The organism is Actinomycetota bacterium (genome assembly GCA_040757835.1).
Lineage (GTDB): Bacteria > Actinomycetota > Geothermincolia > Geothermincolales > RBG-13-55-18 > SURF-21.
This window is the reverse complement of sequence record JBFLWJ010000008.1, coordinates 1-57671: the sequence shown is the minus strand read 5'-3', so window position 1 is coordinate 57671 and position 57671 is coordinate 1. Positions and strand designations below refer to the sequence as shown.

The window sequence follows — 57671 nt, the reverse complement described above, 5'->3', positions numbered from 1 at the left end:
CCATGGCCAGATCGTAGAGGAACCCGACGCCGTCCTTCACGTCCTGCACCGGTATGCGCTCGTCCACGCCGTGGATGCGCGCCAGGTCCATGAGCCCGAGGCGGGCGGGGATGATGCCGTAGCAGGGCACGCCCCGCGCGCGGAAGAACCGGGAATCCGAGAGCCCCGAGAGCATGAAGGGGCTGGATAAGGCGTCCGGGTATCTGGAGAGGACGGTCTTTTCGATGGCCTCCATATAGGGGCCGTCCAGGGGAGAGGCCGGTGCCCTTTCCATGTCCATGAACACGTCGACCTCCATCTCCGGGTCGTCCAGCGCCTCGCGGATAAAGGCCAGGAACTCGTCCCCCTCCGTCTCAGGCAGGAGGCGGCAGTCCAGGAAAGCCTCCGCCTCGTCGGGGATGACGTTTATCTTCACCCCGGAGTTGAGCATGTTCAGGCTCACGGTGTCCCTGATCACGGCGCTGAGGGCGGGTATGGCGGCCAGGTTGTTCTCCTCGATCAGCCGCTCCAGGGTCCGGAGGTCGCCGTCCTCCCGGTAGGGCGCCAGTATCTCCCAATGCCCGGCCAGGCGCGAGAAGAAGGCCTGCATGGTGGGGTTGATGCTCATGGGGCGCTTGCCGTCGAGGAGCCTGGCCAGGGCGGGGACCATGCGGTCCAGGGCCCCCTGGCCGGTGGGCATGGAGCCGTGGCCACCGATCCCCTGCCGTTTCAGTCGCAGCCAGTAACCGTACTTCTCGGCGTTGGCGATCATGAAGAAGGGCCTGCCCGCGACCAGGTCGGTGGTGGCGTAGCCGCCCTCATTAATGACCAGGTCCGCCTCCAGGTCCTGCGGGTACTTCTCCAGCAGCATCTTCACGCCGGAGTAGCCGCCCGCCTCCTCGTCGGCGGCCGCCAGGAAGACCAGGTCGCGCTGGAGCTCCACCCCCTGCCGCGCGACGGCCACCAGCGCCATGAGCTCCATCACGCCCATGCCCTTCATGTCCAAGGCCCCCCGTCCCCAGACGAATCCGTCGGCGATCTCGCCCGAGAAGGGATGGACCTGCCAAGCCTCGGGATTGGCGGGCACCACGTCTATGTGGCTGAGGAAGATGAGGGGTTTCCCCTCCCCGCTTCCCGTGATCCTCGCCAGGACGGAAGAACGCCCGCTGGCGCTCTCGTAGAGCTTGAAGTCAATGCCCTCCCGCTTGAGGATGCCCGCGAGGAACTCCGCCCCTGGCCCCTCGTTTCCCGGCGGGTTGGTGGTGTCGATGCGCAGGTACTCGCTGAGGATATCTACGGCCTCGTCTCCCAGTCTGTCCCAGTCCATCTCTCATCCTCCATAGTCTAGGGTGTCAGTCTTGGATTTTGGATACTCCGGCATCTATCCGCAAAACGCTTGAAATCACCCTACTTGACCTGGCAATTCAGAAGGGTACCAGTAATTGGCATACAAAATCCAAGACCTGACCCCCTACTCCCTGAGCCGGAAGATCAGGGTGCAGGACTCCGCGCCCTCGGTGAGGTTGCGCTCGCAGACCGTCTCGTAACGCTCGGGGTTGTATCCCCGCATGATGGCCGCGTCTATCTCCTGGCAGAAGTACTTGCCGTACTCCGAGAGGCCCCATTCCTTGAGCGCTGCCGCCAGGGGACAATAGGTGACCTCCACGCGCATCTGCCCTTCCTCCAGGCTGGGGGCCATCTGGTGGAAGCCGGTGTCTAGGTCGGAGCAGACGGTGAAGGAAGCGAAGTCCAGCTCGCGTCCCTCGGACCTGACTCTCTCCGCCAGCCTCCGCCCACGCTCCTCTCCGTAATTCCTCACCGCCGCGACGATCGCCTCCCGCCCCTCATCGCCGAAACGCTCTATCACCTCCCGGGCGATACTGCCAAGGAGTTTTCCCTGCATCTCCAGGGGCTTGTCGATGTATTGCTCTTTCTTCTCGGCCCGCTCGGCCAGGGCGGGCCCCAGCACCTCCAGGTCGAAGTCCTTCCTCTCGTCCGGCACCGTTACCACCTCGCTTCGTTAATGGGGCCAGGTCTTGGATTATGGATACCATATTATGGAAGACAATCCAAAGCACCATTATATCATGGTCATATTTATCCATTTTATATAGATACCGGAGTATCCAAGATCCAAGACCTGACCCCTATGTACCCTCGCACCAGAGGTCGCGGATGCTTGGCGGCGTATTCCACGTAGGCTTCGATGATGCGCTGATCGCCCAGGCAGAAGCCCTCCCGTACCAGGTCGGAGAAGAACCGCCCGGGAGAGTCGCGGCCGTCCCCCGGGAGGCTCATCGCGATGGCGCTCCTGCCGTCCAGGTTGTAGTCCGCTCCCGCCATCTGCGAGGCGCCGCAGCGGCCCATCCTTCCCTTGCTCGCGGTGAGCACGTCCAGCCCGGCCCGAGCGGCATTGATTGCTGCTGGCCCTCCCACGCCCTCGCTCCCCACCACCAGCACGTCGCAGGTGATATCCATGTCATGGAGTTCCGCAGACATGACCCCCCGTATATCCTCGCTCTGCTCACTGTCCCATGGTATTTAGGTTATCCACAAACCGCCCAGCGCAAACCCCGTGCCGCAGGTCCTGGCCAGGCCAGCCATCAGGCCGCAACCAGTTGGTATAATGTATGTATGCGGGGGCTTCCGGGCCGGGGAAAGTGAACCGGGAGGTGCATGCCAGTTGATCTCCAAGAAGGAAAGGCTCGAGGGATTCGATGCCGATCTCCTGCGGCGGGAAAAGGTCGATCACAAGAAGAACCTCGCGATAATGGACGCCATGTGGAAGGAAGCGGTTACACTCAAGGCATTTCCTCCTGCGGATCCCCTGGAAGGGATCGATATCGATATCAGGATCGCGAAGGTAATCAACAGTGTTTGAAGAGCTTCTCGAGAAGACCGCTCTGGAACTCGATTCCAAGGGAATCCCCTATATGGTCATCGGAGGTCAGGCGGTGCTGCTGTACGGTGAGCCGAGGTTGACGAGGGATATCGATATCACCCTGGGAGTCGGGGTCGAGCAGGCCGAGGAGATCATAGCGATGGCTCGAGACATTGGATTGGAGCCCCTTCCATCGGACGTGATCGGACTGATAATGGAGGCGATGGTCCTGCCGACCATCGATGAGCCTTCCGGCATCAGGGTGGACTTCATCTTCTCGCAATCATCCTACGAACGGGCGGCGATAGGACGCGTCAGGCGGGTCAGGATAGGAAAGACAGAGGTCTGTTTCACGTCACTCGAGGATCTGATCATCCATAAGGTCGTGGCCGGAAGGCCCCGCGACATCGAGGACCTGAAGGCGGTCATAGCCAAGAACCCCGAATACGACAGGGATTACATCTCGAAGTGGCTGGAGGAATTCGACTCGGCTCTGGATACGGAATTCCGCAAAGCCTTCGACGCGTTGGACGGCTGAGAGCTTGTTGGGCAGCGCAAGTAGGGGGTTAGACCGAACGGGTCCAAACACTTAGTGAAATCCCGCGCGGCATGTGTAAAATAGAGATGCTTTGTGCTGTTAACCACGAGTGGATTCCGCGAGGGAAAGGAGCAACTCATCATGGCAGAGGTAAGGTTCGACGACAGGGTGGCGGTGGTCACCGGAGCGGGCGGAGGACTGGGGAAGGCCTATGCCCTGCTGCTCGCCAGCCGGGGCGCCAAGGTCGTCGTCAACGACCTGGGCGGCTCGTTCGACGGCGTGGGCGCCGATACCCGCGCGGCCCAGCTGGTGGTGGATGAGATCAAGGCCGCGGGCGGGGAGGCGACCCCCAACTACAACAGCGTATCCGACTGGGACAGCGCCCAGGCCATCATCCAGACGGCCATCGACACCTACGGCAAGATCGATATCCTCATCAACAACGCCGGTATCCTCAGGGACAAGAGCCTGCTCAAGATGTCCATCGAGGACTACGAGCTGGTGATGGCGGTGCATATGGACGGCACGTTCTTCTGCACCAAGGCGGCTTTCCCTTACATGCGCGAGGCTGCCTACGGCCGCATCATCTCCACCGCCTCCGGCACCGGGGTCTACGGCAACTTCGGCCAGGCCAACTACGGGGCCGCCAAGCTGGGTATCGTCGGGTTCACCAACTGCATCAAGCAGGAGGGCGCCAAGTACAACATCCTGGCCAACGTCATCGTCCCCCAGGCGGGCACCCGCATGACGGCGACGGTACTGCCCCCGAACATCATCGAGAAACTGAAGCCGGAGTACGTGGCCCCCATCGTGTGCTGGTGCGCCTCGGACCACTGCAACGTCAGCGGCATGTACTTCATGGCCGGGGCGGGTTACTTCAGCCGCTCGGCCATCATCGAGGGGCCCGGCGTCTTCCTCAACCCGGACGCGGAGATCACCATCGAGGACGTCGAGGCGAACATCGACAAGATCATGAGCCTCGAGGGCGGGAGGGGATACGGATCGGTGACCGAGCAGACCGGTTACGTGCTCTCCAACCTCAAGTTCGACTGACCCGCAACAGCAGTAATACTTGCAGATACGGGGCTTGCGCGGGTTGATACCGGCCCCGCCGGCCCCGAGCGGTTTCATGCCCGGATGGCGGCAGAGGCTTATCCGGCTGCTCCACATCGCCGCAACGCGATGAAGACGATACGGACTCCAGCCCTTATGCGTCCGTGATTATTTACGCTTCTTCGCGGCGGCGAGGGCTTCGATCTCCTTGATGCGGTACCTCACGATCTTCTTCACCAGTGCGGCGGGGAGGGGTTTTCCCGGCTGGAAGTGGATGGTCCCTTTGGTGGTGGTGAACGGGGCGAGTTCGTCCTCGAAAGCCTCGGTCACGGTGCCGCTCATGGGGAAGAGGCTGTAATGCTCCCTGAAGGCGGCGAATCCCACCAGGTTCTTCCCGTTGAGCTTGAACGCGGGCATGTCCCAGGCGATGGCCTCCTCCGCCTGCGGCGCGGCCTTCGCGATCACCGCGCGTAGCTCTTCCAGGGCGTCCCGCATCTCCGGCGTCACCCCCTTGAGGTATGCGTCGATGCTCGCCGGCTTCCTGTTCGCCATATCAACCTCCTCCCACCCTGATGCCTCACCTTCGTCCCTTACACCCAAAACAAGAGAGGCGGTTGGCCGCCTCTTCCCGGTCGCTCGTCACACCCTCGGTTCAACCCAGCTGATGAAGGTATTCGGCGATGCCGTAGCCGACCCGGTCGCCCCAGCGGTACTCTGTCAGCGCCTCGTTGACCAGGGTGGTGTGCTCCCCTGACGGCAGGAGTATGGGGATGACGCAGAGGACGTCCCCGGTGACCTCGATAACCTGTCCTCCCGTGTCCTCGAGGTGGATGGCGAGGCCGTGCTGGGTCACGCCGTCCTCCTCGAAACGCGTCTCCAGGGCGGCCCTGCGCACGGGGTAGTTGGCGCCACCCCTGGCCACGAAACCGTTGAAGATGTCCACGCTGGCGATGGCCACGCGGCTGAGGTTGAAGGCCAGTTCCTCGCCGAACTGGCAGGTGAGCCAGGTCCACAGGCGCGGCGCGGCCCAGTCCCGCACTCCCCAGGAGTGGTCGCGGTGGCCGCTGCCCTGGAGCTGTATCTCGCGGTTGCCGATGCGGATGGACCCCCTGGCGCGCATCACCTGCTCGTAGTGCTCGCTGGAGACCTTCGACACCTTGCGCAGGTCGGAGAGGCGCGTGCGCGCCTTCACCAGCATCTCCGCAAGGGCCCGCGGGTCGGAGTCCTTGAAGTCGAAGCAGGGGGAAGCGCCCTCGACCTCGAGGTCGACCTCCACCTTCTGGGTCAGGAGTGACTCCGGCTTCAGCTCGGGGAGTTTGCGGGCGTTGTCGATGTCCATCATCTCTCCCTGGAATGCGAGGCGCCACTTCCGCAGAGGTTCGAGGCGCCGGTAAGAGAGGCCGCCAAAGCGCAACTCGTCCCCCTCGCATACGGCCCTTCCGGTCTGGAGCGCGGCCAGGATACGGCTGCCTCCGGCATAGAGCATGATGGCGCCCACGTCGCTGTCCTGGTTGGGAAGGATGCCGATCCTGGTCCAGCCGCCCAGCTGCCGCTTGGGATCGGTGAAGTTGAAGTAGAAGCTCTCGTTCCAGTCGTGGTCCGCGGTGGGATCGTGCAGGTATTCCACTCCGGGTTGCAGTGGGACGCCGATGCCCTTCGACCGCTTGAGCAGAGCGTAGGATGCGCTCAAAGCATGGACCTTCAGCTTGCTGCCGAATCCCCCCTCCCGCGCCGCGGAAGCTTCCATGAGAATCCCCTTTGAGGAGTCGTTTCCCGGCAGGTTCTCCGGGAAGGATCTTTCGTGATTATTTCTCTGCGGGGTGCAGATATACCTTGCCCTGGCCGCCGTCCACGGTTATGGTCTGCCCCGTTGCGATGAGCTGGGTGGCGCCGCCGGCGTTGACCACGCAGGGCATCCCGAACTCGCGCGCCACGATGGAGCCGTGGGAGAGCGGCCCCCCCACCTCCACCACCGTGGCCGCGGCGGTGACGAAGAGAGGGGTCCAAGCGGCGTCGGTCACCGGTGCCACCAGTATCTCTCCCGGCTTCAGCGCGGCGTCGCGGCGTGGGTCGGTTATCACCCTGGCCTTCGCGGTGACCACCCCCGGGCTTACCCCGATGCCCTCGAGGACCTCGACGTTCCTCTCCCGCGCCAGCTCCTCGGGGGTGAGGGGCCGGGGGCGGCCGTGGCTGTATTGCGGGAGGGTGACCGTGAGGTTGCGCTCGTATTCGGCGCGGCGCCTGGCGATCATCTCTCCCCAAGACGCCTTACCGCCCCCGCCACCTGCCAGGGCGGCGATCTCCTGGCGCGTCAGGAAATATATGTCTTCCGACGCGCTCAGGACGCCGTCCTCGCTGAGCCTTGCGCCCAGGGCGCGGTAGGTCTTCTTGGCCTGATGGATGCCCTTGATGAGGTAGGATTTCATGTACTCGCGCAGGGAGATGTAGCGCTGCGCCTGCCCGAGGATGTAACGGAAGACCACGTGCCGCAAGCCCTTGAGCTTCCTCTCGACCTCGCGCATGGCCTCCTCCCTCTCGCGGTCCTGCCTGGCCGCCAGTTCGCGCGGTCCGCTCGACGCATCCGCCTCCAGGTAGTTGGCGATCATCGAGAATACGCAGGAGGGGTCCTCCTCCCAGCTCGGGAGCATGGTCTCCGCCTCGAAGACGCCGCGGTAGCCGAACTCCGCCAGGAAGGAACGCAGCGAAGCCAGGAACGCCGCCGCCTCGGGCGAGGCGCTGCCCTCGAGGCGCGAGAGTATCTCGCCGGGCGCGCTCTCCGCGAAGATGCGCCCTAGCTCGCCGCTGGCGAGGACCATGCGGGAGAGGTCCCAGATGAGGGCGCTGGGCCTCGCGCTCTCCAGTCCCCGCAGCCCGGTCATGAGGCGGGAGGCCAGCATGCCGTCATTGTCTCCCAGCCATGCCGCCGTCAGGCGGCACAGGAGAAGGTGATGGATAAGGGCGAACTGAGACACGGTTATATGCATGGCCATGGCCCGGAAGAGGTGCTCGCGCCCTACTTCCATCCCCTCAAGGATGTCGCGGCAGGGCAGGTGCTCCAGGTCGCGCCGCCCCGCCTCCTCCAGCCGGGCGTCCATCTCGCGCGCCAGCGCCTCCGCCTCCCGGGGGGTGGTGATGCCCCTGACCAACTCGCGCCAGAGCAGGCGCGGCAGCGCGGCGAGGTTGGCAGGGGTCGGGCGCCAGGTCCTTTCCGCCTTCCCGCCGACGCCGGCGTCCCTGCGCTCGAACTCGCTCGCCGAACCTCCGGGCACCCTGGCGGCGATGGCCTTGATCACCGAGAGGTTGAGGTGACAGCGGCCGTAGAAGAGGCCGAGGAAGGTCATCTCGCTCGCGGGCTCGATCCCTTTCATCAGCCCGAAATCGCGGTTGGTCTTCACGAAGCCGTAATCGAGGGCATCGAGGTCGGACATGGTCAGGGGAGTGAGCACGCCGGGCAGCACTTCGCTGATGTTGGAGAGGGTGTAGTCCGGGTAGGCCGGGTCGACGGTGGTGTCGAACTCGCTCGTCCACTCCCCCTCTCCCGGCTCCCGTGAGGGCGCCCCCGCCTGCCCGGCGCCCCCCTCCGGGGTATGGATATATACCATTCCACGGTCGCCGTCCACGGTGATGGTCTGGCCGGTGCGGATGACGCGGGTGCCCTGGCCCACGTTCAGCACCCCGGGGATGCCGTACTCGCGCGCCACGATGGAGCCGTGGGAGAGCGGCCCGCCCACGTCCACTACGATGGCCGCGGCGGTGACGAAGAGGGGGGTCCAGGCGGCATCGGTCACCGGGGCCACGAGTATCTCCCCCGGCTCGAACCGCGGGTTGCGCCGCGGATCGGTGATCACCCGCGCTCTGCCCGTGACACGGCCCGGACTCACGGGGATGCCGCTCAGCACGTGGACCTCCCCCCGCGCCTCGAGCTCGGCGGGGGAGAGAGGGCGGGGACGGCCCTTGCTGTGCTCGGGCAGCACCACGGAGAGGTTCCTCTCGTACTCGCGCCTGCGCCTGGCCACCACTTCCCCCACGGCGATATCCCGTCCGCGGCCGAGGGCCAGCTCGCGGATCTCCGTGCTGGTGAGGAAGAAGATGTCGTCCGCCGCCGTGGTGATCCCCTCCGCGGCGAACCTGGGGCCCAGGGCGTGGTAGATCGCCTTGCCCTGGGCCAGCAACCGCACCAGCACCGCCTTCATGAACTCGCGCAGGCGGATGAACTCCTGCGCCTGCCGGATGGCGTAGCGGAGCAGGGGGCGCCGCGCCGCGCTGAGGCGGGCGAGGGCGGCGGCGGTCGCTCCCTCCCTCTCCCGTTCCTGCCTGCGGGCATGCTCGCGCGGGTCGTATTCCGGGCCAGTGTCCAGGTAGTTCCTTATCATGCTGAAGACGTACCCGGGGTCTTCCTCCCAGTTGAGGGTCATGGCCTCCCCCTCGAACACGCCGCGGTATCCGAAGTCGTCCAGGAACGAGCGCAGGGAGGCCAGCAAGGCGGCGGCCTGCGGGGAGGGGTCGGACTCCAGGCGCGTGAGGACCTCCTCCGGCGGGGTGCTCTCGACGACCTCCCGCAACTCCGGAGAGGCGCAGACCTGGCGCGAGAGGTCCCAGATGCCGATGTTGGGCCGGGCGCTCTCAAGCGTCTGCAGGCCGGTCACCAGGCGGGAGGCCAGCATGCCGTCCGTGTCCTCCAGCCATGCCGCGGTGAGCTTGGTCAAAAGGCCGTAGTAGTTGGTGGCCAGCTCGGATACGACGATGTGCCCGGCCATGACCTCGTTGACGAAGGCGCGGCTCTCTCCCAGCCACTCCATTATGGACGGGTAAGGGGCGTTCGCCACGTTCAGGCGCCGCGCTTCGGCCAGCAGGCGCTCGTTCTCGTGTGCCAGCTCCACCGCCCTGGCGGGCGCTTCCCGCGCCCCGCGCAGCAGGCCCAGGATGATGCCGGGCAGGGCGAAAAGGTTCTCCCTGGTAGGGCGCCACTTCACCTCCTCAAGGCCGCTCTCCTCGGGAGGTCTGCGGTCGAACTCGCGGGTGCTGCCGCCGGGGGCCCTGGCGATCATGGCCCTGACCACCGAGAGGTTGAGGTGGACGCGCCCGTAGAAGAGGCCTAGGAAGTTCATCTCGCTCGCCGGCTCGATGCCCTTCATCAGTCCGAAGTCGCTGTTCGCCTTGGTGAAGCCGTAGTCCAGCGAGGGGATGTCCGACATGCTCAAGGGGGTGAGCACGCCAGGCAGGACCTCGCTGATATTGGAGAGGGTATAGAGGTCGAAACGCGGGTCGACGGTGGTGTCGAACTCGCTCACCCATTCCCGGGCCCCGTCCGGGGACGGCGCCGGCGGGGTAGCTGCGCTGTCGTCGTGTGGCTCCGTGGCGCCGCCCGCGGGTGATGGGGCCCCGCCGCTCACGGCAGCCGTGGCGGGGGGCGCTTCTTCCGCTTGCGGGGCGGTCTCCAGGCCGGTTATCTTCCTCGCCTGCAGTATATACAGTTCACCCGCCGCGAAGGCCCACTCGATATCCTGGGGAGAGCCGTAGTATGCTTCGATGGCCCGCGCCGCTTCCGCCAGCTGCCTCACCTGCGACGGCGAGATGGCGGGCAGGTCTCCTTCCTCGGGAGGGAGGGGAACCTTCAGATTGCCCTGTCCCCTCTCCGTGTCCAGCACGATCTTGAAATCCTTGTGGCCGAGGGCTTCCTCGACCACCTCGCCGCTGTCGTGCTCCAGCACCAGGTGGTCGCACTGCAGCTCTCCCGCCACGACCCCTTCCCCCAGGCCTGGGCAGGCGTTGATCACCATCTGGTCTCTCCGCCCGCTCAGGGGGTTGGCGGTGAAGATGACGCCCGCGCTGTCCGCCGCCACCATCGCCTGTACCAGGGGGGCGACGAAGACGTCGCGGTGGTCGATGCCGCGGGAGAGGCGGTTGACCAGGGCGCGGTAGCTGTAGGCCGAGGCCCAGCACTCCACCACTTTTCTCAGAACCTCGTCCTCTCCGCGCAGGTTGTGGTAGGTGTCCATCTGCCCGGGAAAGGAGGTCACGGAGAGGTCTTTAGTCCCCACCGAGGAGCGTACCGCCACCAGCGTGTCCGCGCCCACATCCTCCAGCAATGCGCGGTATGCGGCGGCAATGGCCCATTCGGTGGGGGCGGGGAGGGGCACGGAGAGGAAGAGCCCGCGGATGCGTGCCGCTGCCTCCTCCACCGCGGTGAGATCGGAGAGTTCGAGGGGTCCCAGGATATCGCTTATGCGGCGCGCGAGGTCGGGTTGGGCGAGAAAGCTCTCGTAAGCGCCGGCCAGTACGCAGAAGCCCGGGGGGACGGGAAAACCGCCCCGCAGCAGGTGGCCCAGGTTGGCGCCCTTGCCCCCGACTCGCGCGAGATCACCGAGACCGATCTCTGATAGAGCAGCGGTGACAACCTCCAACGCCATCACCTCCCCTTTCTGCCCAAATATTATACAGACTTGTATGGCTCTCTTTAAGGGCGACCTCGCTGTATAGAGGAGATATGGCGACAGCCGGGTAATATATCAATGCAGCGGTCCCATACAGGAAAGCCGGCGGGAGGGGTTTTCCATATGGCCAGCCAGTGGTTCAGCGAGGCAGAGAAAGAGGAGATGGCCGTCCCGGTCATCCGCCGCATCAGGGCGGCCGTCAAGGCGGGAAACGTGCCCGCGGCCATCGCCCTGTGCGATGACCTGAGGCAGGAACGCGTCCTGCTGCACGACTTCTTCACCGACTGCCTCGCGGCAATCTTCACCTGGACGGGCGAAAACCTGGGCGAGGAAAAGCTGCCCGACATGTTCACCTACTGCTTCGATAACAGCGCCAAACGGCCCGTCTTCGACCTCATGGGCATAGAGATAGAGCGGGGGCTCATGGCGGAATTGCTGGTGCGTGGCTGGGTGGCCCACTCCTGCGGCGGCGCGGGGGAACACCCCGGAGCTTTCAGGGTGGAGGAGGACGACGAGAAGTTCACCTTCCTCATGGACCCCTGCGGGAGCGGGGGGAGGCTGCTGCGCAAGGGCAGCTACGGACCGCCCCTCGATTTCGCCCGCACCTCCAGGGCCTACTCCTGGTCCTTCGGGCGCGAGGGGTTCCCTTATTACTGCACCCATTGCTCCTTCATAAACGAGTCCATGCCCATCCGCTACAACGGCATCCCAGCCTGGCCCCTTGACCCCCCTGAGCGGGCTGAGGACCCCTGCCGCTGGTACATATACAAGGACGCGAGGGCCATCCCCGCGAGGTTCTACGAGCGCTACGGGGTCGAGAAGCCGGAGGAAGCGGCACCCCGGGCCGAGCCCGGGAAGCGCTGGTTCGCCCCGCGGCAGCTGGAGGACACGGTGCGGCCCACCTATGCGCGCATCCGGGAGAGGCTGGAGGGCGGCGATACCCGGGGTGCCCTGCGCATCATCCGGGAGATGGCCGGGGACTTCGTCTTCCTGCATAGCCAGATCGTGAACATGCTCGTCTCCATCCTCGATTTCATCTCCAGGCAGGCTGGGGAGGAGATGGTAGGTGAGGCCCTCGCCTTCCTCTACGAGAAGAGCGCCCGCCGGCAGATAGCGAGCCAGCTCGAGAACATGGACCGGCGCGAGGCCGTGGGCTTCATCGTCCGCGACTTCTTCCTCGCCGACCTCTGCGGCGGCGGGAGCTATCCCCGGGGGAAGCTCAACGTCAGCGAGGACCCGGGCGGGGTGACCGTCATCCTGGATCCCTGCGGCAGCGGGGGAAAACTCGTCCGCCACCGGGCTTACCGGCCCCTCAACCCGGCGAAGAAACTCCGGGAGGATATGGAGGTCATGTCCATGCGCCTGGCGACGAAGTTGCCCCTCCCCCGGGGACTGCAGAGGTCCTCCATCCCCTTCACCCTCGACTACTTCTGCGAGACGCGCCGGCCCGCGGGCATGGGGACCACCGCGCGCGCCTACGAATGGTCGGGAGGGCGCGCGGGGATGCCATACTACTGCTGCATCTGCACCGCTTTCCTCGCCGAGGCCGGAGCCGGCTGGCTGCGGGTGCACCCGCCAGAGGGGCGCCGCCAGCCCTGCGTGTGGCGCTTCCTCAAATAGGACCCGCGAAGCCGGGAAGAGAAAATGGCGGCGCTGGGAGCAGCGCTCGTGCCCTGGTGTCGATCGCCGATGTTACCCTCAAGTCAAGCGCCCTTAATGGCGAAAAGATATCTAGGTTGAAGGTGCGTGCTGCGAATCGAGAGGTGGGGTATGAACGATGACCTGTGCTGCCATATCTGCGGCATCCCCCTGATGCTGAGCAAGGAATTCAGCTGGGACGCCAACGGTGCTATAACCCTTAAGAGGTCCTCCCGGACGCGCATGGTCCTGTTCGAGTCGGACAGCATCGACCACCTGTTCCGAGGCATCGAGGAGCTGATCGGGCTCCCCGTGGCCAACATCGTCATCGAGAGCAAGTCCCGCGATACCAAGAGATATATAGAGAGGCTGCTCACCCCGGAGATGAGCGGTTTCCTGCCCGAGCAGTGGAGGGGCGGGACCGGCGAGATGAACGGCATGAACCGGCAGGAGCGGGAAGCCAGCCTCGCCGTGGTCAAAGCGGTCACCCAGAGCATTGTCGACCTCAGCCGGGTGTACGGCTACGGGGACCAGCGGCTCGGCGACGCCTGGGAGAGCGGCGGGGACTACCCCTGGCGCACGCAGGTATACCGCAACCCCTATTCCCTCCTCTTCGTTGCGGCCGACAACCTGGGGGCGGGGGAGGTCTTCGAGAAGACGGAGATGTGGGTGAGGTGGGAGAGCATAGGTGAGAACACCTACAACATCGAGGTCTATCCGGAGCAGCACCCCATCGACCTCGGGGAGAGGCTGAAAAAGCGGCATTACTGGCTCAAGCCCGGCGGGATCGACTACGAGCGTTGTCCCGGCTGCGGCCTGCCGCAGGAGGTGGCTACACTCGATTACGACCTCGCCAAAGGGGTTTATACGGACCCGGACACGGGCTGGAGGATGGCCATCTTCGGGCCCTCCGCCATCGACGCCATCTTCGACGACCTGGAGGCCGAGCTGGGAGAGGCCATACCAGAAACGGTCATCGAGGCCCAGAGGAGATATATAAGGGGCGCATGGAGCGAGGAGAGGTGGAACCGCTCAGGCGCGACCTTTCAGAAGATGATCGGCCTGCGCGGCCTGGGCTCCCAGGTCGAGTTCGCCGGACACCGCGACCATCTCTTCATGAAGATCGAGAACTGCTGTCTGCACCTGCCGCTCATCGGGACCATCCAGGCCCTGGTGGAGATGGCCTATAAGGTCGACCGCTCCATCATCGAGTGGGAGATGGCCGAGGACGGCGACCTCAGCCTGAACGTCACCATCAACTGACCCACCCGGCACACAGGGCACTCTTGGGGCAAACCCTGCCTCGTGCCACATTGCCGCCGCTTGTCCTCGCCCCCCCATGAAGGATATAACCTCCTCGATTTGGAAATATAGGTAAGGGGAAAACCCGGGCGACAGCTACGGCGACCAGCTCGCCTCCATGGAGGCCATCGAAGTCAGCGAGGAAAGCGGGCGAAGAGTCATCAGGCATCTCCGCCGTGCCGATATAGATAATGCCGGGAGGAGCATCTGATCAGGGGGCATCGAGATGATAGAGAGATGTGAGGAATGTGGCGTTCCGACCATGGTCAGCGCCGGCCTGAGGTGGGAGGACAACGGGGTGATATCGCTGGCAGCCTCCCCCCGCAACCGCATGGTCTTCTTCGAATCCGAGACCATCGACCGCATATTCGGGGGCATAGAGGAGCTCATTGGCGTGCCCATCGAGCACATCGTCATAGAGAGCAGGTGCCGTGAGACCAGGAGATACATCGAGAGGGCCTTTCCGCCGGAGGTGCGCAAGATAGTCGACAGCACGGAGTCGAGCCTGCAGGATCGCATGGTGAGGATGGCCCCGGAGGAGAAGGAGACGCTGTACGCCACCATGAGGGTCATCACCCAGAGCATCATCGATATCGCCAGGAACTACGGCTACGGAGGCCAGGTGCTCAGCGAGTTGTGGGAGAGCGGCGCCGATTTTCCCTGGCGGGTCCAGCGTATACACGACCCCTATTCCATCCTCTTCATCGCCGCCGACAACCTGGGCTCGGTGGAGGCTTTCGAGGGCGTCGAGATGCAGGTCTCGTATCAGGCCATCGGCGATGGTTCGTACCGGACCGAGGTGTATCCCGGCGCGCACTCCCTGGAGCTGAAGGAACGGCTCAAGCGCAGGCGCTACGACTTCAAGCCCGGCGACATCGCCTACGAGCGCTGCCCCGAATGCGGCATACCGCAAGCCGTGGCCAGCCGCGAATGGGACCTGGAAAAGGGCATCATCACCGATCCCGAAACGGGGTGGAGGATGGCCATCTTCGGGCCCTTCTCCGTAGACGCCATCTGCGACGACCTGGAGATGGAGCTGGGGGATGAAGTGCCCGCGGCGGTTATCGAGGCCACGCGGCGGTACATCAAGGAAGCCTGGAACCTCGAGAACTGGAACCGGGACGGCCTGACTTTCCAGCAGATGATAGCCGTGCGCGGGCTGGGGAACCTGGTGCGCTTCGAGGGGGACCGTGGCAACCTGCACATGACCATCGAGAACTCCTGCCTCCACCTGCCCATGCTGGGCACGGTGCAGGCCCTGGTCGAGATGGTTTACCACGCGGAGAGCTCCTCGATAGTGTGGGAGCTGGCGGACGACGGAGACCTCGACCTGACCATCACCGTAGAGCGCTGACCCCATCTCCTCCCCGTACGGAGCGATAAAGCTCCCTCATGAACGGTTAGCGGAATTATACTTACAAGTATTCATATGTGTTAGAATAAATGGGATCCTAAGAGGGGAGCCGGTAACAAAGGGGGACCCGCCATGAAGAGGCATTTCCTCAACCTCGCCTCTATTCCCGTCATCGCCACTCTCGTCCTGCTCGCGGGCTGCTATATGCCCGGCGGGCCGGTCCCGGAGGAGCCATATCCCAACGTTGAACGCGCGTGGACCCGGGAGGAAGTAGACGCCGCCGTCGCGGTGGAGGAGGTCTCCATCCATTCTCCGGCGCCCACCGCCAACGGCGCGGCTCCAGCGGTTGCGGATCAGCTGACCTTTCTGCGCTTCCGTTCGCGCTCCGCCGGGGACGACCCCGCCGCGGCAGACGCAGTCCTGGTGGTCACGCCCGGCTTCTACTGCGGCGCCAACGCCTTCTGGTACCTGGGGCGGCAGCTGGTCTACATGGCCGCGCAACGGGGTTCGGACATAGAGGTATGGGCGGTGGAGCGCCGCCCCAACCGCCTGGAGGACCTGGCCGGGCTCAACGCCGCGGAAGCGGCCGGCGACGCGAGCGTAGCCGTCGACTACTACAACCACGGCGCCGCGGTTGGAGGCGCCACCTTCGGCGGTTTCCTCACCGACGCCACCGCGCCCTACCTGTCGGAGTTCGGTATGGAGCTGGTCATGGAGGATATCTACACGGTCATTACCACCATGGTCCCGGACCCCGAGGTACGCCGCGGCAAGGTCTTCGTGGGCGGACACTCCCTGGGTGGGCCCCTCTCCCACATCTTCGCCGCGTGGGACTTCGACGGCGACCCGACCACCACGGACGACGCCGGCTACCGCAACTGCGCCGGTCTTATCGGGCTGGACGGGGCCCTCTCGCTTACCATGGGCATGATGGAGCCGGCAACCGGCGCCCTGGCCGCGGAACCCCCGCCGGCGGACGATATCGACGGCATGGAGGCCTACTACGCGGAGCTGGTGCAGGGGCTGCGCAGCGGCACCATCCCGCGCATCTTCCCCCTCCTCACCCCCGACGCGCCCATCGTCATGGAGCTGGCGGCCATGGAGGCCGACCAGGAGCCGCAGCGGGAGTCCACCCTGCTGGAGGAGGTGCCGGAGACGGAGCTGGTGGACCTCATGCTCAAACTGCTGCATTCCCGCTCCCTGGACCATTTCCTGGTACACGTGCCGGACATCACCGACTTCCGTTACACCAGCGAGGCCCTCTTCGGCGCCATCCTCGACGATAACTTCATGCCGGTGAAGATAGTCCAGGCCAGCATGGGTTTTCTGTCCGGGGGCGCCGTGGTCCAGAAAGACTTCCCCCTGCCCGCGGACCTGGCGCAGATACCTCTGCTGGGCGATATGCTGGGCTCGTTCGTCAGCCTCGACACCCTCTTCATCGCCAACGATGCCGGGCCCTCCGTCTACGCGCTGGGCAAGGGACCGCTCTATGAGTGGGTGGATTTTGACCAGGTGGGCAGGGTGGCCGATCCCGAGTACGAGGACACGCAGGGCACCGTCACCTACACCACCATGGCCGAGGAGGTATCGGATATCCGGGACGTCGCGCAGGTGGTCTACAAGGGTTCCTCCAACCTCCTGGAGTGGTACTTCACCACCCGCCTCATGGTGGACATGGTCGCCCTGCTCTTCCCGTTCGCGCCCGAGTACGGCCTCAACTACCTCCATGCCTCCGAGCTCAGCGGGTTGCCATGTCTCGAGATCATGGCCGGGAGCAACCTCAACCCTTTCTCGCAGGGTGAGCCCCCGGGCGAGCGCCTGGTCCTGGAAGGCTACAACCATATCGATGTGCTCACCGCAGCCGCCGACCGCCCGGCCCTGCGCGAGAACGAGGCCTTCGGCCCCATCATCGACTTCATGCTGGGCAGCGGCTCCGCGCCCTGAGGGGCGCCCGCCGGCGGGCCGACCGGGGCGTTCCGCGCCGGGAGCGTTCCCCGCACGGTGCCCCCTGCCGTCCGTCTCCCGGGGGCCGGGCATGATGCGCGCCATATATAAACCAAACATCGGTCGAGTCCATGTCTTAAGTATGGCCAGGGTGGAGGCGAAAGTAATAAGTAAGAGCAAGTCGTGCTGGAAGGAGAGATGGTGCCGCGGATGGAGGTATGTCCGGAGTGCGGGGTGCCGCTCATGATCAGCGCCGGCCAGCGCTGGGAGGAGAACGGCGTCATCTCACTCACCATGTCTCCCACCAACCGCGTGGTCTTCTACGAGTCGGCCATCATCGACAACCTCTTCCGGGGGATCGAGGAACTCATCGGATCGGGTGTCTGGCACATCGTAACCGAGAGCAGGCGGCGGGACGTGAGGAAGTATATAGAGCGCAGCTTCCCGGAGGAGATAGAGGCGATGCAGACCTTCGACCCCGTCTCGGGCATGAAGGAGCTGGTGGAGATGCGCCGCAGCTACAACCAGCAGGTTAACGAGATGGGCCTGGTCTACGGGTACGGCGAGATCAAGTTCAGCACGCTTTGGGAGAGCGGAGTCGATTACCCATGGCGCACCCAGGTGATCGTCAACCCCTGGTCCATGTACCTCTACCCCGCGGAGATGATGGGGTCGGTGGAGGCTTTCGAGCAGACCGACATGCGGGTAGAGTACCGGGAGATCGCCGAGGGCATCTTCGAGGTTACCGCCTCGCCCGGCGGACATCCCCTCGAGCTTAAGGAGAGGCTGAGGAAGAAGCGCTATCCGTTCAAGCCCGGGGAGATCCTCTACGAGCGCTGCCAGCACTGCGGCGTTCCCGCCGAGATCTGCGAGTGTCTCTGGGACCTGGAGCACGGGACCATCTACGACCCCGCGACCCGCAGGAGGATGGCCATCTTCGGGCCCTGGGCGGTGGACTCCGTCCTCGATGACCTGCAGGAGGAGCTTGGGGAGAAGATACAGGACGCGGTCGTCGAGGCGCTGCGGCGACACCTGCGCTCCAGCCTGAGCGAGGAATCGTGGAGGAAGGACATGGTCATCTTCAACCGCATGAGCGCCCTGCGCGGCCTGGGCAACCTGGTGCAGTTCGAGGGGGACCGCGACTACCTCACCGTGACCTTCGAGAACTCATGCATGCCCCTGCTCATGGTGGGCACGGTGCAGGGCCTCTTCGAGATGGCCATGGGCAAGGAATCCTCCACGCGTGAGTGGGAGCTCTCCGATGATGGGGACCTGACCGTGACCGTCAGGGGCAAGAAAGCCATGGTCGCGGTGGAATCCCCGGCGCTGGAGGATATTTCCTGAGAACGGGGCTATTGGTCCCGGCGACGACCGGCCGAGCAATGCAGGCGAAGCCGTGGAACAGCCGCGATAATGCCGCTTGCGTGGCTCCCGCGACAGGGCAGGAGCGGCCACTTCCACATGCTCAAGGAATCGGTTGTTTAGGGCGAAGAATCATAGAGCATCTTGTCCGGCCTGGAGGTCATGAACATGAAGCGAAGGGAACGTTGCGGGGAATGTGGAGCCCCGCTCCTGGTGAGCAGCGAGTTCGAGTGGCGGGACAACGGCGTCATCTCGCTCAAGAAGTCACCCCATAACCGCGTGGCGCTCTTCGAGTCCAGGATCATCGATAACCTCTTCAAGGGGATAGAGGAGCTCATCGGCATGAGCGTGGAGCACATCGTCATCGAGAGCAGGCGGCGAGAGGTTAAGAGATACATAGAGAAGCATTTCCCCGCCTGGATGATCAAACCCCTGGTGGCGGTGAACGAGAACTTGGGAGAGGTGCCCGTCGTCGAACATGTCGTCAGGATGATCCGTAACCCCATCGGAAGGTCCATCACCAGGAAGGTCCTGGATGTGGGCCGGGTCTATGGATATGGCGACGTAATCATGGGCCCTCTCTGGAGGAACGGCGACATACACCCCTGGCGCGTGAACATCATCCGCAATCCCCACTCCGTGCTCTTCTTCGCGGCGGAGGCCCTGGCCTCGGTCGAGGCGTTCGAGGGACGCGATCGCTGGATAAGCTACGAGAACAGGGGTGAGGACACCTATGAATACACCGCTTACCCGGCGGAACATCCGGTGGAGCTGAAGGACTGGCTCAAGCGCCGGCGCTACGATTTCAAGCCGGGCGAGGTCATCTTCGAGCGCTGTCAGCAATGCGGCATACCGCTGGAGGTGGCCCGCCTCGATTGGGACCTGGAAGAGGGGACCATACACGACCCGGAGTCCGGCAGGCGCATGGCCATCATCGGCCCCTTCTCCATGGACTCTGTCCTCTACGACCTGGAGGCTGAACTGGGGCCCTCCATCCCCGAGGTGGTGGTGGAGGCGCAAAGAAGATACGTTAAGTCCCGCATAGAGGGCGGCTACTGGAGGCATGGCCGCACCACCTTCAGCCGACTGGCCGCGATCCGTGGGGTGGGGAACATCACCGTGTTCGAGGTGGACGAGAAGCAGTTGCACGTGCACATCGAGAACTCCTGTATGCCCCTGTTGGTATTGGGCATGGCCCAGGCCATCTACGAGACCGCCCTGGGCGCGGACGGCTCCACCTTCGAGTGGAGGCTCGACGATGACGGCGATTTCGAGTTCACCATCACCCTGCGGGGGTAACCACGGAAAAGAGCTATGAGCACTATTGAGCTGTGCGGCACCTGCGGCCTCCCCGCCATGATCGGCAGGGAGCTGCACTGGGAAGACAACGGCGTGATCAGCCTGGCCAACTCCCCCCGCGACCGCATGGTCTTCTTCGAGTCCAACACCATCGACAGCATGTTCAAGGGTATGGAGGAGATAGTGGGGGAGCCCATCGGGCCCATGGTCATCGAGAGCCGTCGGCGCGAGACAAGGAAGTTCATGGAGAGGAGCTTCCCCTTCGAGGTCAGGAACGTCAACTTGCTCGGGGAGACGGATATGAAGGTGGGGAGCACGGTATACGGCCGCGTGATCATGGAGACGGTGACCAGGATGCGCAGGGAGATGACCGAGCGGGTCCTCGCCGTGGGGACCGTCTTCGGTTACGGCAAACAGTCCCTGAGCGAGAAATGGGATACGGGAGAGGAGTATCCCTGGCGTACCCAGATCATCCGCAATCCCTACTCCGTTCCCCTCTGGGTGGCGGACAGCCTGGGTACGGTGGAGGCCTTCGAGGGCATCGATATGCGGGTCGTCTACGAGGAGGCGGGGGAGGACCGCCTGCGCGTGACCGCGGTTCCCGGGGAACACCCGCTTGGGCTGGCGCAGAGGCTGCAGAGGAAGCATTACCGCTACAAGCCCGGGAACATCACGTATGAGCGCTGCCGCGAATGTGAAGTGCCGCTGGCGATATCGCGCTACCGCTGGGACCTGGAGGAGGGCACGATCACCGCGGAGGACACGGGACGCAGGGTGGCCATCCTGGGACCCCTCGCCCTGGAAGCGGTCCTGGACGACCTGGAGGCGGCGCATGGCCGTGCCATCGTGGAAGCGGCCATCGAGGCCGAGAGGCGCTACGTGCATGAGAGGGTGGACGCGGAGGAGCTGCGCAGCCTCGTGTTCTCGCTGCCGGCCTTGACGTCGTTGCGCGGGCTGGGCAACGTCACCCGTTTCGACGCGGGAGAGGGGCGCGTGAGCATCACCATAGAGAATTCGTGCATGCATCTCATCCTGGTGGGAATGGCCCAAGCCCTTTACGAGCTGGCCCTGGGAAAGGAGAGTTCCACCCGGCAATGGGAGCTACGCGAGGACGGCGACCTCGACCTCACCATCTCCCCCTAGGATGGGGTCAGCCCCCGACATGTGACACTCTCAAGTGACGATTCTTGAAGGAGAAACATGAAAATGTCACACGTCAGGGGCTGACCCCGCGCCGTCACCCCGGCGTGCAATCATACTGTTTATCGTTTATTAATAGAGCTTGAGTCGCTTTGGGAAAGCGCGCGCCTGACAGCGCCAGGGAGGCGGGATTGAGCGAGAGCGGCGGCAAAGAATACTTCATGATCGCGGGGGCCGCTGTGCTCTGGGGCACGGTGGGGGTGTTCCTGAGGTGGGTGGACCTGCCGGGCCAGGAGTACTTCGTGGTCTTCATGCGCGCCATGATCAGCATCTGTTTCCTCACCGTGGTCATCTACGCCGGTGGGAAGCAGGACCAGCTGCGCCCCGGCAAGCACCCCTTCCTCCTCTTCCTGAGCGGCGCGGTCCTTACCTTCCACTGGGTCATGTTCATGAAAGCGCTGAACAACCTGTCCATCGGGGACGCGGAGTTCATCACCTACCTCGCGCCGGTGCTGGTGGCCATCCTCGCCCCGCTGGTCCTCAAGGAGAAGCTGGAGGGCATCACGGTGATCGCCCTGCTCCTGGCGCTGGCGGGCATGTACTTCATCTCCCTCACCGGCCAGGCGGGCGAGGGAGGCCTGAAGGGCGCCGGCCTCGTCTACGCGCTCACCGCCGCCGTGACGTACGCCTTCCTGCTCATTATCCTTAAGAAACTGCGCGAGGATACGCCTACCCTGACCGTCACTTTCTACCAGACGGCCATCAATGCCGCCCTGCTCTTCCCCTTCTGCGCTTTCCGTTACTTCCCCGTCTCCACGCAGGGGTGGGCATCGCTGATCATCCTGGGTACCGTGCACACCGCCTTCGCGGGCCTCGTCTACATCTACGCCGTCAAGAAGGTGAAGGCGCAGCACGTGGGGATCATCGCCTACCTCGAGCCCCTGAGCGCCGTCGTCTTCGGGGCGATATTCCTGGGAGAGCACCCCGGCTGGCAGGACCTGGTGGGCGGCATCCTGATCATCGTTGCAGGCGCACTGGTCCTCCGTAAGGGCGTCCGGGAATAACCCCGCCCTTGCTCCGCTTCAGTGGATGCGGCTCCAACGCGATACTACCGAGTAAGCGGCTGATATCCATGGTGGAGACTCTTATGAGGTGAGGTGAATGAGTAAGATAGAAGCATGCGAGGTGTGCGGCGTCCCGAGGATGGTGAGCGAGGGCCACAGGTGGGAGGCCAGCGGGGTCATCTCGCTGGTCATGTCGCCCAGGAGCCGCATGGTCTTCTACGAGTCCGAAAACATCGACGACCTCTTTGAGGGCGTTGAGAGACTGGTCGGTATCCCCATCGAGCACATCATCATCGAGAGCCGCCGTCGCGAGACCAGGCGGTATATGGAGAAGATCTACGAGGACGGTCTGCGGAACGCCTCTGAAGAGACCAGAAAGGGAGTGCGGGAGGGAGAACTCGGGGATTCACCCGAGCAACGCCGCATACTCGAGATGGCAAGAGAGCTCAACCTCAGCATCAATAACATCGGCAGGATATATGGCTACGGGGACATCTCGCTGGGGCAAAGGTGGGATAAGGGAGAGGCATATCCCTGGCGCTCCCAGGCGATCCGTAACCCCTATTCCCTCCCTCTCTACGCTGCCGATATGCTGGGATCGGTGGAAGCGGTGGAGCAGAGGGACCTGTGGGTAGAGTGGCAGGAGATAGGGGAGAAGACGTACCTCATAACCGCCAGCCCGGGCAGTCATCCCATCGAGCTCGAGGAGAGACTACGGAGGCAGAAGTACGATTTCAAGCCCGGCGACATCCAGTATGAGCGTTGCCCGGAGTGCGGCCTGCCGGACGAGGTCAGCCGCTGTAACTGGGACCTGGAGGGAGGGACCATCATCGATCCCGAGAACGGCAGGAGGATGTCACTGTTCGGTCCCGGCTCACTCGACGCCATCCTCGGCGACCTGGAGGCCGAGTTGGGGGAGGACCTCCCCGAGGCGGTCATCGCGGCGCAGCGGAGATACATCACGGAGAGCATGCGGGACTTTGACTGGAAGCTGGACGCCCCATCCTTCAGGCGCATGATAGCCGCGAGGGGGCTGGGAAACCTCGCTTCTTTTAACGGGGACAGGAATACCCTGAGCGTGCGTATCGAGAACGCCTGCCTGCACCTCCTCATGGTGGGCACCACCCAGGCCATGGTGGAGATGGTATACGGGAGCGAAGATTCCACGTATGAGTGGAATCTGGCTCCGGATGGAGACCTAGACATCACCATCAAGGTCCTCAGAGGCTGACTCCATCTCTTACGAAGAAATGTCACATATCAGGGGCTGACCCCGCCCTGCTCCACCCAGCGGGTGTGGTAGTCGCCGGCGATGAAGCCGGGGTTGGAGAGCAGCCGCAGGTGGAAGGGGATGAGCGTGGCAACCCCCTCGATCTCGAACTCCCGCAGGGCCTGCTCCATGATGCGCAGGGCTTCCGCGCGGTCCCGGCCGTGCACGATGAGCTTGGCCAGCAGGGAGTCGTAGTTGGGGGAGACGTGGTAGCCGGGGTAGCAGTGGGTGTCCAGGCGCACGTGGGGTCCACCCGGCGGGCTCCACCTCTCGATAAAGCCCGGCGAGGGGAGGAAATCGCGCTGGTAGTCCTCGGCGTTGATGCGGCACTCCACGGCATGCCCGTTGATGCTCACGTCCTCCTGGGATAGGCGCATAGTTTCGCCCGCGGCGTTCAGCATCTGCTCCGCCACGATGTCGATGCCGGTGACCATCTCGGTGATAGGGTGCTCGACCTGTACCCTGGCGTTGAACTCCATGAAATAGAAGGCGCCACCCTCGTCGAGGAGGAACTCCATGGTGCCAGCGGAATCGTAGCCCATGGCCGCGGAGCCCTTCACCGCCGCCTCGCCCATGCGCGCGCGCAGCTCCGGCGTGACCGCGGGCGACGGCGCCTCCTCCAGCAGCTTCTGGTTGCGGCGCTGTATGGAGCAGTCCCTCTCGCCCAGGTGGATCACTTTGCCGTGCGAGTCGGCCAGCACCTGTATCTCCACATGGCGCGCCTTGCGCAGGAACTTCTCCAGGTAGATCTCCTCGGACCCGAAGGAGTGGCGCGATTCCGCCTTCACCAGGGGCAGGGCGCGTATGAGTTCCTGGCGGTCGCCGACGATGCGCATCCCCTTGCCCCCGCCCCCCAGGGAGGCCTTGATGAGCACGGGATAACCCAGGTCCTCGGCCACCTTCAGGGCGGTCGACTCGTCCAGGTCGCTGGAGGTGACGCCGGGCAGGACAGGGACCCCCGCCTCCGCCATCTTCTCGCGGGCCCTGGCCTTGTTCCCCATCAGCGCCATGGCATTGGGATTGGGACCGATGAAGACGAGGCCGTTGTCCCCGCAGGCGCGCGCGAACTCCTCGTTCTCAGCCAGGAAGCCGTATCCGGGGTGGACGGCGTCGGCCCTGGTGACCTCGGCCGCTCCGATGATGTTCCGGATGCTCAGGTAGGATTCCCCGCTAGCCGAGGGTCCCACGCAGATCTTGCGGTCGACATGGCGCAGGTGCAGGGCGTCCGCGTCGGCCTTGGAATAGACCCCGACCGTCTCCAGTCCCAAGGCGCGGCAGGCCCTCAGGATGCGCAGGGCTATCTCACCCCGGTTCGCGATGAGCACGCGCTTGAACAATTCTCAGACCCCCAGGGGCTCTATTTCCATGAGGACCTCGTCGTACTCGACCCCCGCGCCGTGCTCCGCCAGGATGCGCTTGACGCGGCCGGCGGCGGGGGAGGGGATCTCGTTGAAGAGCTTCATCACCTCGATGAGGCAGAGCGTCTGGCCCTCCTCCACCTCGTCACCCTCCTGGACGTAGGGAGGGGCCCCGGGAGAGGAGGTGATATAGTAGGTCCCCACCATGGGGGCGCGCACATGGATCAGGCCGATCTCCTCCCGTCCGGCCGGCGGGACAGCTCCCTTGCGCGCCGCTCCGGGCAACGCGAACCCCACCGCCTCCCCCTGGGCCGCGCCGCCCAGGCTCACGGTGATGGTCAGGTTCTGCAGCGCCTGCGACACCCCCTCGCTTACCACGCTGGACAGGCTCTCCGCCAGGTCGTCGATGGCTTCGCCGTCGAGGTACCTGCGCTCGCGCCGTTCCATCTGCTTCAGCGGGGGCTCCTCGTCGTCGAATACCGGGTTCTTCCTCCAGCGGAAGAACTTCAGGGCGATGTCCGGAAAGATCGCGTAGGAGAGGTAGTCCTCCTCTTTCTCGACCAGGTCAGGGTCCAGGTCGTGCTTGGCCTTGGGCAGCTCGGGCTCGAGCATGTCCGCGGGGCGGCAGGTGATGGGCTCTCCTCCCTTCAAGGCCTTGCGCTTCAATTCCTCGTCGATCTCGCCCGCCGGACGCCCGTAGTATCCCCTGACGTAGTTCTCGATCTCGCGCGGGATGATCTTGTACCTCTCACCGAGCAGGACGTTGAAGACCGCCTGGGTACCAACTAGCTGGCTGGTGGGGGTGACCAGGGGTGGATAGCCCATGTCCTTGCGCACCATGGGGATCTCCTCCAGAACCTCCTCCATGCGGTCGAGGGCGTTCTGCTGCTCCAGCTGCGCGATAAGGTTGGTGGCCATGCCCCCCGGGATCTGGTGGGAGATGACGGTGACGTCGATGAGGGGCTGCTCCGCTCCCATGAGCTTGCGGTTTCTCGCCACCACCTCGAAATACTCGGAAACGTCTCGGATGGCGTTGAAGTCGAGGTCGAGTTCGTAGGGCGTGCCCTTGAGGGAGGCGATCATGCTCTCTATCGCCGGCTGGCTGGTATAGAGGGCGAGGGGTGCTGCGGCGCAGTCCACGATGTCGGCGCCCGCCTCCACCGCCTTGATGTATGAGGTGGAGGCCATGCCCGTGGAGGCATGGGAATGGAGCTGGACGGGCACCTCGATGGTCTCCTTGAGGCGCTTCACCAGCTCGTAGGCGGTGAACGGGGCCAGTATGCCCGACATATCTTTTATACAGATGGAATCCGAGCCCATTTCCACCAGCACCTTGGCTGTCTCCACGAAGTGCTCCATGTCGTGCACGGGGCTGATGGTGTAGCAGATGGTGCCCTGGGCGTGGGCGCCCTCCCGCCTGGTCACCTCGATGGATTTCTGCATGTTGCGGGTGTCGTTTAGAGCGTCGAAGATGCGGATGATATCGATGCCCCCGGCCACCGCGCGCTTGACGAACTCCTCCAGGAGGTCGTCGGCGAAGTTGCGGTAGGCCACCAGGTTCTGGCCTCGCAGCAGCATCTGGAGCTTGGTGTGCTTGAACTTCTCGCGTATGCGGTAGAGGCGGTCCCAGGGATCCTCGTTGAGGAAACGCATGCACACGTCGAAGGTGGCGCCGCCCCAGACCTCCACGGAATGATAGCCCACCTCGTCGATGCGCTCGGCGATGGGCAGGATGTCCGTGAGGTGCATGCGCGTCGCCCACAGCGACTGTGGCGCGTCTCTCAGGGTGGTGTCGGTGATGCTCAAGCGAGATTTCTTTCTGTCCATTTCCACCTCTTTGATCGTGATGCGAGAGCTTTCCCGGCTCACCGTTCCCACCAGGTCGGGACCGGCAGGCCGGAAGCCTCGCCCGCACGTTCTATCATAGCCGCTGCAGCCGCCCGCGCGGAACCATGCCGGCCAGGGCCGCCGCTGCCGCCGCCTTCGCGAGATCGGGCAGGATGAAAGGACGCACACCCAGGGCGAAAGCGGCGGAAGCTTCCGCACCGTGCAGGGAGAGCCATACCGCGAGCCACGCCGTACCCGTGGTGTAGATGACCGCTACGCCGGCGAGTCCGGCGCAGAGGTGACCCAGGCCGCGCATGCGCCCGCCGCGTCTCGCCACAAAGGCCTCGCTCACCCATCCCGTGGCCCACGCCGCCGCCACGAAACCCCAGAGGTAACCGCCGGTGGGCCCGAAGAGCACCGCGGGCCCCGCGTACGGCGGAGCGGCGAAGAAGGGCGCCCCGCACAGCCCCATACACAGGTAGATGAGTTGGCTGGCCGCTCCCCAGGCCGGGCCCAGGACCATGCCGGAGAGCAGCACGAAGAACACCTGCATGGTCACGGGGACCGGGGAGGTGGGGATGCGCAGGAGCGCGCCGATGCCGGTCAGGGCGGCAAACAGCAGGGCGCGCAGGAGCATCTCCCCCTCTTTGGGGATAGCTCTCTCCGCGACAGGTGCCGTTGTATTAGGGTGCATGGACCGCTCCCCCCTTCGGAGTGTTTTTATATTTCTATAGTAGTATTCCCTTATTGTCAAGGAAAAACATGGTAATTTACTTTAGTGAAAGTGTACGATTTCCGCACTTGGGCGGAAGGACCCGGGACTGATACCATGGCGTTGTGGGCCGGATCCGGCAGGGGAAAGGGATTGACGGCGATGGCAAAGCAGAGGCGGGACGCAGCCGGCGGGCGCCTCCCCATGTGGGACATACGGCTCCTCGAGAGCGTCGACTCCACCAACCTGGAGGCGAAGCGGCAGCTCGACGCCGGGGCCTGTCCCGGGCTGGTGGTGGTGGCGCGCCACCAGACGGGCGGCCGCGGCCGCATGGGACGCGGCTGGCTGGACTTGCCGGGAAAGAGCCTCCTGGTCAGCCTGGTGATGGAGGGCGGGGGCGGACCCGCGCTGTCCATGCTGGCCGCCGTCTCCGCGCGGGCGGCCGTCGTCGCGCTGGGGGGCGTTGGGCCTTGCCTAAAATGGCCGAACGACCTGGTATATGGGGGAAGGAAAGTCGGGGGGATACTCGCGGAGGCTTACACCGCGAAAAGCGGCAGCCCCGGCCGGTACGGTCCCGGGGAGGAAGCCCTCACCGTCATCGGCCTCGGCCTCAACGCCGGCTACCTCCCGGGCGAGCTGGACATCCCAGCCAGGCTCTCCCCCACCTCCCTGCTCATCGAGGAGGGAAAGACCTGGAGCCCCTCCGAGTTGCTGAGCGAACTCCTCCGCCAGCTGGAGGCGTGGTGGGAGCGGGGCCGCGCGGGATGGCTGGATGAATACCGGGCGAACCTCGCCTTCGTGGGGGAGACGGTCAGGGTGAGCGGCCCCTACGTCCTCCTGGAAGAGACGGGCGAACGCAGGGAGTTCGAGGCGGTGCTGCGTGGGGTCGATGACGACGGCAACCTCATCCTCGAGGCCGCGGGAAAGACCCTGCGCCTGGCTTCCGGCGATATACTCGTCACATGAAACCTGTTTCGAACCTGGTTTGGTTAGGGAAGAGCGGCCAAATGATCAGAGGCTGGGGGGTGGGGATATCTTCCAGGTCTGTGCGAGAAATCAGCGGGATACTATGCGGAGCGACTTGATTACGCTGGCGTGACCGGTAACCGCGCTTACTCCCCTTTGAACTCGGGGTCGCGCTTCTCGCGGAAGGCGGTTATACCCTCCAGGGCGTCGCGGCTTGCCAGGGCCCGGGCCATGATGGCGTTTATCTCCTCCCGCTCCGCCGCGGCCAGGGCCGGGAGCGGGGTCAGCATGTGCAGCAGCTTCTTGGTTCCCGCCACGGAGAGCGGCGCCTTGGCCGCGATATCGCGGGCGAGTCCCATGGTGAAGTCCTCCAGCTCATCATCGGGCACCAGGTAGTCCAGCATGCCCATCTCTCTGGCCTCCGCGGCCTCGAACATCCTGGCGGTGAAGAAGACCTTCTTGGTGGCGGGGAGGCCCAGGTTGCGCACGAAGCGGTGCAGCCCCTCCGGCGGGTAGACGATGCCCAGGCGCGCCGGCGGCATCCCCATGCGGCATCCCTCGGCACCCACGCGCAGGTCGCAGGCCATGCTGGTCTCGCAACCTCCCCCCACGCAGTAGCCCCGGATCATGGCGATGACCGCAAACGGCGCTGCCTCGATGGCCTCGAGGCAGAACTGCAGCGGCCCCTTGGCCGCGATCTGCTCCTGGAGGTCCGCGGGCAGGCCCTCGGGGAGGGCGGAGAGGTCCATGCCGGCGGAGAAGGCCTTGTCGCCGGCGCCCCGGAGGACAGCGCAGCGCACTCCGCCCTCGGCCGCGAGGTCGGACATGGCCCGGGCCAGGGAGACCAGCAGGGTCGAGGTGAGGGCGTTACGGCGCTGGGGCCGATTGAGGGTGAGTATGGCTACCCCGCCGTCCCCGGCGATCAGGAGTTCGGCTTCCCGGTTCATGGAGCCTCAGCCCTGTCCCTGCTCCTTCTTCACCTTGTCCAGCTCCTTCTGGAGCATCTTATCCCTGACCGCATCGCTGCGCTTGCCGGTGAGGTACCCGAAGATGTGGAAGGCCAGGCCGATGCCCCATCCGAGCATGACCCACATGGGCCAGAAATTACCGGTGTCCGCCCCGGTGAGGGCCCAGATCAGTATGAGGAAACCGTTGACGATGACGTAAGAGCCGATGTGCGAGTACAGGGCCATTTTCTGGTTGACCCGCTTCTCCGCTTTCTCCCTCAGTTCGTCGCTGAGCTGGGGCTGTGGCGGCTGCTGTCCCTCTACCATGGACACCACTCCTTTTCTTAATGACGGGCGGTTTTCCATCACCTCCATAGTAATCGATTGCGGCGGGCAAGTCCTTGAATCCCTTAGCCACAACCGGGCGGCGGGTCCGCCTTGACACGCCTTCCGCGCCTGTACATAATTCAGCCCGGCGGGATTCACGGCGGCAGGGAGGTCGAGAGAGAATGGCGAACGCGGAGCACCTGAAGATACTGAAGAAGGGCGTCAAGGCCTGGAACGCCTGGAGGCAGGAGAACCGGGACGTGGTCCCGGACCTCTACGGGGCCGACCTCAGCGGCATGGACCTCACTTACATCCATATCATGCGCACGAACCTTGGGGACGCGAAACTCACGGGGACCATCCTGCGCAAGGCCTTCGCCGTCGGCACCTACTTTCATGGGGCTGACATGACCGGGGCCTTTCTCGAGGGCGCCGACATGCGCGGCTGCCACCTCTCCGAGGCGAGACTCGCGGGCGCGAAGATGGCCGGGGCCGTGCTGAATAAAGCCCTAGCGGTGGGGGTGGACTTCACGGGCTGCGATATGACCTCGGCGATGATGCTGGGGACCAACCTGGAGAACTCGGACTTCAGCGGCGCCGACATGACCGACGTGGACCTCACCGACGCGAAACTAGCCGGCATCGTGACCGAAGGGGTCAAAGGCTACCGCTTCCGCAAGTGATGGGCGACGGCCACTCTAGGGTTTACGCAAAGCGGTATCGTGGTAGCCGATATTCCTCAGGATAATAGCGTTATCGCCTTCGTATTGCCACGTGAAGCGGATATCCATGTTCACGGAGGATTCCCAGATGTGCTCGGTGCCCTTGATCCTCTTCGAACGGAGGGAGGGGTGTGATGGATCGTCCCTGAGAAGCCCTATCTTCTTGTCCGCCGCCTTCTGCTCGCTGCCGGAGAGCTTCTTGAACTGAGCCTCGAACCTCGCGGTGAAATATATGTCCCTCAGCTTCCTGTCTCCTTGAGGATACTCTTGGACTTCAACTTCTTTATCTTTCCGGAGGCGATATCCTTATCAGCCTCTCTCTCCGCCTTTTGCCATTGCGGCGTCCAGAACCAAGCCTGGTCCCTGTCCACGGATACCTGGGGATGGATGGTGATCGTTCCCGTCTCCGGCTCGGCCTCGATCCGCACCTGCTCACCCGGATGCAATCCCAGCGCCTTTCTGATCGCCGCCGGGATGGTGACGCTTCCCCTGGAATCTATCCTGGCATAGGCGCCTGTTATCTCGTTCATCTGCGTGCCCTCCTGTCTTTCATCTCCTCTATTGTCAATATAGCTGAATTACCGTAATGCAGCAATACAGACTTACTGTAGAAATCATCAGAGCATTTGCGTGATCTGGAGTGCCAACCTTACCGCCACTCAAATCCAACCTCATTGTCGTATTTTCGATCAGTAGAAGAGAATTTGATGTAGAGTGAATTCGAGTAGCATATTAGTGTCAAGGTTGCGCCTTAGCGGGGGTCACAGGGTATTCAGGTGAATATGATAGCTCTCTTTGTGGGTATAGCGGCACTGCTGACAGGTATTCCCATAATTCTTTCTCACAGGAAGATCGGAAACTATTATTATCTTCTGGGACGAAACAGGGAACAGCAGGTGCCACTGTCAGGGTTGTCCGACCAGTGGAAGTTTGTTTCTGAGGATGATGCAGCCAAATGGTTTCTAGTCGGTGGTATTGGAGACATGATTTTCGGGATAGCGATGATCTTAATCGCTGTCATATTCAGCTGAATCCCACAAAGTCGCCCACTGCCTGTCAATACACGCAGTCGGGGAAGGTACATACGTCGGCTGGCTTCACGCTGCGGTACATCTCGATCCCCCTCCACGGCTCCCCCAGGATGCCGTCGTGGATGGCCCAGGAGCGCCCGCGCACCGTCTTCTCCGCGCCCGGCTGGCGGAAGGGCGTGCTGCCGTCGAGCTTCTCGAAGAATTCCCCGCCCGGCTGGAAGCCCTCCTGGATTTCGTCCATCTTGCGGCGCCCCCGGATGTAGTTGAAGCCGTAGCCCTCGAAGACGATGGCGTTGTTGTAGGCCAGGGGCTCGGCGATGATCATGTCCTGCCCCATGGCATAGACGAAGGAGATGGCGATGGGGATGAAGAACTTCAGCATGCGCAGCCCCTTCCTCACCTGCCCCGGGGCCAGCCCCGCCTCCATGGCCCTGATCTCCTCGGGGATGTTGCGCCGCACCGTGGCGAACTTGGTGCGTTTGCCGATCTCGTCGATGTCGGTGTTGAAGCGGGGGCTGTGGGGGTCGTTGATGATGAGGAAGTTGATGTCGATCTTAAAGAAGGCGGTGTCCTCGATCTCCAGGAAGAAGATGCAGTCCTGGTCCTGTGGGTATTCCCGCACCTCGATGATGGCGAAGGTGCCCCTGGGGGGCGTCTTGAAGGTGACCACCCTGTCCCCGTAGTTGTTGGTGAGGGACTCCCGGTCGATCTCGAAGAGGTCGAAGATGCGGTCGGGTATGAGAAGGGAATAGACGCGCTCCTTGGTGTCCTGGTCCAACTGGTTGAGGTCGTGGATATTGCGATGGGGGGCGTCCCCCACCAGGCGGTTGAAATCGCGGACTATTCTGTCGGGGCTGCTTTCCTCCATATGCCACCCTCCGTCCATAACGAGCAAATATCAAGCAAGAGACTATAGCAACGAAAAAGGCAGCGCAATCACTCCGTTCCCCAGGGGCAGGCTGACGTCTCCGGCATGGATCACGTAGCCCGGAGCAACCCGGTCACCAAAGGAGTCCTTGAACGCCGCGATCCCGGCCGTCATGCCGGGTAAGGGCGTCGAGGTCAGCTTCACCTCAATCGGGACCAACTCGCGCTCGCGTTCCATGACCACGTCCACCTCGGTGCCGGTCGAGGTCCTCCAGAAGTACATCCTGGGTTCCTCCCCACGGTTGAGCATCGATTTATATATTTCCGAGAGCACGACCGTCTCCATTATGCTGCCGCCCATGGGCCCCAAAGCGGCATGCTCGGGATCCTTCAGCCCGGTCAGACTGCACAGGGTCCCTACGTCGGAAAAGAAGACCTTTGGCGTCTTTACCAGCCGCTTCCCGATATTCCTGAAGTAAGGGCGCAGGATGATAACCTGGTAGGTAGCCTCCAGGACCGAGAGCCATGCCTTGACGGTATTGACGGCCACCCCCAGATCCCTCGCGATGTCGGTGAGATTGAGCAGCTGGGCGCTTCTCGCGGCCAGGGTGCGGAGGAAGGCTTGAAAGAGGGCCAGATCCCCGACGTGCCTCAGCGTCCTTACGTCGCGCTCGAGGTACGTCTGCATATAGCTGGAGTGCCAGAGAGAGACGTCCCTGCCGGGCTCCGACACCAGCTCCGGATACCAGCCCCGGATAAAGCTCTGCCATAAGCCCGGTCCCGACAGGCCTTCTCTCGCACCGGTACGGTACCCCGGTTCCCAGGGGAACGGCGAGTCGGGCCTGCCGAACGATTCCCTCTGCGTGAGGGGCATCAACTTCAGGACCGCGGCCCTGCCCGCCAGGGTTTCCATAGTCCGTTCTGCGAGCAGGATGTTCTGTGACCCGGAGAGCAGGAAGGCGCCACGCTTGCCGCGGTTGGAATCCACCATCTCCTTTATATAAGGCAGGAGTTCCGGGGCATAGTGGATCTCGTCGAATATGACCGGCGGCTGATTGAAATCCAGAAACCCCCTCGGGTCAGCAACGGCCGCCGCCCGAACGTCCGGGAGTTCCAGCGAGATATACCGGTATTCTTTCATGAAGAGATGCTTGAGGATGGTCGTCTTGCCCGATTGTCGCGGACCGGTCAACACGACCACGGGGAATTCCCGTGCCGCCCGCTTAAGGGGTACTTCCAGGGACCTCTTGATATAGGTGCTGGAGCCTGGCAAGGCCGCCTCATTTCATCACGACAACACTTCGTGCAATTATGCATTTATAATGCACGATTGCAGACTAATTGGCAAGTGTCAACCCTGAGCTTCCTCCTTGCCGCCCGAGAGGCGGTCGTCGATGAAGCCCGCGCAGCGCATGGCCAGGGCCATGATGGTCAGCTGCGGGTTGACCCCGGGGGAGGAGGGGATGACGCTGCCGTCGCAGATGAAGAGGTCTTCCACGTCCCAGCTCTCACAGGTGTGCCTGACCACCGACCACTCCGGGTCTGAGCCCATGCGGCAGGTGCCCAGGGGGTGGTAGGCGCTCATGCCGAAGATGTCGGTGGCGCGCACGCGGGAGCGCTCCAGGCGCTTGAGGTCGCGCGCCCCCGAGAGTTCGTAGTGGCCCGCGAAGGGGGTAAAGACCTTCTTCGCGCCCGCCGCGAACCAGACCTCCGCCATGAGCACCGTGGCCGCCTTGGCCTTGTCCACGTCCTTGCCCCGCAGCATGTAGAGCATGCCGGGACGGTAACCGGGGCGGCGCAGGTCCACCACGCGGCCCCAGGAATCGCTCTCCGACACCATGCCCCCGAAGACGCCCATATCGGGATAGGAGGCCATGAGGGAGGCGTTGCGCCTGCCCGCGAATGGCAGGGCCAGGGAGTGTATCTCGGGGGGGACGGTACCCCCCTCCAGCATGATGCCCTCGCCCTTGAACTCGTCCACGTAGCAGCACTGGGGGATGCCCCTGGGCGGCCCCAGCGGCTCGCCCATCAGCGCCACCGTCTGGGTGGCGGGGTGTATCTGCAGGTTCTTTCCCACCTGCCCGCTGGAGTTGGCCAGGCCTTGTTTGAGCAGGAAGTAGGGGGAATAGATGGCGCCGGCGGCAAGCACCGTCACCCGGGCCTCCACCTCGATACGCCTGCCGGTGGGCCTGCCGGTGGCGGGGTCCACGAAGAAGCCGGTGACGCCGCTGGCCCGGCCGCCCGCCGTTTTGATGCCGTCGGCGCGGCAGCGGGTGTAGATGTCCGCCCCCGACTTCACCGCGTCGGGGATGAAGGAGACGTCCACGCTCTGCTTGGAACCGGAGGGGCAGCCGAAGACGCAGGAGCCGAAGCCCTCGCACTCCTTTGCGTTGCGCGGCAGCCAGCCGCAGGAGAGCCCCAGCCTCTCCGCCCCCGCCAGGAAGGTGTTCGCCACTTTGCCCGCCACCTCGGGGTCGGCCCGCTTCACGAAGAGGAACTCCTCCAGGTGGCCGTAGATGAGGTTCAGCTCTTCCTCGGTGATGTCGGTTAGGCCGTGCACCAGGTGCCATTTCTTGAGTATGGGGCGCAGCACCCGCAGCGCCGTGCCGGAGTTCACGGTGGTGGTGCCGCCCACCGTCTTGCCCAGGGGCAGCAGGATGAATGGAACCCCCACGGTGATGGTCTGGGCGGCATCGCGGTACATTTTCATGTAGGACTCGGCCGGGTTGAGGTTGAAGTCCTCGCGGGTGAAGTAGCCTCCCTCTTCCAGCACCACCACGGAATAGCCCTCGCCGGCCAGCTCTCTCGCGATGGGGCCGCCGCCCGCGCCGGAGCCGATGATGGCCACGTCGGCGGTGCGCGAAACGTCGCCGTTGACGTCCTGCGGACCCAGGATCATGGCTGCCCCTCCCGCTTCGGGGGGAGTTCCTTGTCGCGGGTGACCACGCGCAGGTCCGACTCCTCCTTGAGCGCCGCGGCGTCGAAGCCCATGGGGACGGCCACCTCGGGGCGGCGGTAGTAGGACATGAGCAGGGGCAGGCCCAGAAGCACCCCGACGCCGCGTATGAGAGGGTTACGTGAGGCGATGAGGCGGTTGAGGAGGTCCTGCTGGTCTTCCACGCCGAGGCGGGAGAACGGCTTGCCCTTGAGGACGAGGGAGAGGGCGCGCAGCGAGAGGTTGCAGAGGAAGAAGACCGCTTTCAATTCGGGTGCCCCGGCCTCGAAATACTCCGCGATGAACGCGATCTGCCCATCGGGATCGACCGGCGGCAGGCCCTCCGCCTCACCGATATAGGCGACGATCAGCTCCTGCATGTGCCGCCGGGAAACGCTAAACATACCTTCCCTCCCCCCGGGATGTCGCCGGTCTCGGGTGCGGCCCCCCATGCTCTTCCCGCCCCATGACCATATGGCTCTCATTACGCTACATTGATATTAGCATAGAGCCGCGGCGGAACCGCCCGCGGCGGCGGAGCTTCTTAGACCGTGATGGCGTGCATGCTTGCGTCCCGGCCTGCCGCCGGTCATGGCGGAGGGAAGGTATGTGGGCATATCATGCGGGAATAAGGAGAAAGGCGGGCTCGTTCAGAAGACAGCAAGAGGAGGCGGCATGAAAAGGACGGCACTCGTTCTGTTCGTGGCCATGATCATCGCGACCGTGGCGCTGCTCGCGGGATGCGGGAGCAGCGGAGGGTCGACATCGGGGGATGATGGTGGCGGCGTCGAGGGAAAGGCCCAGGCCCTGGTATTCACCCAGCCCGGCTGAAGCCCGTGCGGACCGGCCGCAGCTCTCGTGCAGAGCCTGGTGAAGGGGCAGGAGGACGTCATCGCCTTCCGCGAGATCGACGTATATAAGGACTCCGCGGCCGCGGACAAGTACGACATACAGGCTACCCCAACGGTGATCATCCTCGACGCGAACGGCAGGGAGGTCTTCAACGAGGCGGGAATACCCGACGAAGGCGAGCTGCAGAAAGCCATAGACAAGGCCACTGCGTCCTGACCGCTGAGCGCGGCGGCAGGCCGCGCGAGGAGCATGCCGGCAGGGTCGGACACCGTGAGCGGCGGCAGCAGCTACCGGTCGCGCCGTCAAAGACGATGGAGGACAGAGCGGTATCGGCAGGCGCCGGATCGTGAGAGAACGGGCGGCCTTCCCCTCATCCTTCCAGCGCCGCCCGCGCCCTTTTTCCCAGCCTCAGTTCCTCTCCCGGCAGTTTCCACCCGGAGGATATGGCCCCGTAGCGGCATGCCTCCTTGCAGGCCAGGCAGCGGACGCAGTCGGGGGAGTTGGGGTCCTCGGAGATGTCGATGTCCACGGGGCAGACCTCGCGGCACTTCCCGCAGGCGGTGCACCTCTCGTCGTCCACCGCCATGCGGTAGAGGCTGACCCGGTTGCACAGCCCCCACATGGCGCCCAGGGGGCATACGGCCCGGCAGAAAGGGCGCTTGGAGACCATCATCCACAACAGGAACGCGGCGAGGATGGCTATCTTCAGCCAGAAGAACCAGCCGGCTTCCGGCAGGGGAGCATCGGGCGGCACGGCCTTGAGGAGGACGCCGCCCTCCAGCGCGCCCGCCGGGCACAGGCGCGAGAACCAGCTCTGCGCGGTGATGAAGGGGATGAGGGCCGCGACCACGACGAGGAAGAAATACCGGCCATAGTTGATGCGGCGTGGCAGCCGCCATTTGGGTAGGGGGACCTTGTATAGCAGCTCCTGCAGGAAACCGAAGGGGCAGATCCAGCCGCAGGGGAGCCTTCCCGCGATGACCCCCACGATGCCCACGGAGGCCAGGACATAGAGGAGGGCGCCAGCGGCCAGCCTGAACTCCCTCACCTTGAGCGAGAGCAGGCCGAAGCCGTGCTGCAGGCTGCCGACGGGGCAGGAGAAGGCGGCCAGGGGACAGGCGTAGCAGTTGAGGCCCGGGGCGCATACGTATTTGGCCCCGCCCTGGTAGATGGTCCGCGAGCTGAAGTACTGGAAGTAGGGATTGAGGGCGAGGAGCGCGGCGACCTGGGTTATCCTACGGGCGCGCATAGGCTAGACCAGCCCTATACATTCGAGTCATATGATGATGGCATGGGCGTAAACGGTGCGCGGCCCGTCGAAGATGGCGGAGACGGCGATCATCGCCAGCAGCCCGGCGAGGACCAGGAACGCCGGCCTGATCTTCCTCCCCCAGAGCGATATGGGATTCCTCATCTGCAGGCAGCACCTCCCGGCTTATCTTGTCTGCGAATATCGTACGGTCTTCTCCTTTTCAACCAGCGCCCCCCTTACTTTTTCTATGCGCGCGGCCGCAGCCCTTCACGATATGCGTTTGAATGCGGCGGGGGAGGGCCGCGGATATAATGGAGGGGCGGAATCGGTTCGGTCTGCGATGCGAGGGAGGAGCCATGGGGGAGAGAGATGCGGGACGTTCTTTCACCGTAGAGGACCACGTCTTCAAGAGCAGGCGCAAGAGGTGCGCCGCGTGGCTGTACCGCCCGCAGGGGGCCGAGCGGCCCCCCGTGGTGGTCATGGCCCACGGGTTCGGCGCCCAGCGGGACTTCGGCCTGCAGCCCTTCGCCGAGAGGTTCGCGGCGCGGGGCATGGCCGTCTTCCTCTTCGACTACCGCAATTTCGGGGCCAGCGAGGGCAAGCCGCGCAACCTGGTGAACCCGTGGCGGCACCTGCGGGACTGGAAATCGGCCCTGGCCTACGTACGTTCCCTACCGGACGTCGATACAGGAAAGATCGCGCTGTGGGGTTCCTCCTACAGCGGCGGCCACGTCATAGTCACCGCGGCGCGGGACGGCGAGGTGGCGGCTGTTTCGTCACAGGTTCCCTTCGTGGACGGCATCACCACCGCTCTCTATCTGGGTCCGAAGCACGTCATGCGGGCCACCGTGGCCAGCCTCAGGGACGTGGCGCGCATCGTCACGGGAAGGAAGCCCTACTGCTCCCCCATCGTCAGCGACCCGGATACCTTCGGCCTCATGAACACGCCCGAGTGCAGACCGGGTTACATGGCCATCGTCCCCGAGGACACGGACTGGAAGAACGAGTGCCCATCGCGGGCCGTGCTCGAGCTGCTCTTCTACCGCCCCGTAACCTACGCCAGGAAGGTGATTTGCCCCGCCCTGGTGATCATGGGGGAGAGGGACACCCTCATCTATCCCAGGTCGGTGGAGAAGACCGCCTCCCGCATGCGCGAGGTCACCCTTGTCCACCTGCCCACGGGCCACTTCGACATCTACAGGGGCGAGTGGTTCGAGCGAGTGGTGGAGAGGCAGGCCGATTTCCTCTCCCGTTGCCTGGGCCTGTAGCCGGGCGCCCGCGGGCCGCGGCGGTCGGATGCGTGGAGGGCTTGGACCGCTCGCGCCCGGGCGAAGAGCCGCCTGGCCGGTCCCCAGCTCCACTCCGACCCCGGTACCCGCACCGGGTCTCGGGCGTCCCTGGCCGTCACATAAACCGTGCCGACGTTGACAGGGTGCAGGAAAGGGGATAACCTCGTGTTATGTTAGCGGAATGACATGTCATTCTATAAGGGGTAAAGATGGAGTCCTCCCTCGCGACCCGCAGGCGCACCGAGATCATGGAGGCGGCGCTCAAGGTCTTCTCCGAGAAGGGCTTTCACGCCGCCAAGATCGAGGACATCGCCGCGGAGCTGAATATCGGACACGGCACCTTCTACCGTTACTTCGAGAACAAGCTGGATATCTTCAACCACGTGGTCGAGGGTATCGTGAGCATGATCACGGAAGTGGTGACCGACGTAAACCCCCACGATGCGGAGGACCTGGAGGAATACCGGCAGCAGCTGGAGACCATCGGCGACAGGCTCTTCGGGCTCTTCAGGTCCAATCCCTCCATCTCCAGGGTGCTCTTCTACGAGGCCTTCGGCATCGAGGACCCGGGGCTGAGGGCGAGGATCCAGGAGATATTCGACCTCATGGGCAGGTATATCGAGCTCTACCTCGAGAACGGCATGACCAAAGGCTACATTCGGGAAGACATGCACGTAAGGGAGACCGCCCTGGCCATGGGCGCGGCTCTCTTCGAGGCTTGCAGGAGAGTGGTCTCGTCCACGGACCCCGAGGCGGAGCTGCCGGTGTGGAAAGAGACCATCATCAACTTGATCCTGCAAGGGGTGACGAAGCGATAGGGCGCCAGCGAGGGTGTGTGGGCCCTCGTGTGACATACATTGCATGGGAACTGTCGGCTGAAGGGGAACGGGTAAGACGGACAGGAGGTGGGATGGATGGTTCAGGTGGACGTGTTCTGGTCCTACGGTATAGGGTCCAGCTTCGCCCTCGCGGCCTTCCGCCAGCTGCGCAAGATGAGGGTCGAGAACGAGGTGAGAAGGTGGAAGCTGGGATGGGGCAGGCAGGCGTCCCCGCCCGGACTGGCCGAGCTCGAGGGCGGCCAGGAATTGATACCCGCGGGAACGGTCAGCCAGGAGGAACTGGATTTCCAGCGCATAGTAGACCGGCTGCAGGCCAATGGCTTCAAGCCGGGAGAAGTGGACCTCAAGAGCCTCAAGGGGATCCAGCAGACGGTCAAGGCATGGTTCGAGGCCAACGAGGACGCCTTCAACAACAAGTTCTTCCTGAAGAACCTGCTCTTCCTCTCCCTGCTCTTCGTGCCCTCGGGCGCGGTGCTGCTATGGTCCAATCCCAGCTGGGAGACCATGCAGGTGGGGAAGTACGAGACCATACCGCAGTGGCTGGTGGGCATCTTCAGCACCACCAACGTCACCCAGGGGCTGCTGGGGTTCTTCCTCACCTACAAGGCGCTGATGAAAGGCAAGTATTACCAGGCCTCGATGCATACGCTCCTCTCCTACCTGGGGTTCTTCTTTATCCTCGTCAACGGCTGGGACAACAAGGGATACCAGCGCTTCTTCTCTAAGAACCGCCAGTCCTTCGACGAATGGCGCTGGAGGAACGTGGTGCCGTGGGCGTTCTCGGATGTTTCGATGATACTGCTCACCTACGGGGCGGCCTTCCTGCCCCTCATGTACTACTGGATCATCGACTGGTTCCTCAAGGGAGAGGACGCGGAGAAGGGCCGGGAGGAGAAAGAGCTGCCGGACCGCATACCAGAGGTGCTGGGGAAGCTCAATGAGGTCAACCTGGCCATCTTCGGGGGTGCCCTGGGGGGGGCCATCGCGGCCACGGTGATGGTGCGCCGTCTCGGCTGGGGCCCGGGAATGGCTGCATGGGCCGCGCTCATGGGGTTGAGCCTAAGCAAGGTGGGAATCGGCCCTGTTCTCTGCAAGAGGATCTTGGGGGTGGACTCCCTCGATGACGTGCCCGTGGAAGAGCTCGTGGCCAGGGCCATCTCCAGTGAGAAAGAGCTGGTGGCCGCGAACGCATAGCCGATGGAGTCGTGCCCGCTCGTGAAAGCGAGCTTCCCGCGAAGGGCGGCCCCCCGCCCTTCGCCTTTTCATACCCGCGGGCAGGCCACTGGCGATATGTGCCATCCACCATCACTCCTGCAGCCCCCTCCTCCTTAACGCCCGGCATGCCTACGCGTTACTATGGTGAGCATATGAGATGCGGTTGCGAGTGCGGGATAGGGCAAGGAGGTCGTCATGCAGGTGGAAACGGAGAAGAGCGGCAAGGTCTTCACGGTGATCATCAACCGCCCGGAGGTGAAGAACGCTATCGACTACGAGACCTCCCGGCAGCTCGGCGACGCCTTCCGCGCCTTCGAGGCCGACGGGGAAGCCTGTGCGGCGGTGCTGTGGGGGGCTCACGGCACCTTCTGCGCCGGCGCGGACTTAAAAGCCCTGGCGGCTGACCCAATGCAGGAGGCCTTGCGCCTCAACGAGGACATGACGAAGGACGGTCCCCTGGGACCGACGCGCATGCTCCTATCCAAGCCGGTCATCGCCGCCATATCCGGGTACTGCGTGGCGGGCGGGCTGGAGCTGGCGGTCTGGTGCGACCTGCGCGTGGCGGAGGAGGACGCCGTGCTGGGCATCTTCGAGCGCCGCTTCGGGGTGCCGCTCATCGACGGCGGCACGCAGCGCCTGCCCCGGCTCATCGGCATGAGCCGCGCCCTGGACATGATCCTCACCGGGCGGCCGGTGGGGGCGCGGGAGGCGCTGGAGATGGGGCTGGTCAACCGCGTGGTCGGGAAGGGCGAGGCCAGGGAGGCGGCGGAGGAGCTGGCGGCCCAGCTCGCCGAGTTCCCCCAGACCTGCATGCGCAACGACCGCGAGGCGCTCTACCGCGGTATCGGCATGACCTTCGACGCCGGACTCGAGATGGAATACAGGCTGGGCATCAAGACGCTGCAGAGCGGGGAGTCGGTCTCCGGCGCCGGACGCTTCACGGAGGGCGAGGGCAAACACGGCAAGTTCTAGACCGTTACATCCGTCCGTGACCGCAACGGTCTTGGTACCGGCGAGGATCGGTATAAAGGTTGCCCGCGTCTTGGACGCGGCCGATTTCCGGGCGTGACCCCTCGGCTTGCCACATCAGGGGATGGTAGCGGTGTCGCCGTGGACGGTCATGGGGGTGCCCATGGCGGCGGAGAGGCCAGCCACCTGGCGCAGCCACACCACCGCCTCGGTGCCGCCCATGAGGGCCGGCCTGCCGTTGGAGATCAAGGCGGGATAGATGGTGGCGCCCCTAAAGCCCCCGCTGTCCAGGGTGATGCGGGCCAGGATGGTGAAGTTGCACTGCGGGCTGCCCGGGTTGAAGACGAAGTTGCCCAGGGAGTAGGCGATGAGCCTGCCACGGTAGACCTCGAAGCCCTGGATGACGTGGGGATGGTGCCCCAGCACCAGGTCGGCCCCGCGGTCTATGGAGAAGCGGGCCAGCTCACGCTGGCGGCCCCCGGCGGTGTATTCCCGCTCCGTCCCCCAGTGGAAGGATACTACCACCAGGTCGGCGTTCTCCCGGGCGGCGGCGATATCCCTGGCGATCCCCGCACCGTCGGCGGCGTTGGCCACGCCCGGGTAGCCCGGCCCGGCGGTCCAGCCCGGCCAGTCGATATCGTTGTAGGCGAGGAAGGCCACGCGCAGTCCGCTGGCGGTTACGCAGGCGGGGGAGTGCGCGGCGGCGTAGTCCACCCCGGAACCGCAATGGCCGATGGCGCCGTTGTCCAGGAAGAAGAAGGAGTCCAGGATGGCCTCGGTGCCGAAGTCGCGGGCGTGGTTGTTGGCGTGGGAGACCACGTCGATGCCCGCCCCGCGCACAGCGGAGAGAGCGTACGGGCTCCCCCGGAAGGTGAAGGCCTTGCCCGGCACCGGGCTGCCGCGGAAGGAGATGGTGCACTCGAGGTTGGCGAAGGCCAGGTCGGCTGACTGGAGCAGGGCGGCCGTCCCCGTCCAGGGATAGTCGTAGGAGTACCCCTGGCCGAACTGGTTAAGGTCGAGGTTGACGTCTCCCACCGCCGCCAGGGTGACCGGAGCGGCACAGCGGTAGGAGAAGTACATGGGGCGCTCCACCACCAGCCCGAGGTCTGAGACCAGGCGCACCGAGACGTCCTTGTCCGGACCGGCGATCTCCCGCACGCTCAGGGTGAGGCGGCTGCGCCGCTCCAGGGCGCAACTGGTACCGGTCACGCCGCCGCCGGAGTCCATGCAGCTCACCTGGACGCTGGCACGCTCGTCGTTGGGGTTGAGGATGCACAGGAACTCGTCGAAACCCCCGCGGGTGCATCCCTCCGCGACAAGGGCCACGGTCGTGGGCGCCGTGCACCCGGCGCTGATGTGTCCACCGCGCTGTCGTCCCAGGCGGGAGAAGTACAGGGGGCGTTCGGCCACCAGGGGCGCCGGCGAGGATACCTCGCATGACACGTCCATCCCCGGCCCCACCGCCTCGTTCACGAACACCGTCTGGCGGCGCCTGGCCGGCACGTTCACCTCCAGGCGGCGTATCTCTCCGCCCTGGGACATGAAGGCAAGGGTAGCCCTGGTATCGGTTGTCTCCGGGTTGAGGAGGCAGATGTATTCCTCGAACCCGGGCTGGGTCGTGCCCTCCGCGAAATACCATTTCCTGGAAGCTTCGCGTGACCCGAGGGCGTCATGGCCGCCGTCCCACTCCCCGCGGTAGTTGAAATAGACCGGCCGCTCGGCGACCACCGCCCGGTCCGAGGTCACGCGCAGGGAGACGTCGCGTTCGGCGGGGACAACATCGTTCACGCACAGGGTAAACCTGCTGCGCGGCTGCAAACGGTAGCTGCCTTTCAGGCTATCGCCCTGCCCCGTTCCCAGGAGGAAGTCCACCGTGACCATTGCCGCGACGTCCTGGGGATTCGAAAGACACAGCCAGGTATCGAAGCCGGCGCGGGTGGTGCCCTCGGCGAAGAGCCACTGCCGGGAGGCGGACACGGCGCCGTGCTCGCAGTGCCCGCCCGCCAGGCCGCCCGCGCCGTAACGGAAGTACATCGCGCGCTCAGCCGCCACGGGGCGATCGGACGCCAGCAGCACCGAGACGTCCAGTCCGGTCCCCGCGGCCTGGTTCACGTTCAGGGTGAAGCGGCTGTGGGGCGGCAGGTCGGCGCGGAAAGGAGCGCCTTCCCCGCCAGACAGCAGGAAGTGGAAGGTCAGCCGGCAGGGGTCGCCACCCGGGTTGAGCACGCACAGCCATTCGTCGAAACCGGGCCGGGTGGTCCCCTCCGCGAAGAACCACGAGGTGGAAGTGGTTTCCAGCGCGGCCCCGCAGTGTCCACCGCTCCAGTCCGCTGCAGCCGGGAAGGGGGCGAACAGGGCGGGGAGGGACAGCGCAACCGCGAGAGCCAGTGCGAAAGAGAGCCTCGTAACCTTCATCTCCCCGGCTTTCATCCCCGTTTCGCCACTCGCGTCCACTACGCGGCGGCCGCTACCTGATGACATTCTAGGACGAGGTGGCGGGGTGATGCCAGTGCTCCAGGACATCGCATCTTCGCCTGCCGTTTTCAGGAGTATCCAGGTGGGCGTAAAGCGGCAGCGGGGACGGAGACGAGGTGGCGGGATGGTGACAGCGGCATGGCTCCGTCGCCTCCCGGTCTTCCGCCCTTCAGCCTCTCACGGCATCTCGAATGCGGTGGCGAGCTCGCGGACGGTCTCCGCGACGGCGGCGCGAGGCTCACCGCGATAAACCGCGGCGATGCAGCCGGCGACGGCCTCCATCTCACCTGGCCCCATGCCGCGGTGGGTTGCCTCGGCGGTCCCCAGCCTCCCCCAGGCGTCGATGAAGATCGACACTTTTTCCAGGTCGCGGCAGAGTTTCTCCGCCTCCTCCGTGGCGAGGTCTAAGAGGACATGGTGGGACGAGGTGTAGCCGCGGTCCGCGAAGCGCACCGGCACGCCGTGCTCGTCAAGGGCGCGGGCGAGGGCGCGGGAGTTCTCCACCACCCTGGCGCCGTAGCCGGTATCGCCCCGCATCTCCTCCAGGGCCACCCCCAGGGCGGCGATGCGGTTGAGGTGCGGATTGTCCACCAGGCCGATGCCCGCCTCGAGGTCCAGTTCCAGCATCCCGCGCATGGACGAAGCCATTCCCTGGGAATCGCTTAGAACGAGCCCGCCCTGGGGCCCGAAGAGGCTCTTGTGAGTGCTGCCGATGAGCAGGTCCGCCCCCTCCCGCAGCGGGTCCTGGAATTCCCCGCAGGCGATGAGGCCGAGCACGTGCGAGCCGTCATAGACGAGGAGGCAGCGATGGCCGGCCTCATCCAACCCCCGCCGGATATCCTCGACGGGGTGGGGGAAGGGGATGAAGGAGGCGCCGAGGAAGGCGAGAGCCACCCTCTCCCGTACCAGCAGTTCCACCGTTCGCGCCGCGTTTACGGCCAGGCTGCCGTGGTCCGCGGGGATGTCCAGGCGGCGGCGGTGGAACTTCTCGATCCCGAAGGGGTAACCGCCGGCGGCGAAGGGGAGCATAGCCACCGCTTCGCCGGGGACGGTGAAAGCGGAGACCGCCGCCAGCACGCAGAGGTTCCCCGAGAGAGAAGAGACCAGGGCGTGCCCGGATCGGAAGATCTCTCTGCCCAGGCGTTCAGTCTCATCGACGATGGCGCGCGCGAAAGTGGAGCCGCCATAGCCCGCGTCCTGATACCTGCCCGCCAGGTCGCTGGCCAGGGCATCCCGCACCCGCCGCGAGAGGCGGTTCTCCGATGCCACCAGGTTTAAACCGTTTGCGCGCAGGCGCTCGTGCCGTGAAACAAGGTCCCATATCCCCGCGCTGTCCAACTGCCCGTCTCCTTTGTTGCGCTCGCCACCACCGCGGCGGCACGGTTTATATTCCTCTTTATACCAGGTCGGTATCGGCCCAGGTGAGTACCCAGTTCATCGGGTCCGTGGCGTGATCGAAGTCGAGATCGGGATCCAAGACCCGGAAGGACAGGTTCAGGTCGCGAGGCATGAAACGGTTGGACACCATGAAAAACCCGAGGCTCCGCAATGCCCGGGAATAGGCGTTCCTGCCCGTCATCATGCAGCTGATGGTCTCCACCCCCCGGGCCTCGAACCACCTGGCGGCCTGGGCGACGAGATACCTGGCAGGGCGCAGGGAGAGAGGGTGCACCAGTATGTCCACGATGAACCCGATGCGGAATCCCTCGTACCCCATGACCGTGAGGACGATGTAGCCCGCTTTGGTGTCCCCGCCCACCTTCGGGTCGAGGAAGATCACCGTGTAGTCCATCTCGGGATGGCGGTCGAAGCGCCAGCGCAGGAAGGCCTCGTCCCGTTTGAAATGGATTCCGCACCCGTCACGCGGATAGCCGTCCTTGCTCAGCCCGTCTTCAAACCCCCGCCTCTCAACGTGCCCGTAGCGTCTGTCACGCAGCGAGGGCATGGCGATAAGGCGGTAGGCGGCGCGCAGCAGGACGTTCGCGGCGGCGGCTGCCCGGGCCGGAACTGCCGTCCATCCCATCCCCTTGAAAAGGGACGAGATATCCTCGAGCCGCCAGTATAGCGGCGCTTCCCCCAGGTAATGGGGGCTTTTCTTGATGGTGGGCCCGGTGGATTTGTCGTTGGGGAAGCTGGTGACCAGGGAGATACGGCCTTTCATATGCTGGCGCATGCTCTCGATGAGGAAGAGACCGATGCCCATCCTCTGCCGGTCGGGGTGGATCATGAGGTCGAGGCGCAGCGCTCCCGGGATCTCCCGGCCGCGAAAGACGATGGTGAAAGGCAGGCCGGCATAGTGCCCACACAGGGCGCCGTTCTCATCCCTCACCAGCAGGATGTTGTCGGTGCCGCCCGGGAGTTCGCCGTACCTCCACCGCCACAGGGCGAGGCTGCGCTCCTCCCCGAAGGCCGCACGGAAGAGCGCGAGGATGGCGTGCTCGTCGCCGGGCCGGTAATGATCGACTCTCCAGTCCATGATCGGCATACCCTCCCCACGGTGCTCATCCTCTCATCGGGACACCCGCCGAATAGATTATACCCGGGTGTACCCCTGGTGGTCGCGGGAGTGAAAGCCGCGCATCGCCGGCGTGGGAGGCAGACAAACTGGGACGCGCCTTCCGATCTGCGGCGGCCGTTCATCGCCCTCGTCTCGCTTTGGGTATACTGATGGCGGTGCTCATCGCGGGTAAGGAGGGCGGAGATGGCGGCAGAGATCGAGGTCGTGGGGGCGGGACTGGCCGGCCTGGTGGCGGGGATAGACCTGGCCCGCCGGGGCTTCCGGGTGAGGATACACGAGGGCAGGGAATACATGGGGGGAGACCTCTCCTACGCGGACTCCACCATCATGGACGTCCCCGCGGTAAGGAGCGAGCTGGGCGTGGATGTGGAGGAGGCCCTGGAGCCCTGGACCCTGACCCGGGCCTGGGCCTACGGCAGGAAGTACGAGTTCGGCCTGCCGCGCGGCGTGGAGGGTTTTACGGTCGAGCGGGGGAAAGGGGAGCACTCACTGGAGAACGCGCTCTACCGCCAGGCCCAGCGGGAAGGCGTGGAGGTCATCCTGGGAAGTAGGCTCTCCAAGCGGGAGATAAAGGAACTGCCGCCGGGTTCCATCCTGGCCACCGGGCTGGACCGCGAGGCCTTCGAGGCCATGGACCTGCCCTGCCGCCCCTTCTTCTGCCACATGGCCACGGGCAGGGGAGATCCGTCACGCCCGAGCGTCATCATCTACCTGGACGCCTTCACGCGCGAGTTCGGCTATTACTTCCAGCGCGGAGAGGCGGCCGGGGCCCTGGTCTTCAGCGTGCAGAGGCCCCTCACCGACGGGGAGAAGGAAGAGTTCAAATCCAAGCTGGCGGCGGGGGACGGCATCGAGTTCGAGGGATGGGACGACCGCGTGGCGTCCTGGGCCGCCTGGCCACTGGGCAGTTGGAGCAACCGCCGCCTCTTCCAGGGGGATAAGATCCTGGCCGGGACCCTGGCGGGACTCATCAGCCCGGTGCTGCTCTTCGGGGTCAACGGGGCCCTGGTCTCGGGGAAGATCGCGGCGATGGCGGTTACGGACCGCGACGCCGCCATGCGTGAGTTCAGGCGGCTCACCCCCCTCTACTGGCCGCAGTTCGCCTTCCGCAAGTGCCGTGAGTACCTGCCCCACCCCGTGCTCAAGCCGCTGACCCGGGCAATCCTCTCCACCTATGACCCCGATTCTTTACCATACGGGATGCTGTTCACCCTGTGGCCCCCCGGCTACCGCTACCGCAGCAGTTGATGGGGTCAGGTCTTCTTTTTTTGGATACCCCGGTATGTTAAAGAAAATGCCTCATTTATGGCCCTGATAAGCAGGCATTACACAGTACATGACATATTCTGGGATTAAAAAACAAGACCTGACCCCATCGGGCGGGTGGCAAGTATTTGGAAAGGAGCAGTCTCTACGGTGTGGGATATGTTTATTCAGTTTTTCTGGCGGCTCTTCAAGGGGGGGCATTATAGAGAGTGGAAGAAACTGTGGCGTGCCACGAGCAGGCAGCAGAAGATAAATGAACAGAGACAGAGGGAAAGGCATAAAAGGGGAGAGGCCCAACGAACACGGGCCTCTCCGTTTAAATCACTTGGGTCAGTCGATCTTCTTGAACATCTTCCTGGGGGCGCCGCAGATGGGGCACTTGTCCGGGGCTTCCCCCTCCACGGTGTTGCCGCATACCTGGCAGACGTAGATCTCGGTCTCCTCGATGCTGCCCAGGTTGTCGAGGTACTTCTGGTAGAGACCGGCGTGGATCTCCTCCACGGCGTTGGCGTTGGCGAAGGACATCTCCGCCGCGCTGTTCCCCTCTCCCTTGGCCCGCTCGATCATCCCCGGGTACATCTTCTTGAATTCCTCGGTCTCGCCGGTGATGGCAGCGTTCAGGTTATCGGCGGTGCTCCCGATGCCCCCCATTACCTTGAGGTGGGCGTGGGCGTGCACCGTCTCGGCATCGGCGGCGGCGCGGAAGAGCCTGGCCACCTGGGGGTAGCCTTCCTCGTCGGCCTTGGCGGCGAAGGCCAGGTACTTGCGATTGGCCTGCGATTCGCCAGCGAAGGCCTCCTTGAGATCGTCCATGGTGCTCATATCTACCTCCTGAACACTAGTTGGCTTACCGGTATATTGTTCCCGAATCTCCAGAATATAATGCAGGCAAGGCAAGGGATCCAACCATGATGTATATCACCGGCGCCATGCGCCGGCGCTACCCCGCGCCGTGCAGCGCCAGCGCTACCTCGTGCAGTCCCAGCCCTTCCAGTACCTCGGCCTCGGGGCGCCCGCCATCGTCTATGCGGCGCAGGCGGTAATACTCGTCGAGCATGAAGGCGATGTCGACGTACCCGCCGCCCGGGTACCCTGCATCCCTACCGCGCCTCTCCCTCGCGCGCCGCCCCGAGGGGATCAGTTTCCCGGCCAGGTTGACCGTGCGGAAGGTGTTGCGCAATACCACCCTGGCATTGAAGAGTTTAACGTATGCGAGGAGCTTCTCGCTCTTTATCATCGCCATGAACCAGTTGTTCGCCCTGAGCACGGGATTGAGCGCACCGAGCAGGTCGGAGGACTTGCCCTCCAGGTGGGGCTCCACGATACGGCGCGGGACCTCGTCGTCCGCCCTGGCCATGCCGCAGAGGTTGCCGATGGCCCGCTTGAGGTACCAGATGCGGTTGCCGGTCTCCAGCATCTCATCGATGCTGAGGCGGTATCCGGTGACCGCGTTCAGCATGTCCCTGAGGATGGCGAGGGTGGAGCCCGTTCCCTTCCAGGCGAAGATGCAGATAACGGCGGAATCGCACACGGAGGCTATGGCCTGGGAGTGGATGGTCATAGCGGCCTTCCCCTCCCGGCGCAGGGGCCTGGTGCGGGGGAAGCCTATCTCCTCGAGGTCATCCATGCCCATCTCCAACCCGAGGTTGGTGTCGCGGTTATGGCAACCACCCCGGATGCTGGTGGCGTAGCCCAAGCCCATCGACCACAGGGTGCGGGGATCGTGCATGGGACATTCCATGCCCTTGATCTGGATGGCGTATTCGCGGCCGCCGTATCTATCCGCCAGGGCACGGCATCCCTCCGCCAGCTCGTCGCCGAAACCCTCGCGGCGGGCGATCTTGCCGATGAGCGCGATGAGCTGGTCGGGCCTGCCCCAGTCGAGCTCCATGCCGTCGGTGACGTTCCCATCGATCAAGCCGTTCCGGAAGGCCTCGATGGCCCAGGCGATGGTGCCCCCGGTGGAGATGGCGTCCATGCCGTAGGCGTTGCAGAGGGCGTTGGCCTTCACCACCGCGTGCAGGTCGCCGACCCGGGGCATGAACCCCAGGGAACCCACGCCCTCGTACTCGGGCCCCGGCCCCTCGGGCATGGCGTATTCCCCGTCCGTTATCTCCACTACGCGTTTGCAGGCGATGGGGCAGGCGTAGCAGGAACGCCTGGCGGTGAGGATGGTGTCGGCCATCCTCACGCCGGAGAGGTTCTCCATGCCCTCTTTCCACTGCGCCTCCCGCCAGTTCTTCACCGGCGTGTCGCAGATGGCCGAGGAGAGGTCCACGCCTCCCGTGGTCCCGAAGAGGTTCAGGCCTTCGGCGAAGAGGCTCCTCTTGATATTGTCGACCGCCAGGTGACGCACCTCCTTGTAGCCTTCCTCGTCCGCGATACGGTACTTCATCCTGCCGCGCAGGACCACGGCCTTGAGGTTCTTGGAGCCCATCACCGCCCCCATGCCGCAGCGCGCCGCCAGGCTTCCCTGCTCGTTGACGACGGCGGCGTATTTCACCAGGTTCTCACCGGCTTGTCCGATGCACATGACCTGGGCGCGCCTGTCGCCCACCTCCTCCTTCAGGGCCGCCTCCGTCTCGAAGGCATCCATGCCCCACACGCGCGAGGCGCCGCGCAGTTCCGCGCCGTTATCGCTGAGGAAGAGATATACGGGCTCGGGTGACGAGCCGGTGAAGACGATGCCGTCGCAGCCGGTCCCCTTGAGTTGGGGCGCCGCCTGGCCCCCGATGCTCGCCTCCCCCCAGATGCCGGTGAGGGGAGAGCGGGCGCATATATCCAGGCGGGAGCAGCCCGGCAGGCTGGTGCCGGAGAGCGGGCCGCTCATGAAGAAGAGGGGGTTGTTCGGCGACAGCGGGTCCGCCTCGAAACCTTTGAGTTGGAAGAAGAGCCAGGCGGCGAGCCCCGAGCCGCCCAGGAAATCGCGGTACGCTTCCTCTTCTATCTCCCAGTCCGCGATCTCTCCCGAGGTGAGATCGACCTTGAGCAGCTTGCCCCAGTTGCCGTACATATCTTTCCCCCCGATATCAGCAAAGCGTTCCAGTTTGCCCGTGCCTCGCACCCAGCCCGGCGGAGGTCAAGTCCCCCGCAGGCGGGGGAAGAGCGCGCGGGCGTTGTCCTCGTATACCTCCGCGAGCATGCCCGCATCGAAGCCGTCGTAACCCTCGAGGCCGCCGATGGTGGCCACGGTGGCCAGCTCGGGGGCGAAGGGATAGTCGCTGCCGAAGACGATGTGCGCGTTGTCCACCAGCTCCTGCAGGGAGCGCAGGGCGAAGGGCGCGGCGGCGAGCGCGGTGTCGTAGTAGAGCCGCTGCAGGTACGGCAGCACCCCCTGGGGCACCTGTTCCTGCAACCCCGGCCAGAACTGGCCCAGGCACAGCCTGAGGGCGATGTAGGGCACCGTCCCACCGGCATGGGGCAGGATGAGCCTGACACCCGGGCAGCGCTCGAGGGTGCCGCTGAAGAGCAGCGCGGCCACGGCCCGCGTGGTCTCGAAGACGAACTCGATGAGGGAGGAGGGCAGCCGCATCCCCGCTGGCACGTCCTCCTCGGGCGCGTGCGGGTGCATGAAGACCACCGCCTGCCTGCGTTCCAGTTCGTCCCAGAGCGCGTCGTAGGCCGGGTCTCCCATGTAGCGCCCGTCCACGCTGCTGAGCAGCCCGACGCCGTCGAGGCCCAGCTCGTCCACGGCGTAGGCGAGTTCGGCGAGGGACGCTTCCACGTCCGGCAGGGGCAGTACCGCGAAACCTCCGAAACGGTGCGGGTGCTCGCGTATCAACCTCGCAAGGAAGTCGTTGCTCAGGCGTGCCAGTTCCTTCGCCAGTCCGGGGTCTCCGAAAAAGACACCGGGCGCGGAGACCGAGAGCATGGCCGTACCGATACCGTGCCGGTCCATGAAGGCCAGGTTCTCCTCCAGGTCCCAGCGGGGGAAGGGCCTGCCTCCGCTCTCGGTGATTCCCCTGGCCGCGAGCGCCGACACGTACTCCCCTGGCGCTATATGATGATGTATGTCGATCTTCAGCGGTTCAGCGGTCATATCGTCCCTCCAATGCTCCGAGTCCCGGGATCCGCGTGCGTCCCTGGATACGAGCCGCCTTCTCTTTTCTCGCGGTCACTCCCGCGCCAGTTCCTTGAAATGCTCGACGATCGTCTCGATGGGGGTGCCGGGGCCGTAGTTACCACTCACTCCCAGACCCTCCAGGGCTCGCACATCGTCCGGCGTCAGCAGGCCGCCCGCGGCGATGGGTATCTGCGCGGCGCCCTGGGCTTTCAGCGCGTCGGTGACCTGACCGGCGATGATGGGCAGGCTGCCGGTATGGTCGCTCAAGGCGATGACGTCCACGTCCTCGGATACGGCGGCACTGGCGACCCCCTCCGGCGTCTGGTAACGCCCGGTGTAGATGACCTCCATACCGGCGTCGCGCAGGGCGCGGGAGAGGGTCAGGGCTCCCCGCTCGTGGATGTCGCATCCCACCTTGGCGATGAGTACCCTTGTCTTCCGTCCCTCCCTCATGGTCGCTTATTCCTCCACGATCTCGCGCACGAAGTCCGGCATGTCTATCTGCTTCAGGGGGTCGTACTCGATGCCGTACCCCAGGCGGATGACCCCCACGCACTCCCCCAGGGTAAGCCCGGCCTTGGCCGCCTCGATGACCGCGCGCTGCACGTTGCCGCCCTCCCTGGTCATACGCCAGAGGTCCGCGGCGAGCGGTTGAAGGCGCCGTATATCACGGCCTGCCTTGAACTCCCGCACCTCGCGCACCTGCTTTTCGCGCATATCCAAGGTAGGCGCCCTGTACGCGGTATCACGGATAGCATCGTTGATGGGGCCCTCCTCGTCCTGTTCGCAGCGGAAGGCGTTGACCCCGACGATGAGCCTGTCGCCGTCGGCTTTCTCGTACTGCACCCTGGTGCGGCAGGACTCCATCACCGCGTTCAGCCATCCCGATTCCAGGCAAGCGAAGACCCCGCCGTTCGCCTCGATCTCCTCGAGATACGCGTTCACCTCCCCCTCCATCCTGCTGGTCAGCCACTCAAGGTAATATGAGCCGCCGAGGGGATCGGCGGTCAGGGGGACGTTGGCCTCGTGGGTGATGATGTGCTGTGCGTCCAGGTTGAATCTGCGCGCCTCCCGGGAGGGCAGGCCTACGGCCTCGTCGATGCTGGAGGCGTCCAGGGAATTGACCCCGCCCAGCACGCAGCTGAGGATCTGCAGGGTGACGCGGGCGGCATTGTTCAACGGCTTCTGGTGGGTGAGGGAGAGGCCCGAGGTGCGGATGCCTATCTTCAGCTGCATGGCCCGGGTAGTGGTGGCGCCGAACCTCTCCCTGGCGGTCCTCGCCCACATCTTGCGGGCCAGGCGGAACTTGGCGATGGTCTCGAAGAAGTCCGACTCCGCGTCCAGGGAGAAGACCATGGGACCGTACTCGTCGATGCTGATGCCGCGCTCCCGCAGGTCCTCCATGACCGCTGAGGCCACCGCCAGGCATCCCCCCAGCTCCCTCACGGCGTCCATGCCGCCCTGGCAGGGATCGACGCCGTTGGGCGCGACGGGCCGCCAGTCGGGAGTGTTGCGCACGGAGAACTCGATGTGGTCGAGGCAGATGCGCCGGTCTACATAGGTAGGGAAATCGGGGCAGCCGTAGACCAGCTTGGTGCGGACAGGGTCGTTGATGCTGTTGCCGCGCAGTTTGCGGATGTCCATGCCCCGGTTCTCCATCATCGCGACCAGCAGCCCGTAGAAGTACAGGAAACTCGACATGCCGGCGTGGGCCAGCTCGAAGACGGCCTCCCCCAGGGGCAGGCCGGCGAGCATCTTTTCGTAGACGGGCAGGGCGTAGGTGGCCACGCCGCCGCACATCATGCTGTTCCAGGCGGAGGGATGGTCGGGGTCGATGCCGGACTGGGTGGGGAGGTCGCAGAGCAGGCGAAGGTCGGTCATGCCTCCAGTGATGTACTCGCGGAAGGCCCGGTTGGTCTCCTCAGCGGTGGCGTAGCTGACGATGAACGATTTTAGCCACAGGCGGTCGCGGTACATCTCCGGGTAGATACCCCGGGTGAACGGGTATGCGCCGGGGTCGTTGAGGTCCTCCTCGTAGGAGAGGTGGCTCACATCATCGGGGCCGTAGCTGGCTTTCAGCTCGATGCCGCTCTGGGTGGCCGTCCTGACCATATGCCCGGCCAGCCGGTCTACCCTTGTATCATCCGCCATCGAGTTCTCCTCCATCAGCCGCGTGTAACAGCCTGGTCCAGAATACATTCTGCTGGACATATGCTGCCACCAGCCCGGGGAACTACCAGGTCGGTCTCCGCGAGGCTCTGCGAGCGGGACCGTTACCTGGAGGTCCCGGGCCGGAAAAGCTATTCCTAGCCGTATTCTATTATCACGCCGGTGCCTCCGGCGGGGTAGGAGAAGTCGATGGCCCCCGGCTCGCACACTTCCTCGCAGGCTCCGCACTCCAGGCACAGGTCCTGGTAACGCACGGCAAGCTTGGCCTTGCCCTGCTTCACCGCCCATAAGTTGAAGGAACAGACCAGGGAGCACAGCCCGCAGCCGTTGCATTTCTCACGGTCGTAGGAGATGAAGTCCCCCATCTTGTCGGTATCTACGCGCTTGACCAGCTCGAAGAAGTCGATTTCCTCTACGCTCATCCAACTCACCTCCTGCTCCGCTCGTAAACGTCCCGGGGTACGGCCGCATCCTGTTTTATACCCGGCTCCAGGTACGGGGCCAGCCCCTTGGCCAGCCTGGCGATGACCTTGAAGTAGTTCTCGTCAGACAGGCGCCGCAGTACCGGCAGCTTGGGCTTCACGTTGAGCAGGATGCGCTTGACGTTCTTGGGCCAGATGCCCCGGGCCAGGGGCGCGACGTACTCCTTGCCGAAATCGGCGAACTCCGGCGCCAGGTCCATGATGTGTTCCAGGTGCTGGTTTAGGCAGTCCATGTGGGCGTCGCCCCAGTCGAAGACGATGGAGAAGGGATGGAGCATGGAGAACTCCAGAAGCAGCTGTATCTGTCTCTCCATTGCGGCAGGATCGAAGGCGGAAGCGCTCCATATGCTCGACCACTCTTTCCCGAACTCGAACTCCTTGCCCAGCTCCGACGCCTTCCAGCGCCGTTCGTACTCGGCCAGCGCCCGTTCCGAGGCGTCCCCCTTGGAGATGGCCCAGGCGGCGGTCTCCGCCGCGATCTTGCCGGAGGTGAGGGCGTGCCAGACGCCCTCCGCCTCCAGGGGACAGGGGAAGCCTGCGGCGTCGCCGATGAGCATCATGCCCCCCGTATAGGTCTTGGGCGGGTAATCCAGCCAGGGCAGCATGTGGGCCTGGTACTCGCGGGGCTTAGCGTCGATGGCTTTGCACAGGGACTGGAAGACCGGGTAGCTCACCAGCTTCCTGATCATGTCCAGGGGCTTTTCGCTCCAGTCGTCGCGCAGCCACTGGCCCGCGCCGATATGCATGCCGTCGCGGAAATTCACCTGGTAGGTGCCGAAAAGCGATCCGAACCAGCACCATTCGGCGTTGCCGATGATAAGGTCCATCTTTTCCTCGTTGCAGCCGAAGTCCAGCTGCGGCACCAGCGTGCATCCGCCGCCCCAACGTTTGCGCATGCCCGATCTCTTGGCCATGGTGGAAGAGGCGCCGTCCGCGGCGATGACCACCTGCGCTTCGATGGACTCGCCTTTCTCCGTCTTCACCCCCTTCACCTGGCCGTTCTCCATGATTACGTCGTTGACCAGGGTCGAAGTACGCAGTTCCGCCCCGGCCGAGGTGGCCAGGTCGGCCAGGTAAGGATCGAGATCTCTGCGGTAGATGCTGATGCCGTCCATGCCGTGGGGCCAGCGGTTGGCGCAGAGGTCCGACCCGGTGGTCCCGCTCGTATAGCGTAGCCGGCCGTGCTCGTCGACGAGCTTGATCACCACCATCTCTATCTTGCGCACGCTGGGGAGGTCCTGCAGTCCCTCCATTATCTCGGGGTAGTCGCGCCACCACCTCTGGCCCAGGCCGCATCCGGAGGAGTTCTTGTCCCCGGGCTTGCGCCCGCGCTCAAAGAAGACGGTCTTGAGCCCCGCGTCTGCGGCCGTCTTAGCGGCGTAGGAACCACCCGGTCCGCCGCCTACCACCACCACGTCCCATTTTTCCATACCCGAAATACCCCCCTTCCTGATGTGCCCCGAGATACTACGGTGCTGGAGTCATGTTATGTGCGCGAAATGCTGCGATCATGCGTGAGAGATGCTGCGTCGAGGGGCTCTTCCCACGATTAAAGTTAAGTCCAGAAGCCCTGTTCACCCCCATTCCCGTTAAATTATGGGTCGGAACGGGGCGCCAGGAAAGCGCCCCGTTGCCGATAATCGGAACCTCAGGCCGGCGGCCCTTCCTCGGTCCAGGTGAAGCAGGCCGCCAGCCGGTCCAGTTTCGCCTTCACCGCCGGGTCGACCTTTGAGAAGTCGAAATCGATCTCGTCACAGTACATGCCCGTGTCGGCGGCCCGCTTGGCGTCCAGGAAGAGCGATATCTTCTTCTGCCATTCGTTGTAGTTCCCCATCATGGGGCTCACGACCTCGCGCAGGCGGGCATCGGTCACCGACAGCGGCTCCATGCACATCTCTATGGCGGCCACGGAGAACTCCACGAACAGGGGCTCCAGCGAGGCCAGCTGTTTCGGGTCACGGGCGTTGTACTGGAAGATCTCCTCGCAGTGCCCCCAGGTGTTCTGCTCGTAGAGGGCCATGAAGGGATTGTCGGCCAGGTCGTCGAGGATGCCGCCCTTTTCTATCCAGGGCTTCTTGATCTCCTCGCCGACATCGGCCCAGTCCATCTGGGTGTCCCAGGCCTCGTTGCGGGCAAGGGCGGTGCTGAAGAGCCCGCCGGCCCGGAAGACCATGGGTATGGCGCTGACCCTGAGGAAGTTCATGATCATCATGGGTCCGATGGCCGGGGCCTGGGTGGCCTCCATGGAGAGGCCCCCGTACTCGGCCAGGATGGCCTTGAGCGCCGCTTCCTGGAAGGCGATCTCGTTCTCCGAGCTCCCCACCATGACGATTGTGCACCCCCACTTCAGGGTCTTGGAGAGCACGTCCCGGAACGCCCCGGTCTTGGAGATCTTCTGGAGCAGGTGGGGGGCGAAGGTGTTTATATAGGCCCCGACGGCCGTGCGCGTGAAGATGTAGGCCAGCTCCGACTCTCCCATCTTGTACACCGCCTCGTCAAGGCTGCCGCGGTCGGGGAAGAAGCAGAGGTGGAACCTGAGGTTCGGCGGCGGCTCGGTCTGGGAGTCCAGCATGACCCCCTCCGTCTTCATCTGCGGGGGGCCCGGCCAGTTGTAGAGTTTGAGGGAGCATTTGGTGAATATTCCCAGGCCGCCCAGGGCGCCGGCGGAGCCGCGCATGATGCCGCGCAGCGAGGGGCCGGGGCCGTCCGGGTTGAACCACCCCAGGCCGGAATCCAGGGATCCCACCCGCAGCACCTCGCCGTCGGGGAGGACCCATTCCGCGCCCAGGAGGTTGCGGTGCCCGTAGCTCATGTACACGCCGTCCCAACCCACGCCCCACCCCGAGGTTGCGCTGGCCAGGGGGGAGCAGGCGGGCCCCGCCCCGATGATGTGGGTGTTGAGCCCCAGTTTCATGGCCTCGGCCTGAAGCTGGGCGCCGCAGTTATACGGCTCGATGATCGCGTACATGTTCTTCTCGTCGATCTCCAGGATGCGGTTCATCCTGCGCAGGTCCACCTGGACCACGTTCTCATAGGTGCAGCCGGAGTATACCCCCCAGCCGGTGGAGAAGGCCTTGAACTTGAGGCCGTGGCGGTTGCAGGCGCGCACCACCTCCTGCACCTCCTCGGTGGAGGCGGGCAGGACCACGGCCACGGGGCGCTTGACCCACTTGGCGGGGTCGTCGTTGATGGTCGGCTGCCAGGTGTAGCCGTCGAGGACGCCGGGCTCGCGGGAGGCGTACTCGGCCCCCACCGCGGCCTCGAGGTCCGCGTAGGCCTCGCCTGAGATGGTCTCGAAGGTCCTGGTCTCGGTGCCGGTGGTCATCTCGCAC

50 protein-coding genes and 1 pseudogene (1 of these 51 running past the window's edge) are annotated in these 57671 nt (G+C 64.5%); 22 read left to right on the top strand and 29 right to left on the bottom strand.

Features of this window, described 5'->3' with window-relative positions; genetic code table 11:
• The 3 genes from AB1384_08450 to AB1384_08440 all read right to left on the bottom strand — a co-directional run.
• Positions 1–1306, bottom strand: partial view of a M20/M25/M40 family metallo-hydrolase gene (locus AB1384_08450; protein MEW6554299.1) — the 5' portion only. 14 nt of this gene lie to the left of the window's left edge; only the first 1306 of its 1320 coding nucleotides appear in the window; its start codon is at positions 1304–1306; its stop codon lies off the left edge, out of view.
• Positions 1307–1450: 144 nt separating this feature from the next.
• A complete protein-coding gene (locus tag AB1384_08445; GenBank protein ID MEW6554298.1) occupies positions 1451–1981 on the bottom strand; it encodes an L-2-amino-thiazoline-4-carboxylic acid hydrolase in 531 nt (176 codons plus the stop codon).
• A 104-nt stretch (positions 1982–2085) separates the two neighbouring features.
• Positions 2086–2478 carry an FAD-binding protein gene (locus AB1384_08440; GenBank protein ID MEW6554297.1) on the bottom strand — a complete coding sequence of 131 codons (393 nt, stop codon included), beginning with the start codon at positions 2476–2478 and terminating at the stop codon, positions 2086–2088.
• Between the two features lie 184 nt (positions 2479–2662).
• Between AB1384_08440 and AB1384_08435 the strand changes: the two genes are divergently transcribed.
• The 3 genes from AB1384_08435 to AB1384_08425 all read left to right on the top strand — a co-directional run bounded on the left by AB1384_08435 (position 2663) and on the right by AB1384_08425 (position 4451).
• Positions 2663–2860: a hypothetical protein gene (locus AB1384_08435; GenBank protein MEW6554296.1), complete on the top strand. Its 198-nt coding sequence runs from the start codon at positions 2663–2665 to the stop codon at positions 2858–2860.
• Positions 2853–3398, top strand: a complete 546-nt coding sequence (locus tag AB1384_08430; GenBank protein MEW6554295.1) for a nucleotidyl transferase AbiEii/AbiGii toxin family protein — start codon at positions 2853–2855, stop codon at positions 3396–3398. Before AB1384_08435 ends, AB1384_08430 begins: the two co-directional genes overlap by 8 nt.
• Positions 3399–3539: 141 nt before the next feature.
• Positions 3540–4451 carry an SDR family oxidoreductase gene (locus AB1384_08425; protein ID MEW6554294.1) on the top strand — a complete coding sequence of 304 codons (912 nt, stop codon included), beginning with the start codon at positions 3540–3542 and terminating at the stop codon, positions 4449–4451.
• 168 nt (positions 4452–4619) lie between these two features.
• On the opposite strand, the gene AB1384_08420 is transcribed toward AB1384_08425, so the two are convergent.
• The 3 genes from AB1384_08420 to AB1384_08410 form a co-directional block, all read right to left on the bottom strand.
• Positions 4620–5003 carry a DUF1801 domain-containing protein gene (locus tag AB1384_08420; protein MEW6554293.1) on the bottom strand — a complete coding sequence of 128 codons (384 nt, stop codon included), beginning with the start codon at positions 5001–5003 and terminating at the stop codon, positions 4620–4622.
• 100 nt (positions 5004–5103) lie between these two features.
• A complete protein-coding gene (locus AB1384_08415; protein MEW6554292.1) occupies positions 5104–6198 on the bottom strand; it encodes a hypothetical protein in 1095 nt (364 codons plus the stop codon).
• 58 nt (positions 6199–6256) lie between these two features.
• On the bottom strand, positions 6257–10861 hold the full coding sequence (locus AB1384_08410) for a PEP/pyruvate-binding domain-containing protein (GenBank protein ID MEW6554291.1): 4605 nt from the start codon (positions 10859–10861) through the stop codon (positions 6257–6259).
• Positions 10862–11008: 147 nt separating this feature from the next.
• Here AB1384_08410 and AB1384_08405 point away from each other — a divergent pair, with 147 nt between their 5' ends.
• The 9 genes from AB1384_08405 (at position 11009) to AB1384_08365 (ending at position 23219) form a co-directional block, all read left to right on the top strand.
• Positions 11009–12505, top strand: a complete 1497-nt coding sequence (locus tag AB1384_08405) for a hypothetical protein (GenBank protein ID MEW6554290.1) — start codon at positions 11009–11011, stop codon at positions 12503–12505.
• A gap of 150 nt (positions 12506–12655) precedes the next feature.
• On the top strand, positions 12656–13786 hold the full coding sequence (locus tag AB1384_08400) for a hypothetical protein (protein MEW6554289.1): 1131 nt from the start codon (positions 12656–12658) through the stop codon (positions 13784–13786).
• A gap of 265 nt (positions 13787–14051) precedes the next feature.
• Positions 14052–15179, top strand: a complete 1128-nt coding sequence (locus AB1384_08395; protein MEW6554288.1) for a hypothetical protein — start codon at positions 14052–14054, stop codon at positions 15177–15179.
• Positions 15180–15311: 132 nt separating this feature from the next.
• On the top strand, positions 15312–17123 hold the full coding sequence (locus tag AB1384_08390) for a hypothetical protein (protein ID MEW6554287.1): 1812 nt from the start codon (positions 15312–15314) through the stop codon (positions 17121–17123).
• Between the two features lie 183 nt (positions 17124–17306).
• Positions 17307–18467, top strand: coding sequence for a hypothetical protein (locus tag AB1384_08385; protein MEW6554286.1), 1161 nt, complete (start codon positions 17307–17309; stop codon positions 18465–18467).
• Between the two features lie 186 nt (positions 18468–18653).
• Positions 18654–19784 carry a hypothetical protein gene (locus tag AB1384_08380; protein ID MEW6554285.1) on the top strand — a complete coding sequence of 377 codons (1131 nt, stop codon included), beginning with the start codon at positions 18654–18656 and terminating at the stop codon, positions 19782–19784.
• 15 nt (positions 19785–19799) lie between these two features.
• A complete protein-coding gene (locus AB1384_08375) occupies positions 19800–20927 on the top strand; it encodes a hypothetical protein (protein MEW6554284.1) in 1128 nt (375 codons plus the stop codon).
• A gap of 188 nt (positions 20928–21115) precedes the next feature.
• Positions 21116–21988, top strand: coding sequence for a DMT family transporter (locus AB1384_08370; protein ID MEW6554283.1), 873 nt, complete (start codon positions 21116–21118; stop codon positions 21986–21988).
• A 97-nt stretch (positions 21989–22085) separates the two neighbouring features.
• Positions 22086–23219, top strand: a complete 1134-nt coding sequence (locus AB1384_08365; protein MEW6554282.1) for a hypothetical protein — start codon at positions 22086–22088, stop codon at positions 23217–23219.
• A gap of 29 nt (positions 23220–23248) precedes the next feature.
• Here AB1384_08365 and accC read toward each other — a convergent pair whose 3' ends face one another.
• The 3 genes from accC to AB1384_08350 form a co-directional block, all read right to left on the bottom strand.
• Positions 23249–24595 (bottom strand): acetyl-CoA carboxylase biotin carboxylase subunit, encoded by a 1347-nt coding sequence (gene accC / locus AB1384_08360; protein MEW6554281.1) that lies wholly within the window; start codon positions 24593–24595, stop codon positions 23249–23251.
• Positions 24596–24598: 3 nt separating this feature from the next.
• A complete protein-coding gene (locus AB1384_08355; protein MEW6554280.1) occupies positions 24599–26443 on the bottom strand; it encodes a pyruvate/oxaloacetate carboxyltransferase in 1845 nt (614 codons plus the stop codon).
• 94 nt (positions 26444–26537) lie between these two features.
• Positions 26538–27080 carry a biotin transporter BioY gene (locus tag AB1384_08350; protein MEW6554279.1) on the bottom strand — a complete coding sequence of 181 codons (543 nt, stop codon included), beginning with the start codon at positions 27078–27080 and terminating at the stop codon, positions 26538–26540.
• A 237-nt stretch (positions 27081–27317) separates the two neighbouring features.
• On the opposite strand from AB1384_08350, the gene AB1384_08345 reads away from it, so the two are divergent.
• Complete coding sequence (locus tag AB1384_08345) at positions 27318–28121, top strand: biotin--[acetyl-CoA-carboxylase] ligase (protein MEW6554278.1); 804 nt, start codon at positions 27318–27320, stop codon at positions 28119–28121.
• A gap of 146 nt (positions 28122–28267) precedes the next feature.
• Here the strand turns inward: AB1384_08345 and AB1384_08340 are convergent, their stop codons facing one another.
• Together AB1384_08340 and AB1384_08335 are read right to left on the bottom strand one after the other, a co-directional pair.
• A complete protein-coding gene (locus tag AB1384_08340; GenBank protein MEW6554277.1) occupies positions 28268–29068 on the bottom strand; it encodes an enoyl-CoA hydratase-related protein in 801 nt (266 codons plus the stop codon).
• Positions 29069–29074: 6 nt separating this feature from the next.
• Positions 29075–29395, bottom strand: a complete 321-nt coding sequence (locus tag AB1384_08335) for a 2TM domain-containing protein (protein MEW6554276.1) — start codon at positions 29393–29395, stop codon at positions 29075–29077.
• A gap of 182 nt (positions 29396–29577) precedes the next feature.
• Between AB1384_08335 and AB1384_08330 the strand changes: the two genes are divergently transcribed.
• On the top strand, positions 29578–30078 hold the full coding sequence (locus tag AB1384_08330; GenBank protein MEW6554275.1) for a pentapeptide repeat-containing protein: 501 nt from the start codon (positions 29578–29580) through the stop codon (positions 30076–30078).
• A gap of 278 nt (positions 30079–30356) precedes the next feature.
• Here AB1384_08330 and AB1384_08325 read toward each other — a convergent pair whose 3' ends face one another.
• Positions 30357–30647 carry an AbrB/MazE/SpoVT family DNA-binding domain-containing protein gene (locus tag AB1384_08325; GenBank protein MEW6554274.1) on the bottom strand — a complete coding sequence of 97 codons (291 nt, stop codon included), beginning with the start codon at positions 30645–30647 and terminating at the stop codon, positions 30357–30359.
• A gap of 246 nt (positions 30648–30893) precedes the next feature.
• Here AB1384_08325 and AB1384_08320 point away from each other — a divergent pair, with 246 nt between their 5' ends.
• Complete coding sequence (locus AB1384_08320) at positions 30894–31148, top strand: hypothetical protein (protein MEW6554273.1); 255 nt, start codon at positions 30894–30896, stop codon at positions 31146–31148.
• Positions 31149–31173: 25 nt separating this feature from the next.
• Here the strand turns inward: AB1384_08320 and AB1384_08315 are convergent, their stop codons facing one another.
• The 4 genes from AB1384_08315 to AB1384_08300 form a co-directional block, all read right to left on the bottom strand.
• Positions 31174–32016, bottom strand: coding sequence for a hypothetical protein (locus AB1384_08315; GenBank protein ID MEW6554272.1), 843 nt, complete (start codon positions 32014–32016; stop codon positions 31174–31176).
• A gap of 42 nt (positions 32017–32058) precedes the next feature.
• Positions 32059–33288 carry an ATP-binding protein gene (locus tag AB1384_08310; GenBank protein MEW6554271.1) on the bottom strand — a complete coding sequence of 410 codons (1230 nt, stop codon included), beginning with the start codon at positions 33286–33288 and terminating at the stop codon, positions 32059–32061.
• 78 nt (positions 33289–33366) lie between these two features.
• Entirely contained in the window at positions 33367–34914 is a 1548-nt protein-coding gene (locus AB1384_08305) for a GMC family oxidoreductase (GenBank protein MEW6554270.1), read from the bottom strand.
• Positions 34911–35354: a hypothetical protein gene (locus AB1384_08300; protein ID MEW6554269.1), complete on the bottom strand. Its 444-nt coding sequence runs from the start codon at positions 35352–35354 to the stop codon at positions 34911–34913. Before AB1384_08300 ends, AB1384_08305 begins: the two co-directional genes overlap by 4 nt.
• A 271-nt stretch (positions 35355–35625) precedes the next feature.
• Here AB1384_08300 and AB1384_08295 point away from each other — a divergent pair, with 271 nt between their 5' ends.
• Both AB1384_08295 and AB1384_08290 read left to right on the top strand, forming a co-directional pair.
• A complete protein-coding gene (locus AB1384_08295) occupies positions 35626–35781 on the top strand; it encodes a hypothetical protein (GenBank protein ID MEW6554268.1) in 156 nt (51 codons plus the stop codon).
• A 15-nt stretch (positions 35782–35796) separates the two neighbouring features.
• A pseudogene (locus tag AB1384_08290) lies at positions 35797–36018 on the top strand (thioredoxin family protein).
• A 154-nt stretch (positions 36019–36172) separates the two neighbouring features.
• Here AB1384_08290 and AB1384_08285 read toward each other — a convergent pair.
• Both AB1384_08285 and AB1384_08280 read right to left on the bottom strand, forming a co-directional pair.
• Positions 36173–37051, bottom strand: a complete 879-nt coding sequence (locus AB1384_08285) for a 4Fe-4S binding protein (protein ID MEW6554267.1) — start codon at positions 37049–37051, stop codon at positions 36173–36175.
• Between the two features lie 27 nt (positions 37052–37078).
• The gene (locus AB1384_08280; protein MEW6554266.1) at positions 37079–37216 is read right to left on the bottom strand and encodes a hypothetical protein; all 138 of its coding nucleotides are present in this window, start codon (positions 37214–37216) and stop codon (positions 37079–37081) included.
• A gap of 194 nt (positions 37217–37410) precedes the next feature.
• On the opposite strand from AB1384_08280, the gene AB1384_08275 reads away from it, so the two are divergent.
• The 4 genes from AB1384_08275 to AB1384_08260 all read left to right on the top strand — a co-directional run bounded on the left by AB1384_08275 (position 37411) and on the right by AB1384_08260 (position 41369).
• Positions 37411–38322 (top strand): alpha/beta fold hydrolase, encoded by a 912-nt coding sequence (locus AB1384_08275; GenBank protein ID MEW6554265.1) that lies wholly within the window; start codon positions 37411–37413, stop codon positions 38320–38322.
• A 230-nt stretch (positions 38323–38552) separates the two neighbouring features.
• Positions 38553–39161, top strand: a complete 609-nt coding sequence (locus AB1384_08270; protein MEW6554264.1) for a TetR/AcrR family transcriptional regulator — start codon at positions 38553–38555, stop codon at positions 39159–39161.
• A gap of 96 nt (positions 39162–39257) precedes the next feature.
• On the top strand, positions 39258–40376 hold the full coding sequence (locus AB1384_08265; protein ID MEW6554263.1) for a hypothetical protein: 1119 nt from the start codon (positions 39258–39260) through the stop codon (positions 40374–40376).
• Positions 40377–40592: 216 nt separating this feature from the next.
• A complete protein-coding gene (locus AB1384_08260; protein ID MEW6554262.1) occupies positions 40593–41369 on the top strand; it encodes a crotonase/enoyl-CoA hydratase family protein in 777 nt (258 codons plus the stop codon).
• Positions 41370–41483: 114 nt separating this feature from the next.
• Here AB1384_08260 and AB1384_08255 read toward each other — a convergent pair whose 3' ends face one another.
• From AB1384_08255 to AB1384_08245, 3 genes are all read right to left on the bottom strand, one after another.
• Entirely contained in the window at positions 41484–43781 is a 2298-nt protein-coding gene (locus AB1384_08255) for a DUF5719 family protein (protein MEW6554261.1), read from the bottom strand.
• Positions 43782–44018: 237 nt separating this feature from the next.
• Positions 44019–45179, bottom strand: a complete 1161-nt coding sequence (locus AB1384_08250) for a hypothetical protein (protein ID MEW6554260.1) — start codon at positions 45177–45179, stop codon at positions 44019–44021.
• 58 nt (positions 45180–45237) lie between these two features.
• The gene (locus AB1384_08245) at positions 45238–46317 is read right to left on the bottom strand and encodes a GNAT family N-acetyltransferase (protein MEW6554259.1); all 1080 of its coding nucleotides are present in this window, start codon (positions 46315–46317) and stop codon (positions 45238–45240) included.
• A gap of 225 nt (positions 46318–46542) precedes the next feature.
• Between AB1384_08245 and AB1384_08240 the strand changes: the two genes are divergently transcribed.
• Positions 46543–47607 (top strand): FAD-binding protein, encoded by a 1065-nt coding sequence (locus tag AB1384_08240; GenBank protein ID MEW6554258.1) that lies wholly within the window; start codon positions 46543–46545, stop codon positions 47605–47607.
• A 348-nt stretch (positions 47608–47955) separates the two neighbouring features.
• On the opposite strand, the gene AB1384_08235 is transcribed toward AB1384_08240, so the two are convergent.
• The 8 genes from AB1384_08235 to AB1384_08200 form a co-directional block, all read right to left on the bottom strand.
• A complete protein-coding gene (locus AB1384_08235; protein ID MEW6554257.1) occupies positions 47956–48447 on the bottom strand; it encodes a rubrerythrin family protein in 492 nt (163 codons plus the stop codon).
• 118 nt (positions 48448–48565) lie between these two features.
• Complete coding sequence (locus AB1384_08230; protein MEW6554256.1) at positions 48566–50638, bottom strand: aldehyde ferredoxin oxidoreductase family protein; 2073 nt, start codon at positions 50636–50638, stop codon at positions 48566–48568.
• A gap of 66 nt (positions 50639–50704) precedes the next feature.
• Positions 50705–51664: an amidohydrolase family protein gene (locus tag AB1384_08225; protein ID MEW6554255.1), complete on the bottom strand. Its 960-nt coding sequence runs from the start codon at positions 51662–51664 to the stop codon at positions 50705–50707.
• Positions 51665–51739: 75 nt separating this feature from the next.
• A complete protein-coding gene (locus AB1384_08220) occupies positions 51740–52141 on the bottom strand; it encodes a cobalamin-dependent protein (GenBank protein ID MEW6554254.1) in 402 nt (133 codons plus the stop codon).
• A 6-nt stretch (positions 52142–52147) separates the two neighbouring features.
• Positions 52148–53839: a methylmalonyl-CoA mutase family protein gene (locus AB1384_08215; GenBank protein ID MEW6554253.1), complete on the bottom strand. Its 1692-nt coding sequence runs from the start codon at positions 53837–53839 to the stop codon at positions 52148–52150.
• A gap of 155 nt (positions 53840–53994) precedes the next feature.
• Positions 53995–54279 carry a 4Fe-4S dicluster domain-containing protein gene (locus AB1384_08210; GenBank protein ID MEW6554252.1) on the bottom strand — a complete coding sequence of 95 codons (285 nt, stop codon included), beginning with the start codon at positions 54277–54279 and terminating at the stop codon, positions 53995–53997.
• 5 nt (positions 54280–54284) lie between these two features.
• The gene (locus AB1384_08205) at positions 54285–55769 is read right to left on the bottom strand and encodes an NAD(P)/FAD-dependent oxidoreductase (GenBank protein MEW6554251.1); all 1485 of its coding nucleotides are present in this window, start codon (positions 55767–55769) and stop codon (positions 54285–54287) included.
• Positions 55770–55987: 218 nt separating this feature from the next.
• Positions 55988–57671 (bottom strand): FAD-binding oxidoreductase (locus AB1384_08200; protein MEW6554250.1); only part of this gene is annotated, 1684 nt, incomplete at its 5' end.

Excerpts from the sequence above, each read along its gene's own strand:
- AB1384_08205 (MEW6554251.1), bottom strand. The coding sequence starts at position 55,769 with ATGGAAAAATGGGACGTGGTGGTGGTAGGCGGCGGACCGGGTGGTTCC.
- AB1384_08220 (MEW6554254.1), bottom strand. The coding sequence starts at position 52,141 with ATGAGGGAGGGACGGAAGACAAGGGTACTCATCGCCAAGGTGGGATGC.
- AB1384_08225 (MEW6554255.1), bottom strand. The coding sequence starts at position 51,664 with ATGACCGCTGAACCGCTGAAGATCGACATACATCATCATATAGCGCCA.
- AB1384_08245 (MEW6554259.1), bottom strand. The coding sequence starts at position 46,317 with ATGGACTGGAGAGTCGATCATTACCGGCCCGGCGACGAGCACGCCATC.
- AB1384_08210 (MEW6554252.1), bottom strand. The coding sequence starts at position 54,279 with ATGAGCGTAGAGGAAATCGACTTCTTCGAGCTGGTCAAGCGCGTAGAT.
- AB1384_08400 (MEW6554289.1), top strand. The coding sequence starts at position 12,656 with ATGAACGATGACCTGTGCTGCCATATCTGCGGCATCCCCCTGATGCTG.
- AB1384_08350 (MEW6554279.1), bottom strand. The coding sequence starts at position 27,080 with ATGCTCCTGCGCGCCCTGCTGTTTGCCGCCCTGACCGGCATCGGCGCG.
- AB1384_08285 (MEW6554267.1), bottom strand. The coding sequence starts at position 37,051 with ATGCGCGCCCGTAGGATAACCCAGGTCGCCGCGCTCCTCGCCCTCAAT.
- AB1384_08345 (MEW6554278.1), top strand. The coding sequence starts at position 27,318 with ATGGCAAAGCAGAGGCGGGACGCAGCCGGCGGGCGCCTCCCCATGTGG.
- AB1384_08265 (MEW6554263.1), top strand. The coding sequence starts at position 39,258 with ATGGTTCAGGTGGACGTGTTCTGGTCCTACGGTATAGGGTCCAGCTTC.
- AB1384_08315 (MEW6554272.1), bottom strand. The coding sequence starts at position 32,016 with ATGGAGGAAAGCAGCCCCGACAGAATAGTCCGCGATTTCAACCGCCTG.
- AB1384_08365 (MEW6554282.1), top strand. The coding sequence starts at position 22,086 with ATGAGTAAGATAGAAGCATGCGAGGTGTGCGGCGTCCCGAGGATGGTG.
- AB1384_08380 (MEW6554285.1), top strand. The coding sequence starts at position 18,654 with ATGAAGCGAAGGGAACGTTGCGGGGAATGTGGAGCCCCGCTCCTGGTG.
- AB1384_08325 (MEW6554274.1), bottom strand. The coding sequence starts at position 30,647 with ATGAACGAGATAACAGGCGCCTATGCCAGGATAGATTCCAGGGGAAGC.
- AB1384_08260 (MEW6554262.1), top strand. The coding sequence starts at position 40,593 with ATGCAGGTGGAAACGGAGAAGAGCGGCAAGGTCTTCACGGTGATCATC.
- AB1384_08355 (MEW6554280.1), bottom strand. The coding sequence starts at position 26,443 with ATGGACAGAAAGAAATCTCGCTTGAGCATCACCGACACCACCCTGAGA.
- AB1384_08230 (MEW6554256.1), bottom strand. The coding sequence starts at position 50,638 with ATGTACGGCAACTGGGGCAAGCTGCTCAAGGTCGATCTCACCTCGGGA.
- AB1384_08215 (MEW6554253.1), bottom strand. The coding sequence starts at position 53,839 with ATGGCGGATGATACAAGGGTAGACCGGCTGGCCGGGCATATGGTCAGG.
- AB1384_08390 (MEW6554287.1), top strand. The coding sequence starts at position 15,312 with ATGAAGAGGCATTTCCTCAACCTCGCCTCTATTCCCGTCATCGCCACT.
- AB1384_08330 (MEW6554275.1), top strand. The coding sequence starts at position 29,578 with ATGGCGAACGCGGAGCACCTGAAGATACTGAAGAAGGGCGTCAAGGCC.
- AB1384_08440 (MEW6554297.1), bottom strand. The coding sequence starts at position 2,478 with ATGTCTGCGGAACTCCATGACATGGATATCACCTGCGACGTGCTGGTG.
- AB1384_08300 (MEW6554269.1), bottom strand. The coding sequence starts at position 35,354 with ATGTTTAGCGTTTCCCGGCGGCACATGCAGGAGCTGATCGTCGCCTAT.
- AB1384_08410 (MEW6554291.1), bottom strand. The coding sequence starts at position 10,861 with ATGGCGTTGGAGGTTGTCACCGCTGCTCTATCAGAGATCGGTCTCGGT.
- AB1384_08275 (MEW6554265.1), top strand. The coding sequence starts at position 37,411 with ATGGGGGAGAGAGATGCGGGACGTTCTTTCACCGTAGAGGACCACGTC.
- AB1384_08305 (MEW6554270.1), bottom strand. The coding sequence starts at position 34,914 with ATGATCCTGGGTCCGCAGGACGTCAACGGCGACGTTTCGCGCACCGCC.
- AB1384_08255 (MEW6554261.1), bottom strand. The coding sequence starts at position 43,781 with ATGAAGGTTACGAGGCTCTCTTTCGCACTGGCTCTCGCGGTTGCGCTG.
- AB1384_08405 (MEW6554290.1), top strand. The coding sequence starts at position 11,009 with ATGGCCAGCCAGTGGTTCAGCGAGGCAGAGAAAGAGGAGATGGCCGTC.
- AB1384_08235 (MEW6554257.1), bottom strand. The coding sequence starts at position 48,447 with ATGAGCACCATGGACGATCTCAAGGAGGCCTTCGCTGGCGAATCGCAG.
- AB1384_08425 (MEW6554294.1), top strand. The coding sequence starts at position 3,540 with ATGGCAGAGGTAAGGTTCGACGACAGGGTGGCGGTGGTCACCGGAGCG.
- AB1384_08375 (MEW6554284.1), top strand. The coding sequence starts at position 19,800 with ATGAGCACTATTGAGCTGTGCGGCACCTGCGGCCTCCCCGCCATGATC.
- AB1384_08280 (MEW6554266.1), bottom strand. The coding sequence starts at position 37,216 with ATGAGGAATCCCATATCGCTCTGGGGGAGGAAGATCAGGCCGGCGTTC.
- AB1384_08395 (MEW6554288.1), top strand. The coding sequence starts at position 14,052 with ATGATAGAGAGATGTGAGGAATGTGGCGTTCCGACCATGGTCAGCGCC.
- AB1384_08335 (MEW6554276.1), bottom strand. The coding sequence starts at position 29,395 with ATGGTAGAGGGACAGCAGCCGCCACAGCCCCAGCTCAGCGACGAACTG.
- AB1384_08420 (MEW6554293.1), bottom strand. The coding sequence starts at position 5,003 with ATGGCGAACAGGAAGCCGGCGAGCATCGACGCATACCTCAAGGGGGTG.
- AB1384_08340 (MEW6554277.1), bottom strand. The coding sequence starts at position 29,068 with ATGAACCGGGAAGCCGAACTCCTGATCGCCGGGGACGGCGGGGTAGCC.
- AB1384_08270 (MEW6554264.1), top strand. The coding sequence starts at position 38,553 with ATGGAGTCCTCCCTCGCGACCCGCAGGCGCACCGAGATCATGGAGGCG.
- AB1384_08415 (MEW6554292.1), bottom strand. The coding sequence starts at position 6,198 with ATGGAAGCTTCCGCGGCGCGGGAGGGGGGATTCGGCAGCAAGCTGAAG.
- AB1384_08240 (MEW6554258.1), top strand. The coding sequence starts at position 46,543 with ATGGCGGCAGAGATCGAGGTCGTGGGGGCGGGACTGGCCGGCCTGGTG.
- AB1384_08295 (MEW6554268.1), top strand. The coding sequence starts at position 35,626 with ATGAAAAGGACGGCACTCGTTCTGTTCGTGGCCATGATCATCGCGACC.